Annotated in this window: 41 protein-coding genes and 2 pseudogenes (2 of these 43 cut by a window edge); 23 read left to right on the top strand and 20 right to left on the bottom strand. The window is 36.0% G+C overall.

Annotated features, from left to right (window positions below):
- Positions 1–12, top strand: the 3' end of a protein-coding gene (locus PH4a_RS02685) for a tail fiber assembly protein (RefSeq protein WP_129037571.1). Its footprint begins 609 nt before the window's first position; 12 of the gene's 621 nt are visible here — the last part of the coding sequence; its start codon lies off the left edge, out of view; it ends in the stop codon at positions 10–12.
- Here PH4a_RS02685 and PH4a_RS02680 read toward each other — a convergent pair whose 3' ends face one another.
- Positions 13–243, bottom strand: a complete 231-nt coding sequence (locus tag PH4a_RS02680; protein ID WP_129037569.1) for a DNA polymerase III subunit theta — start codon at positions 241–243, stop codon at positions 13–15. It abuts the gene before it with no gap.
- A 930-nt stretch (positions 244–1,173) separates the two neighbouring features.
- On the opposite strand from PH4a_RS02680, the gene PH4a_RS02670 reads away from it, so the two are divergent.
- The gene (locus PH4a_RS02670) at positions 1,174–2,589 is read left to right on the top strand and encodes an NAD(P)/FAD-dependent oxidoreductase (RefSeq protein WP_129037567.1); all 1,416 of its coding nucleotides are present in this window, start codon (positions 1,174–1,176) and stop codon (positions 2,587–2,589) included.
- Between the two features lie 82 nt (positions 2,590–2,671).
- Here the strand turns inward: PH4a_RS02670 and PH4a_RS18210 are convergent.
- A pseudogene (locus PH4a_RS18210) lies at positions 2,672–3,041 on the bottom strand (DUF2569 family protein).
- A gap of 817 nt (positions 3,042–3,858) precedes the next feature.
- A complete protein-coding gene (locus PH4a_RS02655) occupies positions 3,859–4,593 on the bottom strand; it encodes an ankyrin repeat domain-containing protein (protein WP_208730475.1) in 735 nt (244 codons plus the stop codon).
- 586 nt (positions 4,594–5,179) lie between these two features.
- Here PH4a_RS02655 and PH4a_RS02650 point away from each other — a divergent pair.
- Complete coding sequence (locus PH4a_RS02650) at positions 5,180–9,853, top strand: tetratricopeptide repeat protein (protein ID WP_129037563.1); 4,674 nt, start codon at positions 5,180–5,182, stop codon at positions 9,851–9,853.
- 87 nt (positions 9,854–9,940) lie between these two features.
- On the opposite strand, the gene PH4a_RS02645 is transcribed toward PH4a_RS02650, so the two are convergent.
- From PH4a_RS02645 to PH4a_RS02615, 7 genes are all read right to left on the bottom strand, one after another.
- The gene (locus PH4a_RS02645; RefSeq protein ID WP_129037561.1) at positions 9,941–10,522 is read right to left on the bottom strand and encodes a DJ-1/PfpI family protein; all 582 of its coding nucleotides are present in this window, start codon (positions 10,520–10,522) and stop codon (positions 9,941–9,943) included.
- A gap of 5 nt (positions 10,523–10,527) precedes the next feature.
- On the bottom strand, positions 10,528–11,166 hold the full coding sequence (locus PH4a_RS02640) for a bifunctional 4-hydroxy-2-oxoglutarate aldolase/2-dehydro-3-deoxy-phosphogluconate aldolase (RefSeq protein WP_064720805.1): 639 nt from the start codon (positions 11,164–11,166) through the stop codon (positions 10,528–10,530).
- The gene (locus PH4a_RS02635) at positions 11,147–12,118 is read right to left on the bottom strand and encodes a sugar kinase (RefSeq protein WP_129037559.1); all 972 of its coding nucleotides are present in this window, start codon (positions 12,116–12,118) and stop codon (positions 11,147–11,149) included. The genes PH4a_RS02640 and PH4a_RS02635 overlap by 20 nt, the downstream gene beginning before the upstream one ends.
- Positions 12,115–12,969, bottom strand: coding sequence for a tagatose bisphosphate family class II aldolase (locus tag PH4a_RS02630; RefSeq protein WP_129037557.1), 855 nt, complete (start codon positions 12,967–12,969; stop codon positions 12,115–12,117). Before PH4a_RS02630 ends, PH4a_RS02635 begins: the two co-directional genes overlap by 4 nt.
- Positions 12,970–13,082: 113 nt before the next feature.
- On the bottom strand, positions 13,083–14,558 hold the full coding sequence (locus tag PH4a_RS02625) for a DUF2264 domain-containing protein (RefSeq protein ID WP_129037555.1): 1,476 nt from the start codon (positions 14,556–14,558) through the stop codon (positions 13,083–13,085).
- A 54-nt stretch (positions 14,559–14,612) separates the two neighbouring features.
- A complete protein-coding gene (locus tag PH4a_RS02620) occupies positions 14,613–16,223 on the bottom strand; it encodes a sulfatase family protein (RefSeq protein WP_129037553.1) in 1,611 nt (536 codons plus the stop codon).
- Between the two features lie 37 nt (positions 16,224–16,260).
- On the bottom strand, positions 16,261–17,496 hold the full coding sequence (locus PH4a_RS02615; RefSeq protein WP_129037551.1) for an anaerobic sulfatase maturase: 1,236 nt from the start codon (positions 17,494–17,496) through the stop codon (positions 16,261–16,263).
- A gap of 536 nt (positions 17,497–18,032) precedes the next feature.
- On the opposite strand from PH4a_RS02615, the gene agaR reads away from it, so the two are divergent.
- The 11 genes and pseudogenes from agaR (at position 18,033) to PH4a_RS02560 (ending at position 28,058) form a co-directional block, all read left to right on the top strand.
- Positions 18,033–18,812 (top strand): transcriptional repressor AgaR, encoded by a 780-nt coding sequence (agaR, locus tag PH4a_RS02610; protein ID WP_064720799.1) that lies wholly within the window; start codon positions 18,033–18,035, stop codon positions 18,810–18,812.
- A 54-nt stretch (positions 18,813–18,866) separates the two neighbouring features.
- Positions 18,867–20,147, top strand: coding sequence for a tagatose-bisphosphate aldolase subunit KbaZ (gene kbaZ, locus PH4a_RS02605; protein WP_129037549.1), 1,281 nt, complete (start codon positions 18,867–18,869; stop codon positions 20,145–20,147).
- A 12-nt stretch (positions 20,148–20,159) separates the two neighbouring features.
- Positions 20,160–21,349: pseudogene (locus PH4a_RS02600) on the top strand (SIS domain-containing protein).
- Positions 21,350–21,373: 24 nt separating this feature from the next.
- The gene (agaV, locus tag PH4a_RS02595; protein ID WP_064720797.1) at positions 21,374–21,868 is read left to right on the top strand and encodes a PTS N-acetylgalactosamine transporter subunit IIB; all 495 of its coding nucleotides are present in this window, start codon (positions 21,374–21,376) and stop codon (positions 21,866–21,868) included.
- Between the two features lie 51 nt (positions 21,869–21,919).
- Positions 21,920–22,687: a PTS N-acetylgalactosamine transporter subunit IIC gene (gene agaW / locus PH4a_RS02590; RefSeq protein ID WP_064720796.1), complete on the top strand. Its 768-nt coding sequence runs from the start codon at positions 21,920–21,922 to the stop codon at positions 22,685–22,687.
- A complete protein-coding gene (locus tag PH4a_RS02585; protein WP_064720795.1) occupies positions 22,677–23,567 on the top strand; it encodes a PTS system mannose/fructose/sorbose family transporter subunit IID in 891 nt (296 codons plus the stop codon). Before agaW ends, PH4a_RS02585 begins: the two co-directional genes overlap by 11 nt.
- Positions 23,568–23,666: 99 nt before the next feature.
- Positions 23,667–24,101 (top strand): PTS galactosamine/N-acetylgalactosamine transporter subunit IIA, encoded by a 435-nt coding sequence (gene agaF / locus PH4a_RS02580; protein ID WP_129037547.1) that lies wholly within the window; start codon positions 23,667–23,669, stop codon positions 24,099–24,101.
- Complete coding sequence (gene nagA, locus PH4a_RS02575; protein WP_129037545.1) at positions 24,098–25,267, top strand: N-acetylglucosamine-6-phosphate deacetylase; 1,170 nt, start codon at positions 24,098–24,100, stop codon at positions 25,265–25,267. Before agaF ends, nagA begins: the two co-directional genes overlap by 4 nt.
- Before the next feature lie 42 nt (positions 25,268–25,309).
- Positions 25,310–26,140: a 5-dehydro-4-deoxy-D-glucuronate isomerase gene (gene kduI / locus PH4a_RS02570; RefSeq protein WP_129037543.1), complete on the top strand. Its 831-nt coding sequence runs from the start codon at positions 25,310–25,312 to the stop codon at positions 26,138–26,140.
- An 86-nt stretch (positions 26,141–26,226) separates the two neighbouring features.
- Positions 26,227–26,982: a 2-dehydro-3-deoxy-D-gluconate 5-dehydrogenase KduD gene (kduD, locus tag PH4a_RS02565; RefSeq protein WP_129041767.1), complete on the top strand. Its 756-nt coding sequence runs from the start codon at positions 26,227–26,229 to the stop codon at positions 26,980–26,982.
- Positions 26,983–26,999: 17 nt separating this feature from the next.
- Positions 27,000–28,058: a glycoside hydrolase family 88/105 protein gene (locus PH4a_RS02560; protein ID WP_129037540.1), complete on the top strand. Its 1,059-nt coding sequence runs from the start codon at positions 27,000–27,002 to the stop codon at positions 28,056–28,058.
- Between the two features lie 2,276 nt (positions 28,059–30,334).
- Here PH4a_RS02560 and PH4a_RS02545 read toward each other — a convergent pair.
- The 8 genes from PH4a_RS02545 to PH4a_RS02510 all read right to left on the bottom strand — a co-directional run bounded on the left by PH4a_RS02545 (position 30,335) and on the right by PH4a_RS02510 (position 44,077).
- Complete coding sequence (locus PH4a_RS02545) at positions 30,335–33,376, bottom strand: chondroitinase family polysaccharide lyase (RefSeq protein ID WP_129037538.1); 3,042 nt, start codon at positions 33,374–33,376, stop codon at positions 30,335–30,337.
- A gap of 58 nt (positions 33,377–33,434) precedes the next feature.
- A complete protein-coding gene (locus tag PH4a_RS02540; protein WP_129037536.1) occupies positions 33,435–36,503 on the bottom strand; it encodes a chondroitinase family polysaccharide lyase in 3,069 nt (1,022 codons plus the stop codon).
- Positions 36,504–36,515: 12 nt separating this feature from the next.
- Positions 36,516–38,681, bottom strand: coding sequence for an autotransporter family protein (locus PH4a_RS02535; protein WP_129037534.1), 2,166 nt, complete (start codon positions 38,679–38,681; stop codon positions 36,516–36,518).
- Between the two features lie 35 nt (positions 38,682–38,716).
- A complete protein-coding gene (locus PH4a_RS02530; protein ID WP_129037532.1) occupies positions 38,717–39,601 on the bottom strand; it encodes an OmpG porin family protein in 885 nt (294 codons plus the stop codon).
- A 142-nt stretch (positions 39,602–39,743) separates the two neighbouring features.
- On the bottom strand, positions 39,744–41,303 hold the full coding sequence (locus tag PH4a_RS02525) for a sulfatase-like hydrolase/transferase (RefSeq protein WP_129037530.1): 1,560 nt from the start codon (positions 41,301–41,303) through the stop codon (positions 39,744–39,746).
- A 325-nt stretch (positions 41,304–41,628) separates the two neighbouring features.
- Positions 41,629–42,120: an N-acetyltransferase gene (locus PH4a_RS02520; RefSeq protein ID WP_129037528.1), complete on the bottom strand. Its 492-nt coding sequence runs from the start codon at positions 42,118–42,120 to the stop codon at positions 41,629–41,631.
- Between the two features lie 173 nt (positions 42,121–42,293).
- Entirely contained in the window at positions 42,294–43,037 is a 744-nt protein-coding gene (locus PH4a_RS02515) for a YadA-like family protein (protein WP_129037526.1), read from the bottom strand.
- A gap of 212 nt (positions 43,038–43,249) precedes the next feature.
- Positions 43,250–44,077, bottom strand: coding sequence for a MurR/RpiR family transcriptional regulator (locus tag PH4a_RS02510; RefSeq protein ID WP_129037524.1), 828 nt, complete (start codon positions 44,075–44,077; stop codon positions 43,250–43,252).
- Between the two features lie 491 nt (positions 44,078–44,568).
- Between PH4a_RS02510 and PH4a_RS02505 the strand changes: the two genes are divergently transcribed.
- From PH4a_RS02505 to tehB, 6 genes are all read left to right on the top strand, one after another.
- On the top strand, positions 44,569–44,763 hold the full coding sequence (locus PH4a_RS02505; RefSeq protein WP_129037522.1) for a hypothetical protein: 195 nt from the start codon (positions 44,569–44,571) through the stop codon (positions 44,761–44,763).
- A 499-nt stretch (positions 44,764–45,262) separates the two neighbouring features.
- The gene (locus PH4a_RS02500; RefSeq protein ID WP_129037520.1) at positions 45,263–45,817 is read left to right on the top strand and encodes a cytochrome b; all 555 of its coding nucleotides are present in this window, start codon (positions 45,263–45,265) and stop codon (positions 45,815–45,817) included.
- A 32-nt stretch (positions 45,818–45,849) separates the two neighbouring features.
- A complete protein-coding gene (locus tag PH4a_RS02495) occupies positions 45,850–46,431 on the top strand; it encodes a YceI family protein (protein WP_064720778.1) in 582 nt (193 codons plus the stop codon).
- Positions 46,432–46,660: 229 nt separating this feature from the next.
- Positions 46,661–47,746 carry a linear amide C-N hydrolase gene (locus PH4a_RS02490; RefSeq protein ID WP_129037518.1) on the top strand — a complete coding sequence of 362 codons (1,086 nt, stop codon included), beginning with the start codon at positions 46,661–46,663 and terminating at the stop codon, positions 47,744–47,746.
- A 23-nt stretch (positions 47,747–47,769) separates the two neighbouring features.
- Positions 47,770–48,942 carry an NAD-binding protein gene (locus PH4a_RS02485; protein ID WP_064720776.1) on the top strand — a complete coding sequence of 391 codons (1,173 nt, stop codon included), beginning with the start codon at positions 47,770–47,772 and terminating at the stop codon, positions 48,940–48,942.
- A 78-nt stretch (positions 48,943–49,020) separates the two neighbouring features.
- The gene (gene tehB / locus PH4a_RS02480) at positions 49,021–49,875 is read left to right on the top strand and encodes an SAM-dependent methyltransferase TehB (RefSeq protein WP_129037516.1); all 855 of its coding nucleotides are present in this window, start codon (positions 49,021–49,023) and stop codon (positions 49,873–49,875) included.
- A 106-nt stretch (positions 49,876–49,981) separates the two neighbouring features.
- Here tehB and clcA read toward each other — a convergent pair whose 3' ends face one another.
- The gene (clcA, locus tag PH4a_RS02475) at positions 49,982–51,397 is read right to left on the bottom strand and encodes a H(+)/Cl(-) exchange transporter ClcA (protein WP_129037514.1); all 1,416 of its coding nucleotides are present in this window, start codon (positions 51,395–51,397) and stop codon (positions 49,982–49,984) included.
- Positions 51,398–51,591: 194 nt separating this feature from the next.
- Between clcA and PH4a_RS02470 the strand changes: the two genes are divergently transcribed.
- Entirely contained in the window at positions 51,592–52,992 is a 1,401-nt protein-coding gene (locus PH4a_RS02470; protein ID WP_129037512.1) for an alanine/glycine:cation symporter family protein, read from the top strand.
- A 182-nt stretch (positions 52,993–53,174) separates the two neighbouring features.
- Here the strand turns inward: PH4a_RS02470 and PH4a_RS02465 are convergent, their stop codons facing one another.
- Positions 53,175–54,656 (bottom strand): aldehyde dehydrogenase family protein, encoded by a 1,482-nt coding sequence (locus tag PH4a_RS02465; protein ID WP_129037510.1) that lies wholly within the window; start codon positions 54,654–54,656, stop codon positions 53,175–53,177.
- 495 nt (positions 54,657–55,151) lie between these two features.
- Between PH4a_RS02465 and hcp the strand changes: the two genes are divergently transcribed.
- Together hcp and hcr are read left to right on the top strand one after the other, a co-directional pair.
- Positions 55,152–56,804 (top strand): hydroxylamine reductase, encoded by a 1,653-nt coding sequence (hcp, locus tag PH4a_RS02460; RefSeq protein WP_129037508.1) that lies wholly within the window; start codon positions 55,152–55,154, stop codon positions 56,802–56,804.
- A 57-nt stretch (positions 56,805–56,861) separates the two neighbouring features.
- Positions 56,862–57,671, top strand: the 5' portion of a protein-coding gene (hcr, locus tag PH4a_RS02455; RefSeq protein WP_129037506.1) for an NADH oxidoreductase. 195 nt of this gene lie beyond the right edge of the window; 810 of the gene's 1,005 nt are visible here — the first part of the coding sequence; its start codon is at positions 56,862–56,864; its stop codon lies off the right edge, out of view.

The raw sequence follows: 57,671 nt of genomic DNA, 5'->3' as shown, positions 1-57,671 counted from the left end.
AAACCTGAGTAATCACTCTGTTTTCAAATACTGCACCGAATTTCCATCTGGCAACTTCTTACTTCTCTCACGATAAAACGCTAATCGTTCATTAAAATACTCGCGCAAATGTGCTGGTTGTTGTCGTTCAATTTCGTACGCGACAACTGGCATATTGAGCCGTTCTTTATATGCGACACCTGAAGCAGCCAAATCGACATTCACTTTGTCTTTTTCTTCTTGAGTTAGGTTTGCGAGATTCATAATGGATCCGGTTAGTTTTTTGAAGAGTATAGCAGGGTGTGGAATTTGATGGGACGGATTTGGGACAAGCAACATGGAGTAGCATAAGGCAACTTCATGTAACTTTGGGTAAGGTGGGACGTGTGAACGCTTGATAAGACTGTATTTAGTTGATATTAAAACATAATTCTACGCTCTTCTAAGCCGTAGGTCACAGGTTCGAATCCTGTAGGGCGTACCATTTAAAATCAATCATTTCTGTTTATCTCAACATTACTATTTTTCTATTATGAAACGGATCTTTGTCATCCTTATTAAGACATTATTGATTCAGCCATTATTCATAAATTTAAAATTTAGAAATTATAAAGATAGTTTTAATTATTTATTATTAAAACATTTTCTATTCAGAAAAAGATAGCTAATTTATTGTTAAAGCAATATTGAATAAATTACAATCTAATTAGACTTAGTATTGGTTTAATATGGATTTTATTTATGGTTAAAAATAATCATAGAATATTAAGTCAGAATAATTAAATTATCTATTTGTGTTATTCCAAATTATCTCACAAAAAGTCTCTCAAACTTGATATGTAATCAATATGTTATTTTACTGTTTTATCACCCTTAGCCCCAACTCCTTCTACGTTTTCATTCCTAAAAGAATAATATTAATAAAATCTTTTATTATTCAAAATATTAACTAATTAAATAATTACGTAATCATACATAATTAATAGTAATAAATTTCACAAAATTATTATTTTTTATGAAAAATTTCTCATTTTTATGATTTGTTGGAATTTATAGCCTCTAGATAGAATTGATTAATAGAATAAAAATAATACCACCACTTTACTAATGGTTTACAAATAGTTTACAAAAGGAATAAAATGGCGTTATTGTTCGAGTGTTAATTATTCATCCTATGAAAGGAACTATTTCAAAATGGCAATAACCAGAAGAAAATTTATTATTGGTGGAACAGTTGTTGCTGTTGCTGCTGGCGCCGGTATTTTAACTCCTATGTTAACTCGAGAGGGACGATTTGTTCCAGGCACACCAAGACATGGTTTTGTTGAAGGAACGGAAGGCGCATTACCAAAACAGTCTGATGTTGTGGTTATTGGTGCTGGTATTTTAGGAATAATGACAGCAATTAACCTTGTTGAACGTGGATTAACTGTAACTATCGTTGAAAAAGGAAATATTGCAGGTGAACAATCCTCTCGTTTTTATGGCCAAGCAATAAGTTATAAAATGCCAGATGAAACGTTCCTACTTCATCATCTCGGAAAACATCGCTGGCGTGAAATGAATGCCAAAGTTGGTATTGATACTACTTATCGCACACAAGGTCGTGTTGAAGTTCCTCTTGATGAAGAAGATTTAGTTAACGTAAGAAAATGGATCGAAACCAGAAGTAAAGATGTTGGCTCAGACATCCCATTTAAAACAAGAATTATTGAAGGCGCTGAGTTAAATCAACGTCTTCGTGGTGCGACAACAGATTGGAAAATTGCAGGATTTGAAGAAGACTCTGGTAGTTTCGATCCAGAAGTTGCGACCTTTGTCATGGCTGAATATGCCAAAAAAATCGGTGTTAAGATTTATACTCAATGTGCAGCAAGAGGATTAGAAACTCAAGCGGGTATTATTTCTGATGTAGTAACAGAAAAAGGGGCAATTAAAACGTCTCAAGTCGTTGTTGCTGGCGGCGTATGGTCTAGACTCTTTATGCAAAATCTAAATGTTGATGTTCCTACATTGCCAGCATATCAATCACAACAGCTTATTAGCGCAGCCCCTAACGCGCCGGGTGGCAACGTCGCCTTACCTGGTGGTATTTTCTTCCGTGAGCAGGCGGATGGTACCTATGCAACATCTCCTCGTGTTATTGTTGCTCCAGTAGTAAAAGAGTCCTTTACTTACGGTTATAAATATCTGCCTTTATTAGCGCTACCCGATTTCCCAGTACATATTTCATTAAATGAGCAATTAATTAACTCATTTATGCAATCGACTCATTGGAAATTAAATGAAGTTTCTCCATTCGAGCAATTCAGAAATATGACGGCATTACCTGATCTTCCTGAATTAAATGCTTCATTAGAAAAATTAAAAGCTGAATTCCCTGCATTTAAAGAATCAACATTAATTGATCAGTGGAGTGGTGCAATGGCTATCGCACCAGATGAAAACCCAATTATTTCTCAAGTAAAAGAGTATCCTGGTTTAGTGATCAATACTGCAACAGGTTGGGGTATGACCGAAAGTCCTGTATCAGCAGAACTTACGGCTGATCTATTACTTGGTAAAACGCCTATTTTAGATCCAAAACCATTTAGCCTTTACAGATTCTAATGGTTATTTATTATATAGTAGCCCTCTTTTAGAGGGCTTTTTTAATTATGTTTTAGATAAGAAAAAATACAATTAGGTTGAACTAATTCACGAAAATTTTCTTAACTCGAACGGAAATACGGAAATAAGATACCCAAATAATAGCATGGAAAATACTGCGAATAAGATCAATAGTATATTCAGAATCAACAGAAGCTTGCATTCCATACATTAAAATTAATCCAGCAATACCTGTTATCGCAATATTTGCGATAAGCAAGGAAATATATGCTTTGGTGTTCTTGTTAGTCTTTTGAAAAAGAAATTGCTATAACAATAGTAAGGGTAAAAATAAACAGGTCTAAGATGAATACAAAACCCAAATATAATTTCCAACTTGCTGTCACTAAGCTTAATAATGGAAGTGTTTCACTAATCGCTTCAACAATACTGATTAACCTAGTGATAAGCATAAAAATAAGACCGATAGCAGGAAGGTAAAGCCATCCTCCAATTTTTCTGTTAATTTCTCACTACATTTATCACAGTATTCAGTATATTGAGAGATTTCCTTTTTACCGCATTTAATACAAACCCACTTATGCATATGAATAACCCTTTGGTCTTTACATAACTTGACAAAGTTTAATGTGATTTTTTATAAAAAAAAATGTTCAATTTTACTAATGTGGTAAATAAGTTAGGCTGACGAATATCTAAGAGAAATATCGTTTATAACTAAATGAAAATAGTTGATAAATTAGAATGTTATAGTCTAGCTTAATTTTATTAAGCTTAATATACAACGTTTATATAGGAGTAAAAAATCATTTTCAATGATATATAAATAACCACCTCCTACTTATGATATTAGATTCTTTTACAGTGCAAGAGTAGGAAAATAGTATAATTAAAGTAAGAAAGTAAGAAAGTAAGAAAGTAAGAAAGTAAGAAAGTAAGAAAGTAAGAAAGTATTACGACAATGAGTAAAGATATTTTATCGGGGATTAAAATAGATGAAGCGCATAATCTGATAGCCTCGGTGATAATGTTATTATTTATGATGATGATAAATAATCTAAATAGAAAACAAATAGAACACTATCTATCTGTCCTGTTAGCAATAAGTGGCAATTAGTCATATTAACTATTAAAAAACGGCTGCTTACTTATTCGATTAATTAATTTTTAAAAAATAATAGATATTATTCTTTATAATTAATAATAAAAATCCCCATAATAGTATGTGATCAGGGGTCATAAAGAAATTTTATTAAATAATTTTAATAGTTAGTTACAAGATGGCTTGCCGGTTCGATGATTTATAGCTCCACTTTTGATTAATAAATCCTGTATTTCTTGAAAATTATGTTTACATGCGTAAGTGAGTGCACTCTGATTATAAGCAGATGACGAAATATCTTTTATTGTCGTTGAAAGATTTACATCTACACCTTGTGATAAAAGATATTTCACTGTATCAATTCGGTTGTAACTCACTGCAACCATCAAGAGTGTTTCACCATCATTATCTAAATTTTGGTCGTTCAAATTAATATCATTTTTCATAAGGTTATAAATTTTTTCAACAACTTGAGCATTATTACCTAATACGGCAGATTTTAATACATTACAGACATCATCTTTATCGCCAGCCCAAAGATTCGCTTTTTGTGAAATTAAATAATCCACCATTTCATCATCACCAATAAATGTAGCCCATCCCAGTGCTGTTTGATCGAGACTTCCTGTATCTTTAACTTCAATATCTTGTCCATTACCTACCATCGCTTTGACTTCATTTAAATCGCCATGCTTTACGGCATCAAACCATAAAGCATTTCTTCCTGTACTTGGTGAAGTATAGAAAACACGTTGTGGTAAGCGTGTTTCATTAGCTAATTCAATCATATCAGAATAGTTTGATTTAAATGAACGATACTCTTGAGGGTTTTTTTCATTTATAACATATGCTTGCGTGTTAAAAGATATTAATAATAAAAGTATAATTTTCCGCATAAACATTTTTATTTCCCTTCAATTTTATTAATCACTATTTCTTATGGATGGTAGTTTATTGAAAATAATATTTATTAGTATTGATAGTTGAAACAAAATGTAAAATTTATGATTAATCTATTTATCTTATGTTGTTACTGATAAAAAATGATAAGTTTTATTTAATTTAAAATATAATTTTTTGAGTTTTTACTTATATTTAATATCTAAATAGATTTGTTGATAATGCAGTGAGTGTTTTTCATTATCGATAATGTTAATTATTCTTTTTATGAGGATGATTAACAAATATTTTACAGTAAAAACTTTCTATCTATACTTTATAGCATGAGAAGAAAAAGTGTAATTTACTGCACAAAATAAACATTAATATAGCAATTATAAGATTAATCAAAGTTACAGTCGCTATCATTTAAAAGGAGTTGTTGATACTATTTTACTCACTTCTTTGAGCAATATAAAAATAAAAAAATAAATATTGCAAAACTGTTATTTAAGGCAAAGGTGTTAATTTTTTTGATAAATGGGCTGTCACTTAGGTGTTTTTACCTAACAATAGTATTTTTTATTTTAAATATTTTATAGGGATATTATGACTAAAAAAATTAAGATTTGGCTTATTATTTTTATATTCGTTTTCATTTTCTTTGGCATTTTTTTTATTAAAAATAGTCCAGTTAGCTCTATAACTAATATCCAGCAGGGATATGATTTTTATGAGCAAGGCGATTATCAGAATGCTCATGACTATTTTTTATCAAAAGCGGATGATAATGCTCAGGCTGCATTTAGTTTAGCAATGATGTATTGGGATGGGAAAAATATCGCTGGCGATAAATCAAAAGCTGAATATTGGCTATTAAAATCTGCAAACCAAGGTAATCGAAATGCGTTATATAATTTAGGTTATTTTCGTTATCATGGCGAACTACAAGATATTCCTGAAGATTTATATGGCTTGGCTTCGCTCAACAAAGCGGCAGAGTTGGGTATCGTTAATGCCCAAGTTCTTTTAGGCGGAAAATATTTTGAAGGGGATGGTAATAAAGTTGTCATTGATATTCCAAAAGCAAAAGCCTTATTTACTCAAGCTGCTGAGCAAAATTCAAGTATAGCTAAGCTTGCTCTTGCTGCTATTGCTTATAAGTATGATAATGATGCGAAAAAAGCGATTGAAATATCTAAAGAATTATTAACACCAGAATTTCCTTTTCCAGCAATTCTATTAGCAAGCATTTATCAAGATGGTGGTAAAGGAGTTGAAAAGAACGCAGTTTTAGCAGAAAAATATAAGATGCTGAGCATTAAATATTTTTCTAATATACTTGAAGGTGTACCTAATTTAGAACCGACAGCGCTCTCTTTTTATGGTTATCAAACAGAAGAAGAGAAAAAAGAGATTATTGATAATTTAGTTCTTTTAGCAGGAAAGGGTAATGAGAATGCTATTTACTCATTGTTTGAAAGATATACTACAGGTGATGGTATTAAACGAGATGAAACAAAAGCCCTCTCTTATCTTCAACCATTAGTCGATAAAAAAGATCCTAAAGCACTCTATTTGCATTATATAACGACCAAGGAGAATACTAATGACTTGATTGAAGCTGCTGAACAAAATTATCCTGATGCAGTTTATCGCCTTTATCAAGTATATGCGAATATCTATTTTGATGATAATTTAGATTATGATATGGAGCTAGCGGAGAAATATTTAACAATAGCCGCAGATTTAAAACATAAAGAAGCTCTTTTTAATATTATTAATAATGGGTTAAGAAGCTATTATGATAAAGATGAAAAATTAGATTTATTACTTGAAAAATACACAAGGTATTTACTAGAAAATTATTCTGATGATGCTAAAGCATTAATGCTAGCAAGTATGGTTTATAATGAGAATAGTAGTAGTAAATTATACGATTTAAATAAAGCTTTTGATTTAAATTTAAAAGCAAGTGAGCTATTACCCAATAACTATAATAAAGGTAAGCTTGCATATAAATACGCTTATGGGTTAGGTACAAAACAAAATTTAGAAAAAGCAGTGATTTTATATAAAGATATAATAAAGGAGAGTAATGATCGAGAAAGATATCATCAAGACCTTATTGTTCTATATTATCGTTATGATATTAATAAGTATATTGATAAAAGCGAAATTATGTCATTTATTAAAAATGATATAGAAAAAGATAATAATTATCAGTTTGCTTATTATTATGCGGATGAGTTATTAAAAGAAGATGCGGAAAAAAATAAAGATAAAGCCTTTGAGATCTATTTGAAATCAAATGAAGAGTCTTATAATTCTCAAGTGCACTATGCAAAATCACTGGTTCAATATCAAGAGAATAAACAACAAGAAGCCATTGAAAACATAATAGAGATTTTATCTAAAGAGAGATATTACAACTCTTTAACAGCACAGGAAAAAGAAGATATTAAATTTATTTTATTTAAATATGGTGCTGATAATGAAGATGCAAAGAAATATTGGGTCTATTTTGCACTGAATGAAAATAATATTGAGGCTCAGAAATTAGTTGATTCGTTTTTAAATAAAGATCCTATTGTTAGTTATCAATATGCCATCACTAAAATAAACAAAATAAAAAATATTGATTCGGTTAAAGATGAAGAATTGAAACATTATTATGATTATATTCTATCATCAGCAAATTTAAATTATGTCGATGCAATAACATATATAATTAAAAATCTTAATAATACCAATTACATTGGTGGCGACTTATTCTTTAAAAATAAATTTAGGCATTTAACGGGGATCCAACCTGACCAAATTATTGTCTGGTATGAAAAATGTGCCAATTTAGCTGATTATCAATGTTTGTATGATCTTGGGGAAATTTACCAAAAAGGGAGTTATGGTGTTATATCTGATTTTGATAAAGCTCTTTATTACTATAATCAGATAAAAGATCCTGATTTTAGTTTTTTAAAATGGCGCTTGGATGAAATTAAAAAAGGTCTCGATGAGAGAAACCTGATTATTAAAGGTGTCGAGGCAGGTGATTCCGCAGCATATTATAAACTCTCTCAAGCATATAAATATGGGAAATTTGGCTTAGAGAAAAGTACTCAGAAATGGTTGTCTTATTTAGAAAAAGCTACCAACGCAAAAAATGAAGAAGCATTAATAGAAAGTATAAATTATTATAGTAAAGATGAACTAATTAAAGAAAACAAAGCTAAATTACTTAATTATTATCAACAACTCGCTAAATTAGGTAATAGAAGATATACCGAAGACTTAGCAAAACAGTATTTACAAGGTAGCTTACTTGTTGAAGCAAATAGAGCTAAAGCAAGAGAATATTTTATTAAAACAAATGAAAATGATAATTACTATCTTGAGAGCATGAATGAATTTGATCTTAATTTAAAACTCTCTAATGAAAGTACCATTGCTAAATATCGTATTGGTAGGGCTTATCAACAAGGTCATGGTGTTAAACAAGATATGATTAAAGCACGTGTTTATTTAAAAGCAGCGAGTGAAAATGGATATGAAGATGCTATTTATGCCTATGCTAATTTACTAATATCTGGTTTTTATGATGAAAATGAAAATAAATGGATTATTGAACCAGACTGGAATGAAGCAATTACCTGGCTAAGAAAATATCCAAATAAAAATCAGTTTAATAAAGAAATTCAGTTCTATGATTCGACAGTAACTGTTGCTTTAAACGGGGATGCTGATGCTAGTTTAGCTGTAGCTAATAAGTACCGAGATGATAGCAAACTCTTTGCAGCAAAATTGTGGTACGAAAAAAGCTTAAATGCAGGTAATTTTGCAGCAATTAAAGGCTTAACTGATATTACAGAAGACGTCAGTGAAAAGAAAAAATGGTATCTCTTAGGTATTAAAAAAGATGACCTCTATTCTGGAATTCAATTAGCAGTGATTTATTTATCTGAACCAGAAACAACAATAGATTCAGATAACTATAAACTGGCTATTGAGTATTTAGAAAAAGGAACACGAGATATTGACGATGAATTATCACTATTAGCATTTGAAGCGTTAGCTGATCTTTATCAAATGGGAACAGCAAATGAAGATAGAACACCGGTTATTTTAAAAGATACATCTAAATATTTAAGTTTATTAGAACTCGAGTCTGAAACGCGTAATGAAGCGCTTATTCGGTTATTTGAATATTATGCAGTTAATGAATTTGATAAAGCATTAGCTTATTTATATACCGCAGATAAGAGAGGAAGTTTAACCGCAACACGTAAATTATTTGAGTTTACGGTGCCAAAAAATACGTGTAATACCTATTCTGATATTGAAAGGTCTTCTCAATATTTATCTAAATGGGTAGAAAAAAGTCAGCAAAATGAAGCATCGAAAAGAGAATTAAATTATCATGCTGGTATATTGATGAATATATTAGCTGATGCTTATTTAGAGAATGAGTGCCAAGAAAATCTTGACCTTGATAAAGCAATTTATTGGTATCAAGAGTCATTAAAATATGACAACGAAACTGGATTGGCAGGACTTTATAAAGTTTATTCGCAAAAAGGTGATGCTAAAGAAGCCTATTATTACGCGTTATTAAAAGATAAAAGAATATCTGATAATAAGCTGATTAATACACTGAGTGAGAATGAAAAACGCGAGATAGAAAAACGCGTAGAAAGTTATCATCAGGCATTAAAATTTGAGCCTTACCGCGAAACAATAGAGAGACAAACAAAAGAAGCCGAAGCAGGTGATGGTAAGTCCGCTTATTATTTAGGAAGCTTTTATTCTCGTGATGACGTTCTCCCTAAAAATACCACTAAGATGCTCTATTTTTATGAATTAGCGGGTAAATCGGGAAATCCTTGGGGATACAATGCATTAGGTCGATTATATCGTGATGAAAATGATCATAATATTAAGCAAAATGGTGAGAAAGCACTCTATTATTATGATTTAGGTGCTCAACTCGGAGATAGTAATACGGCACACCTTGCGGGTGATATGCTGTATTTAGGCCAAGCTGGAATTGAGAAAAATTATATTAAAGCTGCAGAATATTATGAGCAAACTGATTTAGAGCAAGGTACGCATCATGGATTAGCAAAATATAAACTTGCTTATATGTATTATGAAGGATTAGTCGGTAATAAGAGCCAGCAAGATCTGCAAAAAGCTTATGATTATTTACAGCTTGCCGCCAAATATCAGAATAAGCAGGCGATAAAAGCTTTAAAAGAGTGGGATTTCTCTAGTATTAAACATTAATAGATTATCTGTTAGATGATTAAAAAATTGCCCTATTACTAATAAATTGTAGGGCAATTTATTATTACTTATTGAATATCTGAAAAATTAATCAAGATAAGATAAAGGCCAATGTTTAAAATAGATGTGATTGGCTTGCCAGTCTACTTTTTGTGTATTGTCACTTAATAAATAGCGGGCAACAGTAAAGGCAAATTCAAAGCTCACACCTAAACCTTTGGCGCTAATAAATTTTCCATCAACGACAACATCTTGATCAAGATAATGACCATCATCATATTTATCTGCCAGTTTATCTCCGGTGCTGTAATTACGGCCTTCAAGCAGATTATGTGCAGCTAATACTTTTGCACCAGAAGAACAAAGGGCACAAATATATTTATCTTCAGCAATATGATGCTTAATAAAGCTAATCACTTGCTCATTAGCACATAGTCGATCTGTGCCTTTAGGACCACCCGGCATCATTATTGCGTCATAACTATGTGTTTGTTTTTCAGTTAATAAATAATCGGCACTAATTTTAGTACCAAAATAAGTATTTAAAACCAAGGTATCCATACAAGAAAGGACATCTACATGAATATCAAGACGGCGCATGATATCAATAAAAATAACTGCTTCGCCTTCTTCAAAACCATCGGCCAATAACACGGCAACCTGTTTCATCTTGTTTATCCTTTATTTTTTAATAATGAATGGATGCTTTGAATATGATTAGCAATAGCCTGTTTATCTTGATTATCAATAGATTCAGAGGTTGCAATCCAACTGCCACCACAAGCAATAACTTGAGGTATAGCAAGGTATTCACTGACATTATTTAAGCTAATCCCTCCTGTTGGCATAAATTGCACTTGAGCATAAGGTGAGGCCAATGCTTTAAGCATTTTTATTCCACCAGAGGCTTCAGCAGGGAAAAATTTTAGTAATGTCAGTCCCTTTTCTAAAGCAACTTCGATTTGGCTCGGATTATTAATGCCAGGCACAATATCAATACCATTTTTTAAACAGTAATCTACCGTGGTTGGGTTATAACCCGGAGAGATAACAAAACTTGCTCCTGCTTCTTTTGCTTTATCAGCTTGCTTTGGTGTGAGCACGGTTCCTGCACATAAAATCAGTTCAGGAAAATTTTCGTGCATTAATTTAATGGCTTTTGCGGCTGCAGGGGTGCGAAAGGTAATTTCGGCAACGGGTAATTGATTTTGGGTTAGCACTTCACCCAGCCAAATTGCATCTTCAGCGCGATTAATTTGGATCACGGGGATCACTTTCAAAGATGAAAGAGTATCAACAATTGACTGCGTCATAATTGTCCTTGATAAGTAAATAGAATAAATCGGTAATTTCGTGAGGAATAATGGCACCATGATGTTGGATAACTAATCCCGCCAGTGTATTTCCCCATAAACAACAACTAGATAAGCACTTTTTTTGTAACCATGCGGCGATAAATGCGGCATTAAAAGAGTCGCCAGCAGCGGTTGTATCAATCACATTATCAATAGGTTTTGGTGTGATATAGCCAGACAGACCATCTTTAGACCAAAAAGCGCCACGAGAGCCAAGTTTTACAATCACACTGTGATTGCCTTGTTGATGAAGCCGTTCAGCTATAGCCGTTTCTGATAGTGATCCCTGTTGCCAAAGCAGCCGTTCATCATCACCAGTCACTAGCGCGATATCACTCAATTGGTAGAGTTTTTTAAACCATATTTGAGCATCTTCTATTGAGTTCCATAAACGCGGTCGATAATTGGAATCAACAATTAATGTAATTCCTCGTTTTTTAAGTTCAGATAATTGGGTGAGTAAGGCTTGTTTCCCTTCTTGGGTCAAAATTGCTAGAGAAATCCCACTAAGATAGACCACACTGTGATCAGGTAGCTGATTAAGATATTGAGTAAAGCGTTTATCTGTTGCGATATAGCGGGCAGCAGCATCATTACGCCAATAATGAAAACTGCGCTCACCTTGGGTATCGATTTCAATAGCGTATAACCCAGGTAATTTTTCAGGGATAGTGATAATTGATTGGCAATTAATACCTTCTTGTTCCCATGCTTGTTGCATGAGTTTGCTATAAGCATCTGCACCAAGTCCTGTTATATAAACAGGGTGGAGTGCGGGCATTAATCGCGATAAATAGAGTGCTGTATTGAGTGTGTCACCACCAAAACGTTGCTGTTGTGGCTGAAATGGTTGTCCACTCAGTTCTATCATGCATTCACCAATAATGGCGACGGTGTTATTTATATTCACAGTTTCCCATCACTTTTACAGACACGAATTTTATCTGCAACCACCGCTTTCATTGCCGCTTTACCGGGGACGAGGTAATGGCGAGGATCACTGGCATCTGGGTTATCTAAGAAATATTGCTTAATAGCATTGGAAAAGGCGATTTTTAGTTCAGTTGCAACGTTGACCTTGCAAATACCTAAATCGATACAATGACGAACATCTGCATCAGGGATCCCCGACGCGCCATGAAGAACTAAAGGAATATCTGTTTTTTGGCGAATGATGTTTAAACGATCAAAATCTAATTTAGGTTCATGTTTATACATGCCATGTGCTGTGCCTATTGCAACGGCAAGCGAGTCAATGCCGGTTGCTTTTATAAATTGGACAGCAGAATCGGGATCTGTAAACAGTGCATCTTTTGCATCAACGACTAAATCATCTTCTTGTCCACCTAGACGGCCAAGTTCTGCTTCTACCGTACAATCCCAGTGGTGACAGAATGTGACAACTTCTTTGACGATCCGAATATTTTCCTCAAATGGAAAATGAGAGGCATCAATCATAGCGGATCGCACTCCTGAAATCACTTTATGGCAAAGATCAGGGATCTCTTCATGATGATCTAAATGCAGAGCAACCGGAATACGGTAGTGCTCTGCTGCTTGTTGGCAAATAGAAATTAAATAATCACTCCCTGCATAAGCAAACGTACTGGGTGTACCTGCTAAAATAACAGGGGAGGCCATTTCAGCGGCTGTTTCCATCACAACCTGAATGGTTTCCAGATTATGAATATTAAAAGCTGGCACAGCATAACCGCCAAGCTGTGCTTTTTTTAGCATATTACGAGTAGAAACCAGATACATATTTGCCTCTCATCTTTCGTTTAATTACGAATTATAATAAACGAAAGAAAAGGAAAGGTAAAAGATCTAAATCACATTTTCACTCCCTTCATACCGAAAGTAAATGAAAGGTATTAGAAGAAGTGTGACATTTTAGAGCTGTAACTAGTGATCCCTTTACGTAATAGGTTATTCTTCGGTCTTCTTGATTGCCCTATTAGTGTTTCTGCGATTTTTTGCGAGAAAGTTTGCTTGGCTAAACAACGGCTCTTCGGTGATTGTTGCTGAGTATATTCTTCACAAAAAATAACATTCACTTCTTGTGTCGCTTTCGTTCCAACAATAAAAGCTTTAATAGCGGGGATTTCGAAACGAAAGTCTTCTTTTTCTATCGGTAAGGGTAAACTTGGGGCTTGCCACAGATGAGTTCGTTCTGCGCAATACAATGCAATAATCACAGCACGTAATGACCAAAAGCTACTCGCGGGGCCACTGTAGTTGTCAACAAGGCGAGAGTCGTGTTCAAAAAGACCTTGCGTTGGTGAGCCATTTTTTAATGCCCCTTGTGAAATGAAATAACGCAAACTGGTCTCTAAGGCACGTTTAGCTTCACCGACCTTGACTGAAGGGCAATTTAAATCAACGCCAGCAAGCAGTGGTGCAGAAACCGCAAGGCGATAGCAAGCACTACGACCAAAAAAAGGAATTCCCGTTGGCGTGATAAAATGTAAGTAATACTGATTAAACTTATCGAGTGATTGAGTGATAAATTCAGTTTCAAACTCGGGGCTGATTTGGTTTAGCCAATAAAGGGAGTAGTAAAATCCCCAAGCATTGTAGTAATCAAAGTTTCCTTTTGCGCCATCACGAAACCAGCCATCACCAACATAAAACTCTTTTAATCGTTTATAACGCCAATGAGTTACTGTATCTTCGCCTGTCAGTGCTTTGATAACAAATTGCACCGTTAACGGAAAAAAATGCCAGTTGTTATCTACAATTTCACACTGATTGACTTGTTTAAACCAAGTGATAATTTGCTGCTTTATTGCGGGCGTTAGTGTATTCCAAACCCATTCGCGGCTCATCCACAATGTAAGTGCTAAATCAGAGGCTTCACAAATACGCTGATCATAGTTTTCTAATTTTCCCCAATAACCTTTATGTAGGGGATCTGTTCCATGAATAAAGCTTTGTTTAATAATTAGCGGTAAATTGAAAACTTGCTGGTTAAGCCCTGTTAATGTGCTTTTTTTACTGCTTACAACCCATGCCGCTAATAAAGGAAGTACTCGGCTCACGCCCTCTATCGCATCTGTTTTTACTGTTTGCTGGCCGGGAGCGCCAGGATAATAAGCATGAGAGTATCCCCATACCTGATAGTGATGAAAGGCCTCGGTGACATATTGTGTCAGCATTTCGCACAAAGAAAAAAGAGACTGAGTTTCATCATTAAAAAGATGAGTTATCGTTCTATCATGGCGACGATAAGCCGATTTTCTGACTAATCGTCGAATAATATTTTCCTTAAATAAACGCTGATAAATTTTTACGTTAGGATGTTCGTAAGGTAATTTTGGGCGTGGCGAAGACGCAATTTCAATAGCCATTTTCGTATCTCAGAAAAAAGACGCATCCTTGCGAAACAAAACGGAAATAGAGAGTTAAGGTTTTGCTGAATCCACTAATATTTGATAGTGGTCTTGACCCCATAACACAGGTTTTGGTTTATCTTTTATCCACTGATAATAGGCCGTTTTTAACTCCTGCACTTTTTGTGGATTTTGTTTGGCAAGATCAACTGATTCTGCGGGATCCGTTTTATCGTTAAATAGCTGTGGCTGATTTTTGCCATCATCATAAAAATAGAGTGCCCATTCACCGTCACGTACCGCCCATGCACCTTTAGAGAGTTTCTCTAAATTCGGATTTGTTGGTGGTGTTTTACGTTGATAGGTGATCCATTGATGATAACCATGCCAAAACTCTTGGTTTTCTTCGCTGTAATGTTTAGTGCCAGGGCCTGCCCAAAAAAGGTACTGATGAGGAGGCGTTGTGGTTTCACCTTTTAATAGCGGCATAATATCTTTGCCTTCAACATTGAGGTTTTCAGGAATAGATATTCCTGCAGTTTGTAATGCGGTTGGTAAAATATCTAACGCTGAAATCATCACATCACTTTTTGTACCAGCAGGAATATGATTAGGGCGATAAGCAATAAAAGGCACTCTAACCCCACCATTAAACATTTGCCCTTTAAAACCTCTGTCCATTGCATTCATTGGCATTGGTGATTCATTAACTGCGCCATTATCAGATAAGAAAAAAATCAGGGTATTTTCTAATTCACCATTTTGTTTTAATTTTGCAATGATTTGTCCAATACCTTCATCAGCTGCGTTTAGCGCTGCAAAATATTTATCAGCTTCTACATTACCAGTATCAAATTTTTCCATATATTTAGCTGGAGAAGCTTGTTCTAAAGGAATATGAGGCACGCTATAAGAAAGGTTGATAAAGAAGGGTTTATCTTTATGTTCATCAATGAATTTTAGTGTTTCATCAGTAAGAAGATGAGTGGTATAACCTGGGGCGGGTACATTAACGCCATTACGCCAAAATGCCGGTGAATTCCATAAAGCAACACCTGATGCATAATAGCTAAAGTCATGATCAAAACCCCGTTCATAAGGTGCATAGCCTTTTTCAGGTGTTGAAATCATATTATCGTGATAATCGCGAGTTTGCTTGCTTTCGTTAATTTTTGGTTTTCTTATCACTTTGGCATTATGCCATTTGCCAATGCTTGCCGTTGCGTAGCCATTCTCTTGAAAAAGAGAAGGTAATAGCTTGATATCTTGAGGAACACCTAAAATAGCATCATCGTTGCTATAAGTGCCAAAGCTGGCAGGTGAGCGCCCAGTAAAAATACCCGCTCTTGATGGGCCGCACACAGGATGAGCGACAAAAGCATTGGTCATTTTCACTCCACCGTTTGCCATCTCACTGATATTTGGCATGGCAATTCGCGCAGCTGCTACCATTTTATTAATGTCGCCATCATAACGCGATGGTGTTGGTCTTTGTGATAAAGCCTCAACATCTAAATTATCAAGTACAAAATCAAGCTGCCCGGTACCTAAATCATCCATTATGATGAGCAAAACGTTCGGTTTTTCAGGGGTTCCACCTGCATTAGCCGTTAAAGGTATGCTAATGCAAGACGTTGCTATTAACCCAGCAAGTAAACTTTTTTTAATAAAAGGTAGCGTCACGGATTGTCTCCAAATGAGTAAAATTAGCTGATTAATATTATTTGATATAATTTTTTTGCATGGCAGGGAGGGCATCGCTAGCTAAACCGCCACGAGAGATTGCCTGATGCATAAGTTGCATACCCATTGCTGTATGGTGAAAGATCTTTTTATATGAGCGACAAAGATAATTGTGACGATACTTTTCCCCTTCAACCGCAATAATGCGGTGTTTAGGGCAACCGCCATAACATAGGCTTTGTACTTCGCATTGTTTACAAAGGTCGGTAAGTTTGTCGTATTTATTCTGACCAAAACGTTGTTGTTGTTTTGATGTAACTAAACGAGCGAGGCTATTTTGATGAATATTACCTAAATTATTAGCAGGATAAACATAGTGATCACAAGAATAGACATCTCCGTTAGATTCAATAATTAATGCCTGACCACAGGTTTTTGATTGAATACACGTAGAGGCGGGATATCCCATCCATGTACCTAATAAGCTGTCAAATAAACGAATATATATTTTTCCAATGTCGCCTTGGCGAACCCATTCATTGAAAACATCGGTCATAAACTGACCATAGCCTTCAGCCGGAACTGAAAAGGGTGCTAATTGCGCGTTAGGACCTGGTGCATAATGTCCACCATGGGTATGTGGAAAACGACGGTCTACTTCGACAATAGGAATAAATTGAAAGAAAACGGAGCCTAACTCCTTTAATGCTTGATAGGTTTCTTTTCCTTTATTCCAGTTTTGATCATTAACGACGGTTAATGTATTAAATTCAACGCCATATTCATTTAATAACTTAATTGCACGCTTTACTCTTTCAAAGGTAGGGCTTCCGTTAACAGAAATACGATACTTATCGTGAACAGCTTCAAGACCATCAATAGAAACACCTAATAGAAAATGGTTATCAGCAAAGAATTGTGCCCATTGGCGATTAATTGCTATCGCGTTAGTTTGTACGCTGTTGGTAATGGTTTTACCTTGTGCAAACAGCTTTTGGTATTTGACAACTTGTTGGAAGAAAGCCAATCCTGCTAGTGTTGGCTCTCCGCCTTGCCAAGAAAAATCAACCTGATCACCGCCGTGAGATTGAATATAATCTTTAATATAACGACGTAATACACCGTCAGCCATAACGGTATGCCCTGCTTCTTTTTCCTCTTCTTGAAAAATATTTTCTTTTTCAAGATAAAAGCAGTATTCACACTTAATATTACAATGGTAGCTTGTGGGTTTTGCCATCATATGAAAATAAGCAGGTTGATTTATTGCCATGGGTTCATTTCCTGAGTCTCTTTTTATTCTTTTACATTACGCAAATTTTATAAAAACAAAAGAGATTAAAATCACAAATACAAAATAACGAAAGTAAATGAAAGTATTCATCGAAAGAATAAAGTGGTAGTTTTCGCTTTAATTGCTTTCGAGATAACACTATTTCGTTATTTTTTGATTTTTTGAGCTATTTATTTTTATTTCTAATTCGAAAAGAAATGAATGGAATAAAATTTTAATCTATTTATGGTGAAATATAGGGGTGTTAACGCTGGTTTTTTGTGTTTTGTCTTTCTGTATATAGTGTAATCATAAGTATTGCATTGGGTTATATCATTTTATTGATTGGAAACTGATGGCCTGAAGGCTATTATTGATTCGACACGAAAATATTCGTAAGCAACCGACAATGAATCGAAAGTTTGTGAAAGAGATCAAAAGTTTTGTTTTTTTGCGTTGTCGGTTAAATTTGGCGTAGTAAACTACATTCGAAACCAATCGAAAGTTAAGTCTTTTGGTTTCGTAAGGAGACGAAAGTGAAAGCGGCAGTTGAGAGGCGTATGGAAATCCTAGACATGGTAAACCAAAAAGGTAAAGCCAGAGTCGAAGATCTCGCTGAATTATTTAAAGTCTCAAGTGTCACCATCCGCAGCGATCTAAGTTTTCTTGAGAAAAATGGTTATATCGTCCGTTCTCATGGTGCAGCAATCCCTAATACAGGTTTTATTGCTGAACTGAGTATCCACGAAAAACGTGGACAAAATGCGGGGATAAAATCATTGATCGGGAAAGCTGCCGCAACGCTGATAAAGGATGGAGACACCGTCATTCTTGACTCGGGGACAACTACTCGCGAAATAGCGACACATTTAAAGTCGCGCGAAAATGTAGTGGTCATGACAAACGGTCTGGATGTCGCAATGGAGTTAGCAAATACCACAGGCGTAGAAGTATTAATGACCGGTGGTGTATTGCGCAAAAGTGCCTTGTCTTTTTCAGGCTCACAAGCTGAAAATAGTCTGAGAAATTTCCGTTTTGATAAGGTTTTTCTCGGCGTTGACGGATTTGATTTACGTGTCGGTATTACCACTCACAATGAACAGGAAGCTAGTCTTAACCGTTTAATGTGTGATATCTCAGAGACTATTATTGCGGTTGCAGATTCTACGAAATTCAGTAAGCGTAGCTGTCATATGATCAGAGAGTTCGGTGAAATTGATGTGTTAGTGACCGATTCAGGTATTCCTGAAGAGTATATTCAGGAACTGAAAGATCACAAAATCGAAGTAATTATCGTCGACGATAAGGCATCGTAATTTGCTAACTCCATTAGCAGCACCGCCGGTGTTGATTATGGAGTTAGTATTTAAATGCATCCTTTAGAAAAGATTGTTCAGCAACATAAATCAGGCAAACAGAATGGTATTTATTCTGTTTGTTCTGCCCACCCTTTAGTAATAGAAGCAGCTTTATTACAAGCGCTGGATAATGATTCCTTTCTGCTGATTGAAGCCACTTCTAATCAGGTCGATCAATTTGGTGGTTATACGGGTATGACCCCAGCTGACTTCTACCAATATGTTATTGAACAAGCTGAAAATGTCGGTTTTCCTACTGAGAAATTAATTCTTGGTGGTGATCATCTCGGTCCTAATCGTTGGCAACATCTAACCGCTGAAGAAGCAATGAAAAACGCAGATGTGTTAATTGCACACTATGTGGCTGCGGGTTTTAAAAAGATCCACCTCGATTGCAGTATGTCTTGTCACGGTGATCCAATTCCATTAACAGATGAAATTGTTGCATCACGCGCTGCTCGTTTAGCCGTTATCGCTGAAAAAACAGCTAAAGAAACATTTGGCTCTAGCGACATTGTGTATGTTGTTGGTACTGAAGTACCTGTCCCTGGTGGTGCTGCAGAAGAATTAGATACTGTCGAAGTCACTTCTCCTAAAGCGGCAAGAAAAACTCTTGAGTATCATCGCCAAGCTTTTCATGATGCCGGCGTGGGTGATTGCTGGACGCGTGTTGTCGGATTAGTAGTTCAGCCAGGCGTTGAGTTTGATCACACCGGTGTCATTGATTATCAAACAGAAAAAGCACAATCGTTAAGCCAAGTTGTGAATGATTACCCTCATATTGTTTTCGAAGCTCATTCTACCGATTATCAAACCAAAGGCGCTTATAAGCAGCTGGTGAATGATCATTTTGCCATCTTAAAAGTAGGCCCCGCATTAACCTTTGCTATGCGTGAAGGACTATATGCGTTATGTGCTATTGAAGAGACACTATTTGCACCAGAACAATGCTCAAAATTACGTGAAAAGATGGAGCATTTGATGTGTCGTGAGCCGGAATTTTGGCAAAAATATTATCACGGTGATACGCATCAACAAGCCTTTGCGCGAGTTTATAGTTTTAGTGATCGTATTCGTTATTACTGGCCTGATGCTGAGATTAATGCCGCTATTGATACGTTGATGGATAACTTATCGATTAAACCTATTCCGTTACCTTTGCTTAGCCAATATTTGCCGTATCAATTTACTCAATTAAGAGAAGGCATGATCGACGGCACCCCTGGATCCTTTGTTATTGCGAAAATTCGCGACGTGTTGTCGGTTTATGCCGATGCTTGTTATGTCCATTAATTGAGGGAAACCATGGAATATTTAAGTTATCAGACCGCTCAATTAGAGCAACTGAATGCATTTTGGACTGCGAAAGAAATTGAGCAACAACCTGAGTGCTGGAAAAAAACATGGCAGTCAATTCAAGAAAAACGTGCTGATATTCAAGCATTTCTGAATCAAGCACTTGCTGCACCTAATGCCAGAATTATTCTAACAGGTGCTGGTACTTCAGCATTTGCGGGTAGAGCATTAGCGCCGATTTTAAGTGGTCATATAAAGCGTCGTGTTGATGCCATTGCAACAACTGACTTAGTTGCCGATCCCCAAGAGTATTTGGCAGAAAATATCCCCACATTATTAATCTCTTTTGCACGTTCTGGTAACAGCCCAGAAAGTGTTGCCTCATTAGATGTCGCAGCTGAATGTTTATCTCAATGCTATCACTTGGTATTGACATGCAATCCTAATGGCAAGCTGTACGAATACTGCCAAAACAATCAGAGTGCATTGGCGCTACTCATGCCAGAAGAATCCAATGATCGCTCTTTAGCGATGACCTCAAGTTTTTCATCCATGATGATGGCAGCTGTCACCATCTTTTTGGGGATAGTGTTTTTCGTGACTCAATAGCACCTTTCTTTAGTGATTATAAAGCGCAATTTGAGAAAGCAAATCTTGTTATTCGCAATGAATATGCGGGGAAATTTAAGCGAGTTATCTATCTTGGCAGTGGTGGGTTACAAGGTCTTGCGCAAGAAGCCTCGTTAAAAATGTTGGAACTTACCGCGGGTAAAGTTGTGGCGAGTTTTGATACTCCATTAGGTTTCCGTCATGGCCCTAAATCTATAGTCAATAAAGAAACGTTAGTTGTGATGTTTTTCTCTAACGATCCTTACACTCGTCAATATGAGACCGACTTATTACGAGAGATTATTCACGATAATGCATCAGGCAAGGTGATCGCGATCACCGCACGAAATGATAATTCTTTTTCAAAAGAGAGTTTTGTTTATATTCCTGCACTAGAGAACTGTTCGGATGTGGCGCTATTGTTTCCTTACTTGATGTTGGCGCAATCATTCGCGTTTCACAGTTCCATTGCACTAGGGAATACGCCTGATAACCCGTCTCCAACAGGAGAAATCAATCGAGTTGTACAAGGCGTCACTATTTATCCGTTCTCATACAAAAAAGACGACACACAGTCTGCTGTAAGTTAATAAAATATAATAAGAGAGCTAATCATGAACACACCTAATATTGTCTGGACCCGCATTGATGAGCGTTTACTCCACGGTCAAATCCGTATTACATGGGGTAAACATACTGAAGCAAACCTGATTTTAGTTGCTAATGATGATGCAGCCGAAGGTCCTAATTCCGCCTTCATGCAAGCTGGAATGAAAGCATCAGCAGGCGGTGAATATGCTGTTCGCTTTTTCTCTATTCAAAAAACCATAGAAGTGATTAGTAAAGCTTCTCCTCGCCAGAAAATTTTTGTTTTGTGCAATAACCCAATTGATGTTGCGCGTTTAGTGGAAGGCGGCGTGCCGATAACTCACTGTAACGTAGGAAATATGCATTTTCATGAGGGTAAGCGCCAAATTGCGAAAACGGTCTCAGTTAATGAGAAAGATATTGAGGCATTTAAAAGCCTCGTTGCAAATGGTGTGACATGCACAATCCAAAACACCCCTGATCAGACACCTGTTGATGTGCTAGCACTCGCAACAGCTTGATAATTTCCTGAGCAAAAAAACCTAAATCACAGCTAGGTTTGAGGATTATTTATGATTTTTGAAGCTTCTTTAGTGGCTTTATGGGCCTTCTTTTGCGGTATCGATAAGTATGACGTTGCATTAAATATCCACCGCCCATTAATTACAGGACCCGTTGTTGGCCTGATTATGGGGGATATGCAAATAGGGTTAATCGCGGGTGCAACATTAGAACTTGCATGGTTAGGGTTAGTGCCAAATGCCGGCGCACAACCACCTGATGTCACATTAGGTACTATTGCAGCCGTTGCTTTTGCTGTCATGACAAATCAATCCCCTGAAGTTGCTATGGGTATTGGGATGCCTATCGCTGTATTAATGCAAATGCTCATTATTGGCTTCTTTGCTGTTAGTGCCTTCACTATGGGAAAAGCAGATCGTTGTGCCGAAAAAGCAGATGCATCGGGTATTTCTAGGCTACTAATAATAACGATAACGGTTCGCTCGCTCCTTTATGCCTTGGTTGCCTTTGTCACGGTTTATTTCGGGGAACATGCAGCTCAGTGGATTGATGAGAATACACCAAAAGTGTTACTCGAAGGCTTAGGCATTGGCGCGAAAATGGTTCCTGCTATCGGCTTTGCCATGTTGTTGAAAATCATGTGGTCGAAAGAAGTGGCGGGTGTGTTCTTTATTGGCTTTGTGATGACCACTTATTTAAAACTGCCAATTATGGCAGTGGCAATTTTAGGTGCATCAGCTGCAGCGCTTTACTTCTTCTTTAGTGGTAATAACAAAAACACCAGTCAGCAAAATGAGGATTTCGAAGATGGTATCTAATAATAACACTGCATTAAAAACGCAAGATAAACCAGAAACGGGTTCTTTGATTGATGGCATCGATGAATATCAAGATACCACCGTTAGAAAAGTTATCACCAAGGGTGATCTTTGGAAGTGTGCATTCCGTGGGCTGTTTATGGAAGGTAACTTCAACTTTGAGCGTATGCAAGGCGGAGGATTTGCATTCTCAATTATTCCAGCATTGAAGAAAATTCATGGAAATAATAAACGAGACTATGCAACTTCACTGAAAAACCATCTGCAATTTTTTAATGCTAGCCCAAAACTGTTTACCTTCTTATTAGGGACAGCGGTTGCGATGGAAGAGAACAAAGAAAAACCTTCTACTGTGAACGTAATGAAAGTTGCGGGAATGGGGCCAACAGGCGGTATTGGTGATGCAATTGACCATATGACGCTGATGCCTCTCACTTTAGCATTAGGGGCATCCATTGCGATGGAAGGCTCAATTGCAGGACCTTTTGTTTTTTTCTTCTTATATCAAATCGTGCACTTTTTAGTGTATTTCGGCCTGATGTTTATGGGATACCGCGCAGGTACAGCCGCGATGGTAAACATGAGCGACGCAACGGAAAAACTTGCCAAAGCGGCAAATATTATGGGGATCTTCGTTATTGGTGCGCTATCGGCAACCTTTATCAAGGTTCAAACCACCGCCTCGCTAGAGCTTGGCGGAAAGGTGGTTGAGTTGCAAAGTGCGCTATTTGACAAAATTATGCCGAACTTACTGCCTCTGTGTTTAGTTTTCTTGATGTACAAGATGGTTAAGAGCACAGGATTTTGGGGTAAGCCTCCGGTACTGATTTTCTCTACCCTTGCATTTGGTGTAATTGGGCATGTATTAGGCTTTTTATAACAATCACCTTTTAACGTACCCATAGATAACCGTAATACATTATTAACTTGCTATAAACAGGCAGGAGGCATTTCTGCTGCCTGTACCAAGGAGTCACGCATGATAGGTCTTATTGTTTCAGGGCATCTTAACTTTGCATCTGGTATGGCTTCCGCCGTAAAAGCTATTGCAGGAGAGCAGCAAGATATCGCCTTTATTGATTTCTTAGAATCAATATCCCCCGATGAACTTGAAAAACAGATGCGCGAAGCTATCGATTCAATGGATTGTCAGCAATACCTATTTTTAACCGATTTACCTGGTGGAACCCCTTGTAATCGCGCTATGGCAATCATGATGCAAAACCCTGCTGTTGAGGTTTTAGCTGGAGTGAATTTACCCATGATTGTTAATGCCACATTTGAAAGAGAAGGGTGTTCAATAGCAGAACTTGTGCAAATGCTGCGTGAAATTGGTCATGACAGTATTCAAGATATCCGCGAGCAATTGGTGCAAGTAGACAGCGTTGATGTTGAAGAAGAAGACGGATTATGAGTCAACAATACGCCATTTTAGCGGATAGAACTTTTACACCGGATGGCATTCGTTATCTTTGCTACGTGCGAGTCAACGATGAACAAATTGAGTCCATTACGACAAAAGCACCTACAGATTGCCCAATTATTCGCTTAAAAGGCAAATCACTATTACCCGGATTTGTGGATATTCATATTCATGGCAGAGCGGGTTCTGATGTGATGGATGCAACGCAGCAAGATTTGCAAATTATCGCAGATGCATTAGTTAAAACAGGCGTTGTGGCATGGGTTGGAACAACGGTAACTGCGCCGATGGATGATATCCGTCATGCGTTATCACAGGTGCGTGAGTTTTTATCTACACCACAAACGTCAGGTGCATTGCTACTCGGTAGTTTTCTTGAAGGACCTTATTTTACAGAGCGCCATCGTGGCTCACATCCGGTTAAATTTTTAAAAGCCCCCACGCTTTCTGAGCTAGAAACACTGCTTGAAAGTGCGGGTGACTCATTATTGCGTGTTGCTGTTGCGCCAGAAGCTCAAGGTTCGATAGAAGCGATTGATTGGTTGGTCAATCGAGGCATTAAAGCGAGTGTGGCGCATACAGCGGCAACTTATGAACAAACGTCAGATGCATTTTCACATGGCGCTGATTGCGGCGTGCACTTATATAACGGCATGACGGGATTACATCATCGTGAGCCTGGATGTTGTGGTGCAGTGCTTTATCACGATGTACTGGCTGAACTTATTGCTGATGGCATTCATGTTCATCCTGTAATGATGCAGTTGGCGTATCGCATGAAAGGGTATCAAAAAGTTGCATTGATAACAGATTGTATGCGTGCGGGTGGTTTGCCTGATGGCGATTACACACTGGGTGCTCAAACAGTAACGGTCACTCAAGGCCAAGCTAAAACTGCAGAGGGTTCTTTGGCTGGGAGTACTTGTAGCTTAGATAGCGCATTGCGCAACATGGTGCAACTGGCTCATGTGCCTGAATGGGAAGCGGTTCAAATGGCGTCTGCAATACCGGCAGAATATCTCGGTATTGGCGATAAATTAGGTTATATCAAGGCTGGTCGACAAGCCAGCTTTGCCGTGGTGGATGAGTGTTTTCATCTTACCGATACATTCATCAGAGGAAAGCATATTTACTCTGTATCCAGGGAAAACGCATAACACTATCGTTATGCCCCCATTAGTAAAAATGAGGTATTTATAATGGAAATTCGTCAGCCAATTCATAGTGAACATGCTAAAAGGCTTGATACAGAAGGACTTCGTAAGGAGTTCCTGATTGAAAACCTATTCTGTGAAGGGGAAATGAATCTCACTTATAGCCATATTGATCGCATTATCGTCGGTGGCATTGTTCCAACAACCCAACCTTTAGCATTAATGGCGGGTAAAGCACTTGGCGTTGATTTCTTCCTTGAAAGACGCGAACTTGGAGCAATTAATATCGGTGGTGCTGGTAAAGTTGTTGTTGATGGTGAAGTGTTTGAAATTGGTCCTCGTGAAGCAATTTATATTGGTATGGGGGCCAAACACGTTGAATTCACTAGTGATTCAGTACAAACACCCGCTCGTTTTTATATGAACTGTGCGCCGGCCCATCATACTTATCCAACGCGTAAAATTACACAACAGCAAGCATCACCAGAAAAAATTGGTCATGCTGAAAATTGTAACGTACGCACTATTTATAAATTCTTGCATCCTTCTGTTTTACCGACATGTCAACTATCTATGGGAATGACGGTTCTTGAGCCGGGTAGCTTATGGAACACTATGCCATGCCATACTCACGAACGCCGTATGGAAGTGTATCTCTATTTTGATATGAAAGATGACAACGTGGTTTTCCATTATATGGGGGAGCCAACAGAAACACGCCATTTAGTGGTTCGTAATGAACAAGCTGTGATTAGCCCAAGTTGGTCTATTCACTCTGGTGTAGGTTCGTCGTCATATACCTTTATTTGGGGAATGGTTGGTGAAAATCAGGTATTCCACGATATGGATCATGTCGCAATGAAAGATTTGAAATAACAACATCTTTCTAAATCGCATTTTACATTTTTACCCTACATATAAAATGATGTGGCTATTGTGGCCACATTATCGAGGCTTCTATGATGAATTTATTCGATTTAACGGGCAAAGTTGCAATAGTTACAGGCTGTAACACGGGATTAGGCCAAGGTATGGCAATAGGTTTAGCACAAGCCGGTGCTGACATTGTTGGTGTCGGTATTCAAGATGCGCCAGAAACACGCCAACAAGTTGAATCTCTTGGTCGTCGTTTTCATTACATTACACAGAATTTAATGGAACAAGAGGGTCTGCAATCTTTAGTTGATGAAGCTATTTCTGTTATGGGGCATATCGATATATTAGTTAACAATGCTGGCATTATTCGTCGCGAAGATTTATTAGAATTTAGCGAAAAGAATTGGGATGATGTTATTGATATTAACCAAAAAACACTCTTTTTCTTATCGCAAAAAGTGGCTCGCCAATTTGTAAAGCAAGGCAATGGTGGCAAAATAATTAATATCGCGTCAATGCTTTCTTATCAAGGTGGCATTCGAGTTCCATCCTATACCGCAAGCAAATCTGCGGTAATGGGATTAACACGTGCACTAGCAACTGAGTTATCGCAATACAACATCAACGTAAATGCAATTGCTCCGGGTTATATGGCAACAGATAACACCGCCGCTTTACGTGCAGATGAAGCCAGAAATGCGGCTATTTTAGAACGTATTCCAGCAGCGCGTTGGGGAACACCAGAAGATTTAGCTGGTCCGGCGATTTTCTTAGCTTCAAAAGCGAGTGATTACGTTAATGGTTACACAATTGCTGTTGATGGTGGTTGGTTAGCTCGTTAATTTTATGGAGAAATAGGATGGAACACGCTAATACAGAAGCTTTGCAAAGAGATATCGTACTGCAAAACATGAAACGCGTTTATCGTTATCAATCGGCTAATCAAGTTCGTAGCGTGATCCGCCGTAGTGGTAAAACACGTTTTATTAAAGATACCGATTGGGAACGTGGTGTTTTATGGAGTTGTGTTAGTGCTGCGTGGCAAGCAACGCAAGACGAAGAGTATCTTAACGGTGTATTGAATTACACATTGCACACAGGTTTTAGAACAGGCCCTAATGCACGTTTTGCTGATGACCATGTTTGCGCACAAGCCTATCTCGCTGTTAGTCCGCTTTTTGAACAATCTGAAATTCTTGAGCCAACCATTAAAGCATTCGAGATTATGCTTAATGATCCTAAACCAGGTCGTGAAGATTGGTGGTGGTGTGATGCACTGTTTATGGCGCCTCCTGGTTTTGCGGCTTTGGCTGAAATTACTAGCGAACGACGTTATTTGGATTACATGCATACGGCTTATTGGGATGCGATAGAACATTTACGTGATCCTGAAACAGGGCTTATTTTCCGTGATCATCGCTATATTCCTGATGGTCAAGGAAATGAAATACGTGAAGCCAACGGTGAAAAAGTTTTTTGGAGCCGTGGTATTGGTTGGGTTTTAGCCTCAATCCCGCGCATTCTTCAATATATGCCGGATGATTATCATGGGCGTGAACGTTATATTGCTCTGTTTAAAGAGTTAGCATCATCTATTCTAAATTATCAACATAAAGATGGTTTTTGGCGAACCAGTTTGTTAGATCCTGACAATTTTCCTGCGCCAGAAAGTTCAGCAACTGCATTATTTTGTTATGGATTAGCATGGGGAATTAATCAGGGAGTGTTAGATAAAGCAGTCTATTTTCCTGCATTAAATAAAGCATGGTCAGCATTACAATCCTGTATTCATGACAATGGCATGTTAGGTTGGGTTCAACTTCCCGCATTTAACCCTCGCGAAGTAAAATTTGAACACAATATGGATTATGGTGCAGGTGCTTATTTATTAGCAGGTAGTGAAGTTTTAAAGATTTAAATAGTTAGACCTTGATATTGACGCTTTGTTGTTGTTTTACGCGCTATCTATATGCCTTCAGCGCAATATTTTCCTAATTAGGTTGCCGACCAATAATAAGGTCGGCTTTTTTATTTTAATAGTAATTAGGGTGCTTAGATTAAAACACAACAATCGAATAAGGAAACTGCGGGGGATTTCTCCCCCGCAAAATTAATAGATTATTAGCTTGTCTATTAACCTGAATTATTCAATACTCATTATTAGGTGTGAATAAACGCTATATTTATTATCCAATAATATATTACTGGGTATAATCATTGTCGCGATCATCAGCCCGACTAAAGAATATTTTTTCATTTCCTATTGCACTCCGATAAAAATGGAGGCAAAATCAAATTGTCTTGATTTGAGTCTGCCTCGGTTAATGTTTAATTACATGCCGGGGCTTTTCTCTTTCTGGTGTTTGCTAAATGCTTGAACCAGATTGATCCAAGCACCCGCGCAGAGAATAACAAATTATTAAATTGCCACAACACATTTATAATCAATAATAAATAAACACATTATTATTTCTTGTTTTAATAAAATAATTGATTTGTTAAGGTGGGGGTTAATAAAATAAGAGGTAACATTCTCTGTTACCTCTTATTATAAATTAGGGTGCTTAGATTAAAAAACAACAATCGAATAAGGAAACTGCGGGGGATTTCTCCCCCGCAAAATTAATAGATTATTAGCTTGTCTATTAACCTGAACTATTCAATACTCATTATTAGGTGTGAATAAACGCTATATTTATTATCCAATAATATATTACTGGGTATAATCATTGTCGCGATCATCAGCCCGATAAAAGAATATTTTTTCATTTCCTATTGCACTCCGATAAAAATGGAGGCAAAATCAAATTGTTGTGGTTTGAGTCTGCCTCGGTTAATGTTTAATTACATGCCGGGGCTTTTCTCTTTCTGGTGTTTGCTAAATGCTTGAACCAGATTGATCCAAGCACCCGCGCAGAGAATAACAAACTATTAAATTGGTACAACACATTTATTATCAATAATAAATAAACATATTATTATTTCTTATTTTAATAAAATAATTGATTTGTTAAGGTGGGGGTTAATAAAACAAGAGGTAACATTTTCTGTTACCTCTTATTATAAATTAGGGTACTTAGATTAAAACACAACAATCGAATAAGGAAACTGCGGGGGATTTCTCCCCCGCAAAATTAATAGATTATTAGCTTGTCTATTAACCTGAACTATTCAATACTCATTATTAGGTGTGAATAAACGCTATATTTATTATCCAATAATATATTACTGGGTATAATCATTGTCGCGATCATCAGCCCGATAAAAGAATATTTTTTCATTTCCTATTGCACTCCGATAAAAATGGAGGCAAAATCAAATTGTTGTGGTTTGAGTCTGCCTCGGTTAATGTTTAATTACATGCCGGGGCTTTTCTCTTTCTGGTGTTTGCTAAATGCTTGAACCAGATTGATCCAAGCACCCGCGCAGAGAATAACAAACTATTAAATTGGTACAACACATTTATTATCAATAATAAATAAACATATTATTATTTCTTATTTTAATAAAATAATTGATTTGTTAAGGTGGGGGTTAATAAAATAAGAGGTAACATTTTCTGTTACCTCTTATTATAAATTAGGGTACTTAGATTAAAACACAACAATCGAATAAGGAAACTGCGGGGGATTTCTCCCCCGCAAAATTAATAGATTATTAGCTTGTCTATTAACCTGAATTATTCAATACTCATTATTAGGTGTGAATAAACGCTATATTTATTATCCAATAATACGTTACTGGGTATAATCATTGTCGCGATAATCAGCCCGACTAAAGAATATTTTTTCATTTCCTATTGCACTCCGATAAAAATGGAGGCAAAATCAAATTGTTTGGGTTTGAGTCTGCCTCGGTTAATGTTTAATTACATGCCGGGGCTTTTCTCTTTCTGGTGTTTGCTAAATGCTTGAACCAGATTGATCCAAGCACCCGCGCAGAGAATAACAAATTATTAAATTGGTACAACACATTTATTATCAATAAATAGAGAATAGAATAATGAGATATTATTAAATATGAAACGATATCTAATTATTTAATATATAAAATAGACTAGCCAATAATATATTTACGTTCCCTGATATTTTTTTAAATCATCTCTTTGTTCATCGTTTTTTATATGAGTTATATTCTTGAAAAAGAAAAGCCTCGATATTTTTATATCGAGGCTTTTTACTTTTTACATTAAAATTATTTGATTAAATCAATAACTACTGGTACAGCTTGCGTTGTAGTAGTGGTAATCAAGGTATTATTATTTTGATGCTTTATAATAACGCCGGGTTGTGGTGTTAATAATTTCCACAAACCTTTTATTGTAATAGTACTTCTTATTGGTTGAGAATTAGCAGTAAGCCATTGGCGAGAATAAACACTGACTTCAATTTGATCTCCATTCTTATCAATTTGATCATTTTCAATTCCTTGATAAAAATTTAAATCAGGATTAACCACACTTAAGACTAATTTATTTATTTCTGTTTTAACCATGACCATAGTCGGAGAATCACTAGATAATAATATTGCTTGGGCTGAATTTACATCGGAGGCTTCAAAAAAAGCATAACCTTCTTCTTGAGTTATTTTATCTTTTACCGCATGAAGTTGATTATTATGTTGTAATACAGTGTATTCAGGTGCTTTATTATCTTGAGCTTCAATTGCTATTGCATATTCATAATTTTCATTATTAGGTGCTTTGCCGTGAGTAATAATGGCAGTGGCAAATAATTGTTCTGTTGGCTGTGAGTTTCTATCATCAACTGATTGCTGTTTTTGATAACTAAATTCTACGGTTTGATCTTTAGCTAATTTATATAAATTACCGGCTGGATCAATTAAGGTATCGGCATTATTTAAAGTTAATTGAGTACCTAATTGATTAACTTCTTTACCATTAACAATCACTGATTGTAATTTAGGAACGGCAAACTGAAATAATGTTGTTTCGGTGGCGTGTTGTTTATCATCATTTTTAATACCTGATCCTAAAGCGATAACTCTATTATCAAATAAAAAATAGGATTTATTTGCTCTTAAGCTTTGTTGCTGATACTTACTATGGCCATGTAATTTCATAGCAAACATACTGTTGTTATTTAGCGTATTTGCACCTGAATAACTTTCAGTCGAAAGTAGCATTTCTTCAATACCAGCACCGGGCAGTTGATTTAATTTCGCCTCAAGTTTTTCATAAGGAAGATGAATTGTTGTTGTGCCTGGATATCTATTCCAATCCCATCCAGCATGACTAAACCCAGATAGAGCTAAATTTGCCGGAATAATATCAAGTTGACCATATTGCAAATATCGACCATAGCGGTTGTTATTTTCATAGCTTTCATTTCCCACAAGATAACGGCTAAAGCCACGAGCAACAGCAAGCCAACTTTGTTGAGGTGATTTTATTGAAGATCGGCGTTGAATAGCCATTGAAGCATAATTCATTGCCCATGCACCAACGGGTTCATTTTCAGCTTTAATACCTTCGAAATTCTCTTTGTTATCCAATTTTGCAAAGGCGGCTGCAAGCGTTGTGTCTAATTTTTGTTTACCATCAGGAGTGCCCGCTAATGCCATCCATTTAAACGGTGCGATACTAATTTTATGCAATCCTGTAGGATGCCGACCGCTTAATACCAGTGGAATTTGTGTTTCTTTGGTATAGATACGCATTTTTAATAAGACATCTTTTAAACGTTCATGCGCTGAAGATGAAAGGCGGAAAGAAGAGTCACTAAGTGCATAAACACTGGGTGCTAATCCGCCAAAAGCGTCTTTTGCATAAGCTGGATAATGCTGTGAATGATGAAAAATAGAACCATCAGATTTAAAGCCACCAGCAACACCTTTCGAGCTAAGAATGGTTTTATTTAACCAACTTTGTAGTTGCGCTAGCGCTTGTTGACGTTGCTGATAATCAGGCAACATCAATAAACTTTTTATCATCCATTGTAGCTGAGTATTGAGAATATCAACGTTGGCATCAACAATTTCATCATCTTTTTCAAAAATACGGCCAGTTGCGTTGTACCACATCATCGCTTGTTGTGTCGGGGCTAAAAGGTTATTTTTAGCCAAAATATGGCGACCAATAAACCAAGCATCAAATAATTCTCTTGTTTGATAACCAACATGGGTAATGATTTGATATCCACTTCCTCGAGTAAAACCTTGTTCAAGTACGTAACGAGTACCCAATAAATACTGTGCTTCAAGTACTTCTCTGTCTGATGTTGATAAGGAGTCACTTCGTAAATAAAGGGCGGTTTGGAGAAGTATTTTCCCCACATCTCTTAGCATATTGGTATCAAGTAACGCTTTTTTCGTTTCTTCATTAAATACACCGTCGACTTTCATAAAGTTTTGTCGATTGGGGTGATCAAGCGCTTTTCCTGTAATAGAACCATCAGCCTGTTGCGTTAATCCTAACTGTTGCCATAACGCTAAGTTTTTACTGATCATTTCAGGTGTGATTTTTTTATTACTATTTACACCCTGATAATACTCAAAACGCTGATAAATAGAGGCCATTTCAGTTTGATCGTCGCGAAACGCAGTATCGAAATTTAAACTAGGATAATGAGCTTTGAACATTTGATCGTACATCAATAACGCACTCCAATTTTTACTGACCATTGTATTTACAGCGTTATTAACATAAGGGGTATTATAGTCAGGAATTGGCCAGCGATTATCTAATGGCACACTAAGAATTATTTGATCAAAAAAGAGTGTGCCAGCCTGATTGGGGGCGTTTATTACTAATTTATCGAAAGTACCTGTTGCACTACCTTTCATATCACGAAAAGGAACAGCAATACCTCGCCAGCCAGTAAAATTAAGTTGGGTGTCAAAGCTGAGTACAACTTGGTTACTCTGTTTAAATTGAAAAATTAATGGGGACGCTTGTGGCTTTTCATTATAAATCCACATCATAAAAGTTAACGGTGTCGCTGTATTCTGATCATCTTGATAATTCACAATATTATTAAGAGTTAATGTTGTATTTGGCTGATATTGCCATTTTAATGATTGAATACCATCTTTTGCATGCTGTGTACTCAATGAGAGTTGATTATTTGATGAGGTTGTTATGGTATTTGGCATTTCATCTTCAAAAAGATAAATATCACCAAAGGTTTCATGTGATAAAGAAGGTAAAGCAAATGCGGGTAAGGATAAGCAGAGGCTAAATGTTATTGCGCTCGCTAAGGTATTTTTTATTAGCATAATAAGATGTCCTGCAATAAATAAAAAAAGGAACGGCAGTGCGTTCCTTTTAATTTAATTAAGGAAGAGGAGAGAGATTAATTTCCTGTGGAATACCAAAATAGCTGGTAAAGGTGAGTTCTGTGTTATCACCTGAAACTTTACTTATTACGTCACTATTTTTATCAATTGATTGCCACTTTCCATTAATTGTCACATTAATTGTTACTGGCATTGCTGCCTTTTGACGTGTCATATTTAAATCAGGTGTAACAGCGCTAACGACTAGTGTATTGCCTTTTTGTTGTGTCATAACAATTGAAGGCTGATCGGTTTTTTTGATCCATTTATCTTCAACGATTGTTGGCTGATAAAATGCATATCCAGTGATGTCGCTAAGTTTGTCATAAATAATATGTACATTTTTATCTTTACGAATAACTTGATATAATCCATTGTTATCAAGGAATTTCTGGGCTAGTTGCGTCATCTTTTCAGGTGTAGCATCAAGGAAAATCATATATTCATAACTTGAATTTTTAGGCTGAGTACTGTGATCAATCCATGCTGAACTAAAATTCCCCTGCGTTGGTGTGCGGTTTTTATTTTCAGCTGAGGTTTGGTGTTGTCGGCTGATATTTACTTTTTCTGCTTGAGTAATTAAATAGCCATTTCCATTGCTATCAATTATCCAATCACCTTGTTTTAATGTGGCTTGATAAGGAAAAGTTTCTATTTTCTGTCCATTAATCCAAATTGTATTTAATGTTGGTGTAATGGCATGTTGGAATAAAGTTGTTTCCACATTCTTATTGCTATCACTGCTATTAATATCACTGCCGATAAAAATAAGATGATTATCAGCAGCAAGAACCGTTTTTTTAGCCGTGAAATGCGGATCAAAACGTTCAAGGTTTGCAGGATAAAGTAAGTCAAACGCCATCATGCCATATTTGCCTTCAAGCGCTGAAGTACCACTAAATCCGCGTTCTCCTCGTTGCATTAATGTATGAGGTTTGGGGCTATCTAGCTCTTGAAGAGAAAGATGAAGAGTAGTTGCGCCTGGCATTCTATTCCAGTCCCAACCTTCTTGTTGATAGCCTTGTGACTGCTGGTCGCCATTACGAACAATTTGAGCAACGCCGTGGCTTTGATAACGACCATAACGGTTATCTTTATGATAAATTTCAGATGACCAAACATTGGTGTTATAGGCTTTTAATGTCACCATTTTATCTTGCCAGCGATGAATACCAAAAGCACCGCCATTAAAAGCATAAAAGCCTTGAGGAAGTGTCGCCGGTGTAATGTTTTCACCAAAAATAGCGCGAGACTCGCTTTGCGTTTTATCATTAATTGCAAGGTAAATAGAGGCTAGTGCCTTGTCTGGCGAAGAGGGGGATGACATCGCTAACCAATAGTATCCCTGAGCAATAGATTTTAATGATGGAGAATTAAAAGGATGCCGTCCAGCTAATGGTAATCCTACTTCAGGGTTGCTATAAATCCATGCTGAAACCATTGCTTTTTTCAAATTATTCCAGCCACTTTCACCCACTGCAAAAGGCGTGCCACGTAGTAGATAAATCAGCTGAGATGCATTTTTAAAGGCAGGGAAAGAGTAGCCAGGATAGTTACCTTCGTGTCGCCACGCAGTACCATCAGGGCGCAAACCATCCTTACCACCCGGTGGTACTTGGGTTAATGCACCGGTAATGTAGTGGCTAAATGTATTAATAAGATTGATGCGTTTTTGATCGTCGGGCTCAAGCAGTAATAGAGCGAGATGTTGACGCGATAAGGTATTGAAATAATCTAAGTCTGAGCTATCAGCGCCTACTTTCATATCAAAGCTGCTTTTAAACTCTCGTGAATACCAAAGTAATGAATCATAAACTTGAGTTTGTAAATTTGCTTCTTTTAATGCATCAGACATGAGTAATGTTGAGATATACCACCAACGTGAGCTGTATCCCCAATGGTGAGTTGTGACTAAAGCACTGCCATCGACAAAACCTTGATCAAGCAAATGTTCGGTCATTAATAAATACATCTGCTTTAATTGTGCTTTTTGCGTTGGATCTTTTTCAAGCACATAGGCACGACTAATATTAAACATTAAGGTAGTGTAGTTACCCAGAATAACGTAATTATCAAACAATTGTTTATCTTGGGTATTTAAATGTTCAGGTTGATAAATAATAGTTTGTTTGTCAGTAATTAAATGTCGGCCTTGTAACGAGCCATCAGCTAAACGATGGATTTTTAACGCATCAAAATCACTTTTTAATTTAAGCGTATTTTCTTCTAAAGCGAGATTGGTTTCTTTTTCGCCACCAACAAACTCATTAATTAAACGTTGGCGAATAAGATTAACTGCCGCTAAATTTTCAGGAGTCACCGCAAGCTGTGGTTGAACAGTATGAAACAGAATTTCTGGTTCTGATAAGCGAGTTTTTACTTGATTATCTGACCATTGATAACGAGCGTCATCCACAGAAAACATAATACGATCAATATAGAATTCACCTTGGCTAATATTAGAGGGTGCCTTAAAGCGAATGCTATCTACATTAGTCCCTAAAGAGCGACCAATAGTATCTTGACCACTGTCGGTTGAAGTTTGTATTGCGTTAAGTGACATTTCTCTATTTTCAAGATCGTTATTTAGAGAGATACCTACAGCTCGCCAACCTGTAAAATCGAGTTTTACTTTAAAGCCTCCTTGCGCATCATTAATAGCATTTAGTTTTTCACCTAAATCAACGGTAAGGTAGCCTTTTACCGGCTTTTCATTGTAAATCCAAAATGATAGTACGGGGGTAGATGCACGCCCCCATGCCTTTGACGCTTCTTTATCGGTGGGAATAAGTATTTTTTTATGCAAAATAAAACTACTTCCACCTTGCCATTTCCACAGTAATGACTTATCCCCCATGATGCTCCGCTTATCTGATAATAAAAGCTTAGATCCGTTTTCGGCAGTAAAATCAGCCAGTGGATTATTCTGTGCAAAGTGATAGATTTCTGACTGCATCAGATTATCTGGATTAAATGCAGGGCTATTAGTTGCTGCAATAGCACTATAATAAGGAGTAGATAAAAGTCCTAGTGTTATGGCTAATACAGTAAAACGAAATATCGGCATTATATTTTCCTCTTAGAAACGTTGGCTAACAGTAAAACCTACGCGTCCTTCGTTGAATTTGTCATAACGTTGATACCCCATGGTTGTACCCAAATTTAATGAGTTTGAGATATCAATATTTGCGCCTAATTCCGCATTAATAACATCACCACCAACGCTATTGCCTGTCGTGTCAAAAGTACTTCCAGCAGTATTAAAATAAGTCAAACTGTGGCGTTGATTAATATTGTTATTGCCGCCCAATGCTTTGTAGTAGGCAATATTTAATGTTGGTGTTAATTTGCCATAACCTGTTTTATAGCTATTCCAGAAAGAAACAGAACCACCTAATTGATTAACAGCGTAGCGTTGACCATAAGTTCTCATTGATAAAGCTGAGCCTGTTTCTTCCCATGAATCAATATTTAACCATTGATATCGATAGGTGAGCATCGGTTTAATATGAATAAAATCGAAGTCAAAATAAGTACCCGCATTAATCTGATAACCTAATTGCACACCAGAATAATTGCCTTTTGCTTTGGTATTACCTTGCCAGCCAGTATTTGCACCAATTTCACGTTCACTATCAACGGTGTAATAACCAATATTTAAATTACCGTTTACGAATAATGTGTCACTATACCAACCGAGGTAAGGCATAAATTCAAAGTGATTAATTTCTTTACTAGCACTGCGCTGTTTAGCATCTGCTTTGGCATAGTTATAAGCAAAAGAAACACCAATAAGAGCATCTTGATTAATTTCGTAATCTGTACCGATTTGAATACCAGTACGGTAAGTTTTATAACCGTTAATACCCTTTTGCTTACTTTGAGTACCATAGCCATATAGCATATTTGCCCAGCTATTCCAGCCCGTTTCTCTTTCTTCAATAGGTAATTGATTATCATAACGCAAATAACGATGGTTAATATTATTACGCATATCTTCAACCATGATTAATCCCGCTTGAATATCACTACCATCAGCAATTGGGGCTATTTCGTCGGATAATGCAGCAATATTATTATCATCACTACCTGCGGAAACTAATAAACTTAATGCTTCATCTGAAACTTGGCTACGGGTATTATTAAATTCATTAAGTACAGTTGGAATAACAAAATTAGCGGCAGCTAATCCATTTTCACTGGCATTTCCACGTTCAGCTGCACTAATAAAATTATTACCGCCTTCGTAGCTAATCCCATAACGAGCAACTAATTGATTACCACTTACGCCACCACTAATATTAGGTGGTGTTGTTTCTAACCATGAGTCTGTTTTTTCTAATAAAGGCGAAACATCAGGTGCGATTGTATTCGCGTCTGTAACAGTAATTCCAGCTTCATCTTTAATGTCAGTGTTTGAGGAAACTAAAACGATATCTTTATTAATAATGTTTTCAACACTAGTACCTTTAAAATCAAGTTTAGCTTGGCTACCTTTTTTAAAAGTAACATCACCCTCTACTTGAAGAATTGCTACGTCGGTATTGGTATTATCATCAAGGCGGAAAATAAGCTGGCTATTTTCTTTATTTATAAAATTACCTTCCCAATGGATGGTTTTATCTTTACCTTGAATAGTTAAATTACCGTGGTTTTCAATTAAAGGAACCCCCGTAATTTGGTAACCATCAAATAAAGCATTTTGAGCACCACCTTGATAAGCAAAGTTAATTTTAGTATCAGTGTGATTATTTCCTAATATATCACCGTGGATCTCGCCATTAACATCACTACGAAAGCCTGTTTTTAATGTTTTAAAATCAATAGCGGCTGTTTTACCACGAATAATTGCACCATCGCGAATATAAACACCAGTCCCTCGTTTAGGAAAATCACCTTCAACAAGAATAGCAGTGCCGTTTTCACTGGTAATATTTGAACCATTTAAATTAATATTACTGCTGAAGGATGCGCCTTGATTAATTTTAATTGCATTTGCACCATCACCCGTAACTGTAATATTTTTAGTAATTGCTTGAGCTTTATATTCTGTTGATGAAGCATTAAATATAACACCATCACCTTGAGAGACAGTAACATCTTTATTTATTTGGGCATTACTTCCATCATTAATATTAACTGTTTCACAAAGGTTTAAAGTAGGATCACAATCAGCTGCCCATGTTGAACCATAAATAGCAGAAAGAACAGCAGCGCTCAGAAATAGTAATTTTTTATTTTTCACAATATAACTCCATAAATAATTTATAATTTTAATTATTAGAACGTCGCTCGGAATGAAATTTTGTAATAATTCTGAGTCGATTTACTGCCATTATTCTGGTTTTCAACACGCTCATTATAATATTCGGTCATTAATCGCCATTGAGGACTAATTTGATAGGCCATTTGTAATGTATAACGAGTCATATCTTTATCGAGATATTCACCTTTATTTGTTCTGTCTTCTATTTTTCCGAAAATAGATTTACGCACTGAAGGTGAAACAATCAGTCCTATTGGTGTTGTCCAGTTAACATACATACGTAATTGTTGGTTATGATTTGTTTCTTTAGTATCGTATTCAGCATGTCGTATTGCTTGTTTTCCACCATCAAAATAAGCGGCGGTAGTATTAATATTTGGTGTGATAAAATAACGAATACCTGGCTCGATTTCCCAGCCTAAATAATCGGTATTAGTGACGCCATTACTCCGTTTATCTTCTTTCTTTTGTAGGCCAAATAAAATACTACCAGTTAAAAACCAATCTTTATTAATTGGGAATTGATAGTTTGTTTTGGATTCATAAAAATCTATGGTTAAACGGCTACCATTATCATAATTAGTAATATCCTGACGAACTTTTAAACCCGGTTGGATCCAACCATTATTTAATTTAAAACGATAACTACCTTGTAAATCATAACGCTGATAGCGGTTTTTATTATCATGCTCACGTTGACGAAAACCAACATCAAAATACCAGTTAGATTTATCTGGGTTTATATTGAAATCTACACGATAACCAGCATAGTTATTTGGCGTATCGTAATCAGCAGATTCCCAAGAAAACATGGCATTAACATTTGCTGCATGAGAATGAAAAGAAGTTAAACCTAAGCCAATAAGAGGTAAAAAAAGAGCAATACGAAGTTTGTTCATGGTGTGTATCCAATTCTTTATTCGCTGTCTTGTCGAATTTTAGTTATAAGACATTCTTCTCCTTTTATAATGAAAAGGAGTATTTAGGTAAGCGAATCGGGTTTATATATAGCGCCATAAATTAATGGCGCAGATATTTTTATTATTTTTCTTCACATGTTGATATTGTTTTATTTAATTTATTCGTTGTCGCCGTAATAAATTCAGATGGGCGCCAAGAGTCTCCTGTTTTTTCTAGCCAAGGGGTTAATTCTTCTTTTATAAGTTTCTCAATAAGAGGCTTATTATTATCTGCAACGTTTTTCATTTGGTAAGGATCATTAACGTTGTCATACAAAGTATATTTCAGTGGCTGTCCATCTTGTCGATCAATGACTAAAGTATGCGTTTTAGTTCTCACACCCCTTTTACCGAAAGATGGTTCACCATAAGGAATAAAGAGATAAAGTTGAGAGTTTGCTGTGTCGCCTTTACCTGTAATCACTCGGTCTGCTAAATTGCTGCCTTCTACTGAATCAGGGATCCATGCTGATAAACCTAATAAGCCAAGGATTGTTGGATAAATATCAGGTGCTGACATTAATGCATCATCTGAACCGGGTTTAATTTTACCTGGTAGACGAAACATCATGGGTACGCGCATCGATTCTTCATAAGGATTATTTTTTGTTGCTTGCCCATTAGCTCCTAAGCAACTGCCGTGATCAGAGAAGAAAACAACCAGCGTATTATCAGCTAATCCTTGTTGTTCAAGTTCATTAATGATACGACCAAATTGCTCATCAACACCGTTAACCATTGCCATGTATTCTTTAAAATATTGAGGACCATAGCCTTCTTGATATTCAGTATCCCATTTTACATTTGGTCGAGTGTTTAGCTCTTTTGATGTTTTTCCTTGATAAGCTTCGAGATATTTTTTAGGGACTTGATCATAAGGGGAGTGCGGTGGATTCATTGAAACCACTAGTGCAAATGGTTTTGAATTATCACGAAACTGACCATTCTCATTTTTGAGGAATTTAACAGCCATCTCGGCTTCATGTTCTGGTCCCCATTGATCAATATATATCGGCTTGTCACGCGGGGTATCCTTTGCCCAATACATAGGTTTCATATGTAAATCATAAGTGCCATAGGAGTACCAGAAATCAAAGCCATGACGACGATCTGGTGCAGCCCATTCATTCCAATAACGCCCTTCCATTGGATTGTTGTAGCTTTGAATAAATGGCTCATAAGGGGCATCAAGATGCCATTTACCAATATAACCAGTACTGTAATCTAATGATTTTAAAACATCAGACCAACATTTAGCGTAAGGAGATAAATCAATCCCAACTTTTCCACCGTAATCATGTGCATTACCTGTAATGCCATTGCGAACAGGATATTGCCCCGTCATAAACATCCCCCTAAATGGCGAGCATAATGGGTAGTTAGAAGCCATTTGTGTCATTACTTTGGCTTGTTTCGCAAATTTATTAAGATTAGGTGTGATCGACGGGTCTTCTCCCATAAACTGCAAAGCATGGGCACGCATTTCATCTGGGAAAATAATTAATAAGTTCGGTGCATCTGCAGGTCGTGAGTTTGGTTTAGCTGTAACATCCCCTGAATTAGCAAGAACAGGTGTAGAAACAGACATTGCTGCACCGCTAGCTGCGAGTCCTTTGATAAAAGTTCTGCGGGAAACAGTCATTGCTTCCTCCTATTTTACGTTTACTTTCGAATTGGTGTCTTTCATCTTATTTATACTTTTGTATAAGATCAAAAAGTAAGTTAACGAAAGATCAAGAATTGAAAGGAAGATCACATAATGGTGTCGTTTTGTAAGCAAATAGGCAGGAAAAAGAAGATTAAAATTATCTTAAGAATAGATAAAATTTTTGTTAAATACTTTATGTTATTGATTTTATTGGTTTAGTGTGAAAGTGTGATATCGTTTGCAAAAATTAGACTTGTCGCGAAGTATTCTCATTTAGATGAATTGATATAAAATAAAGTAATTTATCTTTCGTTTGCTTTCATTGTCCGCGCATTATCCACCACAATTTATTTTGAAATTCAAATTGTGCCGCTTGATACATACCTATTTTTCTATGTGCAGCTAAAGAGCGAGTGTTATCTTCATTAATAAAAGCAACAGGGTGCCCACCATGTAATGCACAGATAAATTGATAAAGATCTTGTAGTAATGTTTTTCCTCTGTGATTTTTATCTATACAAACCGGACCATAGAACCAATTATTCTGTGTGATATCAGGAAAACGACGGTTAATTTCTTGTGCAATAGGTGGTAGCGAAAAAGAGGTAACCGGAAAGCTGAAAACAACAGCGATAATATTTCGCTTAACAAGCGCAATGACCGCATTCGTACTACTTTGATACATTGCTTCAACTTTATTTAACGGGTATTCCCCATATAAACCACCTTGCTGAGACTCAGCATTAGCTTGTAATAAACGTGTAACAGCATTGAGATCGTCATAACTCATTTTTCTAATGATATAATCCATTTTACACCTTAATATAAGTTATATTTATAGTTAGTAATGTATAACATATATTTATTTGTGTTTAAAATGAGTTCTCTTTTTTTTGTAATTTTTATTTTTAATCATTCTACTACTTGGCAGTAATAATGAGTTACTACTGCCATTACTTTTATATTTAAGCTGTTATTAATTTTTCACCAACCTAAAGCAAGCCCGCCTCCAATAATAATGTCCTTTTCGCTATTCAGCGATGAATTTAATCTAAATGAAATATTATCATTTGGCCTATATTGAATACCGCCAGCAATTGCTGTACCTGTCCGATAATTACTAATACCAATACCACTACTAAATTGTTGATGAGATATATAAGGAATACTCGATATTGCAACAGAAGATGCGATAGCTGCAAGTGCTTTTTTTTCTAACGCGATAATTTCTTTGTCTAAATTTGCAATTGAATCTGTGATTTCAGCCTGTCTTTTTCTATAATAATTATTAAAATCATTAACATGGGTTTTGAGATTACTGATATCTGTACTGACCGTTCTCTTTAGCTGATTAATGGTATTGTTTGTTGCTATTTTATTTTTATCAACCAGCTTTTTAGCTTGAGCAAAGTTAACGGCATCAGTATTATTTTTTCCTTCACTGATATTAACTAATCGTGAAGTGTGTTTATTTTCAATGTTTCCAAATGAGACTGTATTTTCTTCCGTTGCTAATGCATTATAGCCAATGGCAATAGCTCGCGTATTTTGAGCTTTGCTATCTACACCTATTGCGATAGATTGATTACCTGATGCTTGACTATTATCGCCTAAATTAAACCCAGGAATATTATTTTTTATTAATGGTGTATTATCTGATAATGAAGTGTTTGAATAAGAGAAAGATGAAAATAAAATAGATAATAAAACTAACTTTTTAAATATCATTTAATTTAATCCTGTAAATAATATAACAGAGGTGGAGTAATATTAAACGATCCTGTTTTTAGCACAAATAAAACATATCAAAAAAAGTCTTAAAAATGATTATCAGTAAAATTATATATAATTATAGTTTTATTTGTATTAAATCAGTTTTTTATTAAATGTTAAATCATAATGCTGCATCCTTATAAGACGCAGCTTTATGTTGAGAGATATTAATGTTTCTTTCTAAATGCAAAAGCAACAGAAATAGCTTGTAATAAACACATCGTAGAAGTTTGTGAACGAAAGGTTTTTATTTGAGCTTCTTTCACCGTTAAGCAAACATCGCTTAAGCTGGCTAATGGGCTTATTGGACTATCAGTAATAATAATTTGTTTTGCTTCTTTATATGCTGCAATTTCACACATTTTTTGCATTTCATCTGAATACGGATGAAAGTGAATACCAAAAAGTACATCTCGGTGGGTAATATTTCTAATTTGCTCTCGGTACATTCCACCAAGGCTGTTAACGAAAACAGTCTCACAAGGTATGTGGGAAAGCGCATGAAAGAAATAGCTAGCCGCACTAAATGAGTGGTGAAAACCACAAATATAGATAGTCTCTGCATATTCAAGCAGTTGTAATGTTTTACTCAGCATTTCCCTATTGGTTTGATTTGCCAATTGTTGCAATGAATGGCTATTTGCTTGTGCAAACTCTTGCAAAATAGATGCTGGCTCATTCAGATTAGGAGGATCCTCTTTATATTGGTGTTTATAAGTTAAATTATCATTTTCGTTTACCATTTCATTCATCAAATGATGCTGAAATAATTGTTTCATTTCATTGAATCCGTTGAAATGAAATGCGTTAGCAAAACGAATTAATGTCGATGGAGGAACATTTGCTTTATCTGCAAGGGTAGCAATTGTATCAAATGCCACACTGTTTTTATTATCAACTAGATAATGTGCAACCTGCTGTAGCCTTTTACTTAATCCATTATAGCGGGAGCGAACTTGTTCCTGTAGTTCATTCAGATTTGTTGCAGTAGACATAGTGCCCTCAATAAAAATACTACTCTAATTGTAATGTTTTTTTAAGGTGAGTTGAATGTTTTTAGCTAATAGTAATTAAAATTAAATAAATGGTCGAATTTAAATAAATGGAATTACTAAAGGTAATTATTTGATGTTTAAACCTCTATTTTATTTTTTTATTTATAAAATTATCATCACTAATTGAAATTATTTTTTCTGTTTTTATTTAAATGAAATTATTATTTCATTTTTTAATTTTAAATTAATTTTATTGTTTTATTTAACAATGAACTCTATTTATTTAAGTTATAGTGTTGTCTATTTTATTAAATTTAACTTAATATTTTATTTTTATCTGTTAATTTAAGGGTTGCTTCAATTATAAGATATTTTAACATCTTTGTGCGTGATGGTTGATATTTGTGATATGACACTTGCCTTATCATCTAATAATAGTAATTTATCACTATCTTAATTTAAATTTAATATTATTGGGTGATGTGCAGAGTATGTATAACGACGAATCATGGATTGGTTTTTTAATGCACTATTTTCATGATCACTACTCAGAAGTGATCCCGATTATTTTTATTGTTTGCTGCATAGGTATTATTTTTGGTGTTGTACGTGAAATGCGCTGGTTATCAGTATTTTTTACTTTACCTCTGTTGATTTTTATATTTTGCTTACTTGCTTTTATTTAACTTAGGGTAATAAAGAGTGCTGTTTTTAGAATAAATAGATAATAATAAAATTTATTTTTAATATTTTTATTCTTGAAGAGTATGTTTTTTCCATTTTCCATTTTCCATTTTCCATTTTCCATTTTCCATTTTCCATTTTCCATTTTCCATTTTCCATTTTCCATTTTCCATTTTCCATTTTCCATTTTCTATTTTCTATTTTCTATTTTCTATTTTCTATTTTCTATTTTCTATTTTAAATAAAATAAACGTTAAATTGTTGATGATGAATTTTTATTTTTAATTAATAATCCGATATGGGCGTTTATTTTTTAATTATATATTATAATCAAAAATGATATGGATTAATAAACAAGGTGACTAATAAGGTATTGTTACTTATTGATTATTATTGATAAAGATGGACAAATAATTTGTTGAAAAATAGGCTAACATTTTGTGCTTAATCGACTAATATAGATAACATATTGTTAATGAATAAATTAAGTTGGAAATTATTATGCAATGGCGAAATACCACTAATCGCTATGGGCACTTGTCGCTCCTTTTACACTGGGGGACGGCGCTAACGGTCTATGGCATGTTTGCCCTTGGTTTATGGATGGTAACACTAGGTTATTACGATAGTTGGTATCATTCAGCACCGGAAATACATAAAAGTATTGGTATTATTTTATTTATTATCCTAATTATCCGAGCTGTGTGGCGCTGGGTTTCTCCACCACCAAAGGCTTTATCTAGTTATAGTAAATTGACTCGTATAAGTGCGCATATTGCCCATATGCTTTTATATTTAATTTTATTTTCAATTGTTATTAGTGGTTATTTAATTTCAACTGCTGATGGTCAAGCTATATCAGTATTTGATTGGTTTTCTGTTCCTGCTATTTTTATGGGGCAGGGAGAGCAAGCTGATTTAGCGGGTGATGTTCATCTTTATTTAGCTTGGGCGGTTGTTTTATTATCGCTATTACACGCCGCTGGTGCGCTGAAACATCATTTTGTAGATAAAGATGTAACGTTAAAAAGAATGTTAGGAATACGAAATAAATAATTAATTTATAACTACATATTATGGAGAGAAGAATGTTTAAGAAAGCACTATTAGGTTTAACTGCGAGCGCATTGTTATTTAATGCAAGTTCAGCGTTAGCTGCCGACTATGAAATTGATAAACAAGGTCAACATGCTTTTGTTCAGTTTCGTATTCAGCATTTAGGTTATAGCTGGTTATATGGCACATTTAAAGATTTTGACGGCACATTTAGCTATGACAAAGAAGATCCGTCTAAAGATAAAGTTGATGTTGTTATTAAAACCGGTAGCTTAGATACTAATCACGCAGAACGTGATAAACATTTACGTAGTGCTGATTTCTTTAATACGAGCAAATATCCTGAAGCTAAATTTGTTTCAACAAATGTTTCTCGTAATGGTGAGAATTATGTTGTTACTGGCGATTTAACATTAAATGGTGTGACTAAACCAATTTCATTAAATGCAAAATTAATTGGTGAAGGAACTGACCCTTGGAAAGGCTATCGCGCTGGTTTTGAAGCAACGGGTAAAGTGAATTTAAAGGAGTTTAATTTTAAATCAGACTTAGGCCCTAAGTCTCAAGAAGCAGAATTAATTATTTCTGTTGAAGGTGTAAAAAAGGCTAATTAGTTTTTCATTTTAGACTAATTCCCTACATGATTTATAAACCGATGCCTATTAGCATCGGTTTTTTTATGCGCAAAATAGACTAATTGTCTTATACTTAGGTGATATTTCTTATCTTATAAAGATGTAAAATACGTATTATGAGTATTTCTATCTTTTTAAGTGGAATGAAAAGGGATAAAACAGAGAAAATCGTTATCAATCCAATCCATTTATTTAATAAAAAGAGTTTATGATGAAGAAATTACGACATACTTTTTTGAGTACATTGCTTATTTCTAGCTTTTTTCTTAGTAGTGCACAACAAGCTGATGCTTGTACTCGAGTAGTTTATCTCGGTGATAATAATCAAATTATCACAGCTCGTTCAATGGATTGGAAATATGAGATCGGTACTAATTTATGGATATTTCCTCAAGGAATGGAACGTTCAGGTGAAGTTGGAGATAACTCTGTTAAGTGGGTGTCAAAATACGGCAGCGTAATTGCTTCTGGTTTTGATATATCAACGACAGATGGAATGAATGAAAAAGGTTTAGTTGCAAATTTACTGTGGTTAGCTGAATCTGAATACCCTACTTATTCTAAAAATAAACCCGCTATTTCTATTTCAGCTTGGGCACAATATGTTTTAGATAATTTTGCTACGGTGGAAGAAGCCGTTAATACATTAAAAGATGAGCCTTTTATTGTTGTTACCGATAATTTACCAGACCAAAACAGAATGGCGACTTTACATTTATCACTTTCAGATGCGAGTGGTGATAGCGCTATTATTGAATATATTGACGGTAAACAAGTGATTCACCATAGTCGTGAATATCAAGTAATGACAAATTCACCGATATTTTCAGAACAATTAGCGTTAAATAGCTATTGGCAACAAATTGGCGGCACTGTAATGTTGCCAGGAACAAATCGTGCATCGGATCGTTTCGCTCGAGCTTCGTTTTATGTTAATGCTATTCCTAAAGCGCAATCGAGCCAAAAATCGCTAGCAAGTGTTTTTGGTGTAATAAGAAATGTTTCTGTTCCTTATGGTTTGAGCACAGTAGAATCACCTGAAATTTCCTCAACTCGTTGGCGTACAGTGGCTGACCATAAAAATCAGCTCTATTTCTTTGAATCTGCCTTATCGCCAAATACCTTTTGGGTTGATTTAAAGAAAATTGATTTTTCAAAAGAGAGTGGAAAGGTGATGATGTTACCTTTAGGAGAGGAACAGTCGGTGATTTATTCTGCTAACGCAACAGATAAATTTCAACCAGCGAAACCTTTTGAATTTAAGGGATTAGATAATATCCCGTTGAATGATTAATAAGCCATGATGATAGCTAAAATATGAAATTATCTGAGATATTACATTTTATAGAAACATCGACATTAACTCGCAAAGTGATGTCTTTATTACTTATTTTTAATGGCATATTTATTATTTATTCCATATTGTTAGCTCGGGGTGTTTATCTCGATTGGGAATTACATGGTTTTTCTCAATGGCTAAAATCTTTGGGGGTATTAAAACTACTTGATATCCCTAAAGTGATGCTGGCTTGCGCTTTGATACTTCTTTCAATATTTATGTATCTTGGCGCAAGAATAGCGTGGTGTGTATCTTTAATTTTATTGGCGACCATTATTTTTTTAGATATTGCTGTTTATCAGCAAATCGGTTTGCAGGCCTATTTCTCTTTAGCATTAGCAGTCGGGTTATTAATTAGCTGGCGAGCGTTTCCCCATCATAGTTTAACTAGTGCTGGCTTTGTTGCGTTTATTTGTATTATTTCTTTACTGTTATTCTCAATGCTAGGTAGCCTTTATATTGGCAACGAATTTAAGCCTCATATTACAACATTGATGGATGCATTTTATTTTTCTATTGTTTGTATGACGACGCTAGGATTTGGCGATATTGTTCCACTTAGCACTAATGCTAGAGTATTTACACTGACGGTTGTTATTTTAGGTATTACTGTTTTTACCACTTCAATCGTTTATGTAATGGGATTTCTTGCTCGAGGAACGCGCGATATTGTTAAGAAAAGGATCGCTAAGATGCATAATCATTTTATTATTATTGGATCATCAGCATTAGCTTCACAATTAGAAAAAGGGTTAAGAGAACAGGGCAAGCCTGTTATTGCTATTTGTTCTGATAAGAGCTCATCATTCTATGATGAGCAAGCGAGCGTTATTGAAGGTGATCCTACAAATACCAAAACTTTACTTGCTGCTAATATTGCTAAAGCGAGTTGGGTTGCCACGTTATCAGAAAGTGATGCGGAAAATACATTTATATTATTAACGATTCAAGAGTGTCCTGATGTTCATGCAAAATTAATAACAATTATAAATCAGGATGAAAATAGAGAAAAAATCAGTCGGTTACGGCCTGATATGCTATTTTCTTTAGCATCGTTAGGAAAAGAAATTATGATGAAAGTCTTATGTGGTGAATCTATATCATCAGCAGATGTAACCGATCTATTGCTAAATAAATATTTAAAATCGTAATTTTAATAAAACCGTCTTTACGAAAGATAATGATTATCATAAGATGCATATAAAATACATCTTAAGTGGGGTTGAATTATGGAACTTGTTAGTTATAAAACGATGCCTGAATGGACTCGTACATCAATACCGTTAATGTTGTTAGAGCGCCATAATACGAAAGAAGGCACTTATGCCCAAATGAAGGTATTACAAGGTACCATGACATTTGTAGTGTTTAATGATGATGGTTCAGAAATATCAGTTGATTGCGATAGTGAGCACCAACCTCCTTTAATTCAACCTCAACAATGGCATAAAATTGATAAAGCAAGTGATGATGTTCGTTGCCAACTTTCTTTTTTATGCGCGCCTGAAGATAAGCTATTTAAAGAAAATGATCTCTCATTACCGCATTCTGAAGTACGTTATATGTCTACTTTTACGCAGCCTTGTAAGGTATTAGATTTAGGTGCCGGCAGGGGACGTAATAGCTTTTATTTAGCATCTCAAGGTTATGATGTTACAGCATTAGATATTAATGCTTCTCATATTGATGCGATAGAAACCGTTAAAGCTAAAACAGGTTTGGTAGTAAAAAGCGGTTTATATGATATTAATGAAGCTTCATTAACAGAAAAATACGATATTATTATTTCAACTGTTGTATTGATGTTTTGTCAGCGTGAACGAATCGAAGCTATTATTAGAAATATGCAGGAATGCACAAATAACAATGGTATTAATGTGATTGTTTGCCCGGTTGAAACACCAAATAGTGACCCTAGCGAAATTCCATTTAAAACCTTTTTATGCCAAGGTGAATTAGCCGATTATTATAAGGATTGGGAAATTATTAAATATAATGAAAACCCAGGGCATCTTCATAAAACAGACGCTAATGGTGATCGTGTTGGGCTTAACTTTGCGACTTTAATTGCACGTAAAAAATAACCCCTTGGTTAGATAATAAGCTACTGTAGTTTTAATTTATAAAATTAAATGCACCCACACATAAGTGTTGGGTGCATTTTTTAGTTATATACAGAGTTTGAGTCGCTTATTTTTGTGTCGGTGCTGGTGCTTTTTCGCACTCTTCATTATTTTGATAGTCTTTATTTTTTTGTAAGATCTTTTCAAGTAGTACCGTATAAATAGGACGACCACCTAGTAATTGAGCCAGCATGGTTGCACCAAGGCAGGTAATAATCATTGGTAAGATAAGCTGATAATTGTCGGTCATTTCTAGCACTAATACGATCCCTGTTAGAGGTGCTCTTACTGTCGCAGCAAATAAAGCACCCATACCGGCGATAGCAAAAGTACCAATTTCAATTTGATACTCAGGAAAGAGTAAAGTTGCAGTTAATCCGAATGCGCTACCAAAGAGCGTTCCTAAGGCTAATGTTGGGGCAAAAATTCCCCCCGGTGCTCCAGAAGCAAAACTAATAATAGATGTAATAGTACGTAATACGAAGAAGATTAATAGTGCAACAAGTGAATATTGACCGCCACTTAGCGCTGGAATAAGACTAAAACCACCACCTGTTATTTCAGGAATAACAAGAGCTAATACGCCACAAAGCCCCCCAATTATCCCACCGGTTAATACAAATCGTGATATTTTATCTTGGTAAAAGTGTTGAAATCGAGCTTGAGCATAAAATAGTAATCGGCTGAAAATAACACCAATAAAACCAAAGAACATGCCTAATACAAGATAGAGCCATAATGTATTTAAAGGTGCAGAGGAAAATTGTCCTATGTGAATTATACCGCCTTCGCCATTAAAAAGACGAAATACAATACAAGACATAATAACGCCAATAAATACGGCTTTGATTGAGATAAGACTATATTTAAACTGAGGACGCATTTCTTCAATAATAAATAAAATACCCGCAAGTGGTGCATTAAATGCAGCTGTTAACCCTGCAGCAGCTCCTGTTGCCAGTAAAGTATGGCGAGATTCGGTATCTTTTATACGTGATATATCGTTAATAAATTGACCAATATTAGCACCTATTTGCACCGTAGGACCTTCTCGGCCCAATACCATGCCCGAACCTAGTGTGCCAATACTTGCGAAAAATTTTACGGGTAATACTCGCCACCAACGAACAGGGCGTACATCTATCATTGCGCCTTCAATTTCAGGAATACCAGACCCCCCTGATTCAGGTGAGAATTTCTTTACTAAATAGTAACCTAGCATTGCTAATATTGCAGAAAACAACAAAGTTGCTATTCCTAATAGATAAGGATTAGTAAATGCACTTTTTAATTCTTCTTGTCTTAAATGAATAACCCAGTTCACACTTTTTTCAAATAATACACCGACGAATCCAGCCAGTGAGCCTACGATAGCTGAGAGAATAAGTACTTTAATCGGTGCCAAATTAGTTTCTTTGGCTTTTTTTAGTAGATTAAAGCGCTGAGTATTTATTGATTGTTTTAAAATTTTTCGTTTGTACATAATTTGGCTTTATGAGTTTTGGTGATGAGTGTAATGATAGCGCAATTTAATAATGAGGTGATATTAATCACATAACCCAATCATTCTCAGATTAAGTCAGTATTTTTTCTAGCATATTTCCCTTTTTTCATCTTAAGTTTAATTGATAACAAAAAAGAAATATTTTTATAACATTTAGACTAAAAGGGTAACTTATGGATTTTATTACAGATATGTTGAGCGCTATTAATGGCGTGGTGTGGGGAGTACCAATGCTTGTTGGTATTCTTGGCATTGGGCTTTTTATGCAGATTAGGCTTTCTTTTTTACCGATTAGAAAGCTAGGAACAGGGTTTAAATTACTTTTTGAAAAAAATGACAAACGAGGTGAAGGACAAATATCTCCTTTTAATGCCTTAATGACTGCGCTTTCTGCAACCATAGGTACCGGAAATATCGCTGGTGTAGCAACGGCGGTTGTTCTTGGTGGACCTGGAGCACTATTTTGGATGTGGATGACTGCTTTAGTGGGAATGGCAACCAAATATTCAGAAGCCGTATTAGCTGTGCGTTTTCGTGAAGTCGATAAAAACGGCAACTATGTTGGTGGTCCAATGTATTACATCAAAAATGGTTTAGGTAAAAATTGGGTATGGTTAGGTACGCTATTTGCCGTTTTTGGTAGTTTTGCTGGATTCGGTATTGGAAATACCGTACAAGCGAATTCCGTTGCTGATGTATTACAAAGCAACTTTGGTATTTCTACAACAGTGACAGCTGCGGTATTAGTGGTTTTAGTTGGTGCGGTATTAATTGGTGGAATTAAGCGTATTGCTGATGTAGCTGGAAAGTTAGTTCCCTTTATGACAGTAGGCTATTTTGGTGCCGGTATCGTGGTGTTGGCCATGAATGTAACGGCGATCCCTGATGCTTTTGTTCTTATTGTAAAATCGGCATTTACTCCAGTTGCTGCGCAAGGTGGTTTTGCGGGGGCTGCAGTTTGGGCTGCAATTCGTTTTGGTGTGGCCAGAGGTGTTTTCTCTAATGAGGCAGGCCTTGGAAGTGCGCCAATCGCTCATGCTACTGCTAAAACGCAAAACCCAATTCGCCAAGGTTTGATTGCGATGTTGGGGACTTTTATTGATACCATTATTGTTTGTTCCGTTACGGGATTAACAATTGTGATTACGGGGCAATGGCTAACAGGACAAAGTGGCGCGACATTAACAGCAGCCTCTTTTTCGGTCGCTATTCCCGGTGGTAATTATATTGTGGCTATAGCTTTAGCGATTTTTGCATTTACAACTATTTTAGGCTGGAGTTTTTACGGTGAAAAATGTGTGCAATATCTCTTTGGTCCAAAAGCTATTCTGCCATTTCGTATTGCGTGGTTAATCGCTTTACCTATTGGTGCAACACAATCATTAGAGTTTGTTTGGTTATTAGCGGATACATTAAATGCAATGATGGCTATACCAAATTTAATTGCGTTAGCATTGCTTAGCCCAGTAGTGTATCGGTTAACAAAAGAATATATCAAAGACGTTAATGCTAATGATATAGAAATAAATAAAGATGCAAATTCAAAACTAAAAAATGAGGTTGAACCGGAGTAAATCGTTCTTACTCAATTAAGGTTAAAACACAACATAATAGAAAGTGGTATGGTCAATTAAAAAAGGCATACCACTTTTTTATATTTTTATCAGAAAAAATAGATAAAAAAAGCCTTCTGGGGAGAAGGCGAAAGAGATGAGTATAGATATTATATTTATTAGAATTTTAAAATGGAGATAGATTATTCTTTCATACTGATAAAGATATTTTTTACTTGGCTATAAGCATCTAGCATCATTTTATGAGTTTCACGACCTAAGCCTGATTTTTTATATCCCCCAAATGGAGCATGGGCTGGCAGTTCATGATAAGTGTTAACCCACATACGTCCTGTTCTTACTGCTTTAGCAACTCGTAGTGCGCGATTGATATCTTGAGTCCACACACCACCACCTAATCCGTATTCAGAGTCATTAGCCATATCAATAACTTCTTCTTCGTTATCAAATGGAATAACACATAAAACAGGTCCGAAGATTTCTTCACGTGCAACACGCATTTGGTTGGTAGCATTAATAATGATGGTTGGACGAATAAAGAAACCATCGTCATAACCTTCACCTGTAATACGTTCACCCCCCGTTAAAACGGTAGCGCCTTCTTTTTTAGCTAACTCAACATAACCTAAAATGGTATCCATTTGGTCTTGGCTAACTTGAGTTCCCATTTGTGTATTTGGGTCAAGAGGATCACCGACGCGGATACTCTCAAACTCAGTTTTTAATGCTTTCAAAAATTCATCATGAATATCTTTATGTAAGAACAAACGAGAGCCAGATTCACAGGCTTGTCCTTGATTCATTAATATTGCAAGCGCTGAATATTTAACCGCTTTTTTCATATTGGCATCAGGGAAAACAATATTGGCTGATTTACCACCAAGTTCAAGTGTGACTGGTACCATTTTTTTTGCAGCAGCAGCAGCAACGGTATAACCCACATTGGTTGAGCCAGTAAATGCCAGTTTATCAATATCTTGATGCTCTAAAATAGCTTGTCCTACGACAGAACCGCGCCCTGTGACAATATTGATCACACCAGCTGGTAATATTTCATTTAAAATACGGCCCAGCTCTAATAATGAAAGCGATGTTAATGTTGCTGGATTGATAACAACCGTATCACCAGCTGCGATAGCGGGTGCTAATTTCCATGCTGCCATCAATAAAGGAAAGTTCCACGGAATAATTTGTCCGACAACACCAATAGGTTCACGAATAACAAGGCTAATGGTATTTTCGTCTAGGACGGCACTTTCATCGGTATGAGAGCGTATCACGCCTGCAAAATATCGAAAATGGTCAATAGAGGCAGGTAAATCTATGTTTTTCGACTCATTGAGTGGTTTACCATTATCGAGCGATTCAATCCAAGCGAAGCGTTCTTGCTCTTGTTCTAATCTATCAGCGATTTTTAATAGTAGAGCTTGACGTTCTGCTGGTGAGCTTTTGCTCCATGTTTTGAATGCATTCCGCGCAGCACTTACGGCATGTTCTACATCTTCAGCACTACCTGATGGATATTCACTGATAAGTTCGCCTGTGGCTGGACTATAGGTTTTAGTTGTTTTTTGCGATGTACTGGATACCCATTCTCCTCCAATTAACATTTTGTAACTTTCGAGAGGACGAAATTGTGATGGAACATTATTTAATTTAATCATTTTTAATCTCCAGTGTAGGGGGTGAGCATCATCAGTTTTATTTAATACATCTTGTTATGCTCATGCTAATAAAATATATCAATTGAAGTAATTTGATTAGCTATTAATGCAATAGGTTATATTAACTATAAAAAATAATAATCGAAATTACTTTTATAATAAAAAGTGATATAGCTCGAGTCGTGTTTTTATTACTAATTTTCAATTAAATAGCTCACTCTCCCTTTCTAAACCTTTAATTTTTCTTTTCTATTTATCTTCTTATGAGTTAATGGAAATCACTTCTTGGTTTTACAAACTTGATTGATTTAAGCGAAATCAAGAGGTGTGAAAAAACGATATCAAGCAATAGGTAAGAATTTGCGTTAGATCAAACAACGTTCAGATTGTTTAATTTTGCACTTCTCCTCTTATAAAAATGGCGTATTCTTATGTTGTATATTAAATGCAACTTATAAAAAAAAAGCGTTATCTCTTATTTAGAAGGAATGCGATATGTATTGTGTGCAATGTGAACAAACAATGAAAACCCCTGTAGGTAATGGTTGTGCCTACGCACAAGGTATGTGCGGTAAAACAGCCGAAACATCTGACTTACAAGATTTGTTGGTTGCAGTATTAGAAGGCCTTTCTGCATGGGCACTTGCTGCTCGTAGCGTGGATATTATTGATCATGATGTAGACAGTTTTGCTCCCCTTGCCTTTTTCTCCACATTAACTAACGTAAATTTCGATTCTGATCGTATTGTTGGTTATGCCAAAGAAGCGATTTATTTTCGTGAAAGTTTAAAAGCACGCACATTAGCTAAAAATGCAGCGATCCAAGTGACGAACCCAAGAGCTGAAATTCAATTAGAAGGCACTGACCTTGCGAGTTTGCAAAAACAAGCACAGCGTTTTGCTCTTAATGGTGATAAAGCTGAAATTGGTGAAGATCTTCATGGTTTACGTATGCTTTGCCTTTATGGTTTAAAAGGTGCTGCTGCTTATATGGAGCACGCACATGTTTTAGGTCAGTACGATAATGAAATTTATGCAGAGTATCACCGCTATATGGCGTGGTTAGGTACTGATCCCGCTGACATGAATGAATTATTAGAAAATGCGATGGGTATTGGCCAAATGAACTTCCGTATAATGGCGATACTGGATAAAGGGGAAACTGATGCTTATGGCAACCCAGTGCCGGTTACTGTCAATGTACGCCCTGTTGCAGGTAAAGCTATTCTGATTTCTGGCCATGATCTCAAAGATTTACAGATGTTACTTGAGCAAACTGAAGGCAAGGGCATTAATATTTACACGCATGGCGAAATGCTGCCAGCTCATGGTTACCCTGAACTGAAAAAATATAAACATTTAGTGGGTAACTACGGTAGTGGCTGGCAAAATCAGCAAGTCGAATTCGCTAAATTTCCAGGCCCGGTGTTGATGACCTCTAACTGTATTATCGACCCTAATGTTGGTAACTATGGCGACCGTATTTGGACACGCAGTATTGTAGGTTGGCCTGGGGTGAAACACATTACTGGTGATGATTTCTCAGCAATGATTGAACAAGCTCAGTCATTAGAAGGTTTCCCTTATGATGAAATTGAACACTTAATTACTGTTGGTTTTGGTCGTCAAACCCTGTTAAATGCAGCTGATACTGTGATTGATTTAGTATCACAGAAAAAACTGCGCCATGTATTTTTAGTGGGGGGGTGTGATGGTAGTCGTGGTGAACGTAGTTATTACACTGACTTAGCAAGAGAAATTCCACAAGATTGTTTAATTATGACATTAGCGTGTGGTAAATATCGTTTCAATAAATTAGATTTTGGCACATTAGAAGGCTTACCACGCTTACTTGATGTGGGTCAGTGTAACGATGCTTACTCTGCGATTATGCTAGCGGTTCACTTAGCTGAGAAACTGGGTTGTGGTGTGAATGATTTACCACTGTCCTTGATTTTGTCATGGTTTGAACAAAAAGCGATAGTCATTTTGTTAACTCTACTTTCATTGGGCGTCAAAAATATTTATACCGGGCCAACTGCACCTGCGTTCTTAACAGATAATCTGTTGGCAGTGTTAAATGAAAAATTTGGTATGCGCTCTATCACCACGCCAGAACAAGATCTTAAAGATATTCTTTCTGCTTAACGTTTTAATTCATCATCATTGCCGAAGCCTACGGGCTTCGGTGAGGAATCAATATCCATGACGATGCCAACATCTCTTTGTCCTAATCGTATGCAAGTTCACTCTATTAATCAGGAAACTCCTGAAGTGTGGACGCTGAATTTAATTAATCATGACTTTTATTCTTATAAGCCGGGTCAATTTGCATTGGTGAGTATCAATAATAGTGATGAAACATTGCGTGCTTATACCATTTCATCTTCACCAGGACTCAGTCCTTTTATTACCTTAACCGTTCGTCGTTTAGAAAATGGTGTGGGTTCAGGATGGTTAACTTCGAAGGTAAAAGTAGGCGATTATCTTTGGTTATCGGATGCGCAAGGCGAGTTCACTTGTGCGGGTAAAGAAGGTGCGCGTTATTTAATGTTAGCGGCTGGATGTGGTGTAACACCTATTATGTCGATGACACGTTGGTTGTTAAATAATCAACCTAAAGCAGATATTACCGTTATTTTTAATATCCGCGAACAAAGTCAGTTTATTTTTGAGAAAGAATGGACGGAATTAGCGAACGCTTATCCTTACAATCTCAATTTTATTATGATGCCTAAATTACCAGATAATAAAGGGTTATTTAGTGGTCGTATTTCTCAAGAAAAATTAGCGGCATTAGTACCTGATATTGCGAGTCGCACCGTTATGTGTTGTGGTCCAAATAGTTATATGGAAGATACCGGACGTTTTGCAAGAAATCTTGGTGTGCCTGCTGAGAATATCTTTATGGAACGTTTTGGTGACGAACCTGTTTGCGTCGATGACAATGAACAACTTACCATGACTATTCGTCATCCATTATCGCAAATTAAAGTACCTGTTGGCGTATCGTTA

It is taken from the genome of Proteus hauseri (genome assembly GCF_004116975.1).
Lineage (GTDB): Bacteria > Pseudomonadota > Gammaproteobacteria > Enterobacterales > Enterobacteriaceae > Proteus > Proteus hauseri.
The sequence above is the reverse complement of the archived record's forward strand: the minus strand, read 5'-3'. Positions and strand labels throughout refer to the sequence as shown.

Excerpts from the sequence above, each read along its gene's own strand:
- PH4a_RS02490 (WP_129037518.1), top strand. The coding sequence starts at position 46,661 with ATGATGAAGAAATTACGACATACTTTTTTGAGTACATTGCTTATTTCT.
- PH4a_RS02500 (WP_129037520.1), top strand. The coding sequence starts at position 45,263 with ATGCAATGGCGAAATACCACTAATCGCTATGGGCACTTGTCGCTCCTT.
- PH4a_RS02585 (WP_064720795.1), top strand. The coding sequence starts at position 22,677 with ATGGTATCTAATAATAACACTGCATTAAAAACGCAAGATAAACCAGAA.
- PH4a_RS02670 (WP_129037567.1), top strand. The coding sequence starts at position 1,174 with ATGGCAATAACCAGAAGAAAATTTATTATTGGTGGAACAGTTGTTGCT.
- PH4a_RS02640 (WP_064720805.1), bottom strand. The coding sequence starts at position 11,166 with ATGACGCAGTCAATTGTTGATACTCTTTCATCTTTGAAAGTGATCCCC.
- PH4a_RS02510 (WP_129037524.1), bottom strand. The coding sequence starts at position 44,077 with ATGTCTACTGCAACAAATCTGAATGAACTACAGGAACAAGTTCGCTCC.
- PH4a_RS02530 (WP_129037532.1), bottom strand. The coding sequence starts at position 39,601 with ATGAACAAACTTCGTATTGCTCTTTTTTTACCTCTTATTGGCTTAGGT.
- kduI (WP_129037543.1), top strand. The coding sequence starts at position 25,310 with ATGGAAATTCGTCAGCCAATTCATAGTGAACATGCTAAAAGGCTTGAT.
- agaW (WP_064720796.1), top strand. The coding sequence starts at position 21,920 with ATGATTTTTGAAGCTTCTTTAGTGGCTTTATGGGCCTTCTTTTGCGGT.
- PH4a_RS02560 (WP_129037540.1), top strand. The coding sequence starts at position 27,000 with ATGGAACACGCTAATACAGAAGCTTTGCAAAGAGATATCGTACTGCAA.
- PH4a_RS02630 (WP_129037557.1), bottom strand. The coding sequence starts at position 12,969 with ATGTATCTGGTTTCTACTCGTAATATGCTAAAAAAAGCACAGCTTGGC.
- PH4a_RS02525 (WP_129037530.1), bottom strand. The coding sequence starts at position 41,303 with ATGACTGTTTCCCGCAGAACTTTTATCAAAGGACTCGCAGCTAGCGGT.
- PH4a_RS02485 (WP_064720776.1), top strand. The coding sequence starts at position 47,770 with ATGAAATTATCTGAGATATTACATTTTATAGAAACATCGACATTAACT.
- PH4a_RS02505 (WP_129037522.1), top strand. The coding sequence starts at position 44,569 with ATGTATAACGACGAATCATGGATTGGTTTTTTAATGCACTATTTTCAT.
- PH4a_RS02470 (WP_129037512.1), top strand. The coding sequence starts at position 51,592 with ATGGATTTTATTACAGATATGTTGAGCGCTATTAATGGCGTGGTGTGG.
- agaV (WP_064720797.1), top strand. The coding sequence starts at position 21,374 with ATGAACACACCTAATATTGTCTGGACCCGCATTGATGAGCGTTTACTC.
- PH4a_RS02520 (WP_129037528.1), bottom strand. The coding sequence starts at position 42,120 with ATGGATTATATCATTAGAAAAATGAGTTATGACGATCTCAATGCTGTT.
- clcA (WP_129037514.1), bottom strand. The coding sequence starts at position 51,397 with ATGTACAAACGAAAAATTTTAAAACAATCAATAAATACTCAGCGCTTT.
- PH4a_RS02680 (WP_129037569.1), bottom strand. The coding sequence starts at position 243 with ATGAATCTCGCAAACCTAACTCAAGAAGAAAAAGACAAAGTGAATGTC.
- PH4a_RS02495 (WP_064720778.1), top strand. The coding sequence starts at position 45,850 with ATGTTTAAGAAAGCACTATTAGGTTTAACTGCGAGCGCATTGTTATTT.
- PH4a_RS02540 (WP_129037536.1), bottom strand. The coding sequence starts at position 36,503 with ATGCCGATATTTCGTTTTACTGTATTAGCCATAACACTAGGACTTTTA.
- nagA (WP_129037545.1), top strand. The coding sequence starts at position 24,098 with ATGAGTCAACAATACGCCATTTTAGCGGATAGAACTTTTACACCGGAT.
- PH4a_RS02545 (WP_129037538.1), bottom strand. The coding sequence starts at position 33,376 with ATGCTAATAAAAAATACCTTAGCGAGCGCAATAACATTTAGCCTCTGC.
- PH4a_RS02650 (WP_129037563.1), top strand. The coding sequence starts at position 5,180 with ATGACTAAAAAAATTAAGATTTGGCTTATTATTTTTATATTCGTTTTC.
- kduD (WP_129041767.1), top strand. The coding sequence starts at position 26,227 with ATGAATTTATTCGATTTAACGGGCAAAGTTGCAATAGTTACAGGCTGT.
- agaF (WP_129037547.1), top strand. The coding sequence starts at position 23,667 with ATGATAGGTCTTATTGTTTCAGGGCATCTTAACTTTGCATCTGGTATG.
- PH4a_RS02515 (WP_129037526.1), bottom strand. The coding sequence starts at position 43,037 with ATGATATTTAAAAAGTTAGTTTTATTATCTATTTTATTTTCATCTTTC.
- hcp (WP_129037508.1), top strand. The coding sequence starts at position 55,152 with ATGTATTGTGTGCAATGTGAACAAACAATGAAAACCCCTGTAGGTAAT.
- PH4a_RS02615 (WP_129037551.1), bottom strand. The coding sequence starts at position 17,496 with ATGGCAATAAATCAACCTGCTTATTTTCATATGATGGCAAAACCCACA.
- tehB (WP_129037516.1), top strand. The coding sequence starts at position 49,021 with ATGGAACTTGTTAGTTATAAAACGATGCCTGAATGGACTCGTACATCA.
- PH4a_RS02645 (WP_129037561.1), bottom strand. The coding sequence starts at position 10,522 with ATGAAACAGGTTGCCGTGTTATTGGCCGATGGTTTTGAAGAAGGCGAA.
- PH4a_RS02655 (WP_208730475.1), bottom strand. The coding sequence starts at position 4,593 with ATGTTTATGCGGAAAATTATACTTTTATTATTAATATCTTTTAACACG.
- kbaZ (WP_129037549.1), top strand. The coding sequence starts at position 18,867 with ATGCATCCTTTAGAAAAGATTGTTCAGCAACATAAATCAGGCAAACAG.
- PH4a_RS02465 (WP_129037510.1), bottom strand. The coding sequence starts at position 54,656 with ATGATTAAATTAAATAATGTTCCATCACAATTTCGTCCTCTCGAAAGT.
- PH4a_RS02625 (WP_129037555.1), bottom strand. The coding sequence starts at position 14,558 with ATGGCTATTGAAATTGCGTCTTCGCCACGCCCAAAATTACCTTACGAA.